Origin of the sequence: Nitrosomonas sp., assembly GCF_021731985.1 — a bacterium.
In the GTDB taxonomy this organism is placed as follows: Bacteria; Pseudomonadota; Gammaproteobacteria; order Burkholderiales; family Nitrosomonadaceae; genus Nitrosomonas.
The window spans coordinates 1-50791 of the sequence record NZ_JAKFWH010000067.1 but is presented as its reverse complement, the minus strand read 5'-3'; the positions used below and the strand labels follow the sequence as shown (position 1 = coordinate 50791).

General features: G+C 43.5%; 59 protein-coding genes, 1 tRNA gene and 1 other RNA gene. 17 read left to right on the top strand and 44 right to left on the bottom strand.

All coding sequences use genetic code 11. The features are described from left to right. Positions 1 to 106: 106 nt before the first annotated feature. From QZ942_RS10400 to QZ942_RS10330, 15 genes are all read right to left on the bottom strand, one after another. Positions 107 to 433 (bottom strand): type II toxin-antitoxin system PemK/MazF family toxin, encoded by a 327-nt coding sequence (locus QZ942_RS10400; RefSeq protein WP_292995304.1) that lies wholly within the window; start codon positions 431 to 433, stop codon positions 107 to 109. Continuing rightward, a complete protein-coding gene (locus QZ942_RS10395) occupies positions 426 to 656 on the bottom strand; it encodes a CopG family transcriptional regulator (RefSeq protein ID WP_292995302.1) in 231 nt (76 codons plus the stop codon). The genes QZ942_RS10400 and QZ942_RS10395 overlap by 8 nt, the downstream gene beginning before the upstream one ends. A gap of 257 nt (positions 657 to 913) precedes the next feature. Beyond that, positions 914 to 1462 carry an inorganic diphosphatase gene (gene ppa, locus QZ942_RS10390; RefSeq protein ID WP_292995300.1) on the bottom strand — a complete coding sequence of 183 codons (549 nt, stop codon included), beginning with the start codon at positions 1460 to 1462 and terminating at the stop codon, positions 914 to 916. A gap of 269 nt (positions 1463 to 1731) precedes the next feature. Further along, positions 1732 to 2325 (bottom strand): AAA family ATPase, encoded by a 594-nt coding sequence (locus QZ942_RS10385; RefSeq protein ID WP_292995298.1) that lies wholly within the window; start codon positions 2323 to 2325, stop codon positions 1732 to 1734. Beyond that, positions 2322 to 2738, bottom strand: a complete 417-nt coding sequence (locus QZ942_RS10380) for a hypothetical protein (protein WP_292995296.1) — start codon at positions 2736 to 2738, stop codon at positions 2322 to 2324. The genes QZ942_RS10385 and QZ942_RS10380 overlap by 4 nt, the downstream gene beginning before the upstream one ends. Before the next feature lie 69 nt (positions 2739 to 2807). Continuing rightward, positions 2808 to 5003 carry a bifunctional 23S rRNA (guanine(2069)-N(7))-methyltransferase RlmK/23S rRNA (guanine(2445)-N(2))-methyltransferase RlmL gene (gene rlmKL, locus QZ942_RS10375; RefSeq protein ID WP_292995294.1) on the bottom strand — a complete coding sequence of 732 codons (2196 nt, stop codon included), beginning with the start codon at positions 5001 to 5003 and terminating at the stop codon, positions 2808 to 2810. 80 nt (positions 5004 to 5083) lie between these two features. Further along, the gene (locus tag QZ942_RS10370; RefSeq protein WP_013967076.1) at positions 5084 to 5296 is read right to left on the bottom strand and encodes an RNA-binding S4 domain-containing protein; all 213 of its coding nucleotides are present in this window, start codon (positions 5294 to 5296) and stop codon (positions 5084 to 5086) included. Then, positions 5293 to 5538 carry a VF530 family protein gene (locus QZ942_RS10365; protein WP_292995293.1) on the bottom strand — a complete coding sequence of 82 codons (246 nt, stop codon included), beginning with the start codon at positions 5536 to 5538 and terminating at the stop codon, positions 5293 to 5295. The genes QZ942_RS10370 and QZ942_RS10365 overlap by 4 nt, the downstream gene beginning before the upstream one ends. A gap of 263 nt (positions 5539 to 5801) precedes the next feature. Further along, on the bottom strand, positions 5802 to 6455 hold the full coding sequence (locus QZ942_RS10360; protein WP_292995292.1) for an NAD(P)H-dependent oxidoreductase: 654 nt from the start codon (positions 6453 to 6455) through the stop codon (positions 5802 to 5804). A 54-nt stretch (positions 6456 to 6509) separates the two neighbouring features. Then, positions 6510 to 7232, bottom strand: a complete 723-nt coding sequence (locus tag QZ942_RS10355) for a DUF2971 domain-containing protein (protein WP_292995291.1) — start codon at positions 7230 to 7232, stop codon at positions 6510 to 6512. A gap of 158 nt (positions 7233 to 7390) precedes the next feature. Continuing rightward, positions 7391 to 8833 (bottom strand): magnesium transporter, encoded by a 1443-nt coding sequence (gene mgtE, locus QZ942_RS10350; protein ID WP_292995290.1) that lies wholly within the window; start codon positions 8831 to 8833, stop codon positions 7391 to 7393. 595 nt (positions 8834 to 9428) lie between these two features. Then, positions 9429 to 10247 carry a shikimate dehydrogenase gene (aroE, locus tag QZ942_RS10345; protein ID WP_292995288.1) on the bottom strand — a complete coding sequence of 273 codons (819 nt, stop codon included), beginning with the start codon at positions 10245 to 10247 and terminating at the stop codon, positions 9429 to 9431. Positions 10248 to 10321: 74 nt separating this feature from the next. Further along, positions 10322 to 11239, bottom strand: coding sequence for an energy transducer TonB (locus QZ942_RS10340; protein WP_292995286.1), 918 nt, complete (start codon positions 11237 to 11239; stop codon positions 10322 to 10324). A gap of 240 nt (positions 11240 to 11479) precedes the next feature. Beyond that, positions 11480 to 13336: an RNB domain-containing ribonuclease gene (locus tag QZ942_RS10335; protein WP_292995284.1), complete on the bottom strand. Its 1857-nt coding sequence runs from the start codon at positions 13334 to 13336 to the stop codon at positions 11480 to 11482. Positions 13337 to 13621: 285 nt separating this feature from the next. Further along, positions 13622 to 14086 carry a DUF721 domain-containing protein gene (locus QZ942_RS10330; RefSeq protein WP_292995282.1) on the bottom strand — a complete coding sequence of 155 codons (465 nt, stop codon included), beginning with the start codon at positions 14084 to 14086 and terminating at the stop codon, positions 13622 to 13624. 35 nt (positions 14087 to 14121) lie between these two features. On the opposite strand from QZ942_RS10330, the gene QZ942_RS10325 reads away from it, so the two are divergent. The 8 genes from QZ942_RS10325 (at position 14122) to QZ942_RS10290 (ending at position 21993) form a co-directional block, all read left to right on the top strand. Next, the gene (locus QZ942_RS10325) at positions 14122 to 15039 is read left to right on the top strand and encodes a M23 family metallopeptidase (protein WP_292995280.1); all 918 of its coding nucleotides are present in this window, start codon (positions 14122 to 14124) and stop codon (positions 15037 to 15039) included. 251 nt (positions 15040 to 15290) lie between these two features. Beyond that, positions 15291 to 18023 carry a preprotein translocase subunit SecA gene (gene secA, locus QZ942_RS10320; RefSeq protein ID WP_292995278.1) on the top strand — a complete coding sequence of 911 codons (2733 nt, stop codon included), beginning with the start codon at positions 15291 to 15293 and terminating at the stop codon, positions 18021 to 18023. Between the two features lie 215 nt (positions 18024 to 18238). Next, positions 18239 to 18847, top strand: a complete 609-nt coding sequence (petA, locus tag QZ942_RS10315) for a ubiquinol-cytochrome c reductase iron-sulfur subunit (protein ID WP_292995276.1) — start codon at positions 18239 to 18241, stop codon at positions 18845 to 18847. Then, entirely contained in the window at positions 18848 to 20083 is a 1236-nt protein-coding gene (locus QZ942_RS10310; protein WP_292995274.1) for a cytochrome b N-terminal domain-containing protein, read from the top strand. It begins immediately after the preceding gene. Positions 20084 to 20088: 5 nt separating this feature from the next. Further along, positions 20089 to 20814 (top strand): cytochrome c1, encoded by a 726-nt coding sequence (locus QZ942_RS10305; RefSeq protein WP_292995272.1) that lies wholly within the window; start codon positions 20089 to 20091, stop codon positions 20812 to 20814. 47 nt (positions 20815 to 20861) lie between these two features. Beyond that, the gene (locus tag QZ942_RS10300) at positions 20862 to 21461 is read left to right on the top strand and encodes a glutathione S-transferase N-terminal domain-containing protein (RefSeq protein ID WP_292995270.1); all 600 of its coding nucleotides are present in this window, start codon (positions 20862 to 20864) and stop codon (positions 21459 to 21461) included. Beyond that, on the top strand, positions 21458 to 21886 hold the full coding sequence (locus QZ942_RS10295) for a ClpXP protease specificity-enhancing factor (protein ID WP_292995268.1): 429 nt from the start codon (positions 21458 to 21460) through the stop codon (positions 21884 to 21886). Before QZ942_RS10300 ends, QZ942_RS10295 begins: the two co-directional genes overlap by 4 nt. A 31-nt stretch (positions 21887 to 21917) precedes the next feature. Then, positions 21918 to 21993: transfer RNA gene (locus QZ942_RS10290), tRNA-Thr, on the top strand. A gap of 247 nt (positions 21994 to 22240) precedes the next feature. Here the strand turns inward: QZ942_RS10290 and QZ942_RS10285 are convergent. The 12 genes from QZ942_RS10285 to QZ942_RS10230 all read right to left on the bottom strand — a co-directional run bounded on the left by QZ942_RS10285 (position 22241) and on the right by QZ942_RS10230 (position 32622). Next, a complete protein-coding gene (locus tag QZ942_RS10285; RefSeq protein WP_292995266.1) occupies positions 22241 to 24574 on the bottom strand; it encodes an ATP-binding protein in 2334 nt (777 codons plus the stop codon). A gap of 1 nt (position 24575) precedes the next feature. Then, positions 24576 to 26324 carry a metallophosphoesterase gene (locus tag QZ942_RS10280; protein ID WP_292995264.1) on the bottom strand — a complete coding sequence of 583 codons (1749 nt, stop codon included), beginning with the start codon at positions 26322 to 26324 and terminating at the stop codon, positions 24576 to 24578. 268 nt (positions 26325 to 26592) lie between these two features. Continuing rightward, on the bottom strand, positions 26593 to 27579 hold the full coding sequence (locus tag QZ942_RS10275) for a zonular occludens toxin domain-containing protein (protein ID WP_292995262.1): 987 nt from the start codon (positions 27577 to 27579) through the stop codon (positions 26593 to 26595). Next, on the bottom strand, positions 27576 to 27863 hold the full coding sequence (locus tag QZ942_RS10270; protein WP_292995260.1) for a DUF2523 family protein: 288 nt from the start codon (positions 27861 to 27863) through the stop codon (positions 27576 to 27578). Before QZ942_RS10270 ends, QZ942_RS10275 begins: the two co-directional genes overlap by 4 nt. Beyond that, on the bottom strand, positions 27860 to 29176 hold the full coding sequence (locus QZ942_RS10265) for a virulence factor TspB C-terminal domain-related protein (protein WP_292995258.1): 1317 nt from the start codon (positions 29174 to 29176) through the stop codon (positions 27860 to 27862). The genes QZ942_RS10270 and QZ942_RS10265 overlap by 4 nt, the downstream gene beginning before the upstream one ends. A 49-nt stretch (positions 29177 to 29225) precedes the next feature. Beyond that, positions 29226 to 29531 carry a hypothetical protein gene (locus tag QZ942_RS10260; protein WP_292995256.1) on the bottom strand — a complete coding sequence of 102 codons (306 nt, stop codon included), beginning with the start codon at positions 29529 to 29531 and terminating at the stop codon, positions 29226 to 29228. A gap of 59 nt (positions 29532 to 29590) precedes the next feature. Beyond that, positions 29591 to 29848 (bottom strand): major capsid protein, encoded by a 258-nt coding sequence (locus QZ942_RS10255; protein WP_292995254.1) that lies wholly within the window; start codon positions 29846 to 29848, stop codon positions 29591 to 29593. Positions 29849 to 29923: 75 nt separating this feature from the next. Beyond that, positions 29924 to 30949: a phage/plasmid replication protein gene (locus QZ942_RS10250; protein WP_292995252.1), complete on the bottom strand. Its 1026-nt coding sequence runs from the start codon at positions 30947 to 30949 to the stop codon at positions 29924 to 29926. A gap of 64 nt (positions 30950 to 31013) precedes the next feature. After that, positions 31014 to 31328 (bottom strand): hypothetical protein, encoded by a 315-nt coding sequence (locus tag QZ942_RS10245; protein WP_292995250.1) that lies wholly within the window; start codon positions 31326 to 31328, stop codon positions 31014 to 31016. Positions 31329 to 31375: 47 nt separating this feature from the next. Further along, positions 31376 to 31549 (bottom strand): hypothetical protein, encoded by a 174-nt coding sequence (locus QZ942_RS10240; protein ID WP_292995248.1) that lies wholly within the window; start codon positions 31547 to 31549, stop codon positions 31376 to 31378. A 6-nt stretch (positions 31550 to 31555) separates the two neighbouring features. Next, positions 31556 to 31750, bottom strand: coding sequence for a helix-turn-helix domain-containing protein (locus QZ942_RS10235; protein WP_292995246.1), 195 nt, complete (start codon positions 31748 to 31750; stop codon positions 31556 to 31558). 149 nt (positions 31751 to 31899) lie between these two features. Further along, positions 31900 to 32622, bottom strand: coding sequence for a hypothetical protein (locus QZ942_RS10230; RefSeq protein WP_292995245.1), 723 nt, complete (start codon positions 32620 to 32622; stop codon positions 31900 to 31902). A gap of 131 nt (positions 32623 to 32753) precedes the next feature. On the opposite strand from QZ942_RS10230, the gene QZ942_RS10225 reads away from it, so the two are divergent. Continuing rightward, positions 32754 to 32981 (top strand): hypothetical protein, encoded by a 228-nt coding sequence (locus tag QZ942_RS10225; protein WP_292995244.1) that lies wholly within the window; start codon positions 32754 to 32756, stop codon positions 32979 to 32981. A 36-nt stretch (positions 32982 to 33017) separates the two neighbouring features. Here the strand turns inward: QZ942_RS10225 and QZ942_RS14115 are convergent, their stop codons facing one another. The 9 genes from QZ942_RS14115 to QZ942_RS10185 all read right to left on the bottom strand — a co-directional run bounded on the left by QZ942_RS14115 (position 33018) and on the right by QZ942_RS10185 (position 39350). Beyond that, positions 33018 to 33185 (bottom strand): type II toxin-antitoxin system PemK/MazF family toxin, encoded by a 168-nt coding sequence (locus tag QZ942_RS14115; protein WP_366836372.1) that lies wholly within the window; start codon positions 33183 to 33185, stop codon positions 33018 to 33020. 164 nt (positions 33186 to 33349) lie between these two features. After that, a complete protein-coding gene (locus QZ942_RS10220) occupies positions 33350 to 33577 on the bottom strand; it encodes a hypothetical protein (RefSeq protein WP_292995243.1) in 228 nt (75 codons plus the stop codon). Positions 33578 to 33604: 27 nt separating this feature from the next. Then, positions 33605 to 33913 (bottom strand): helix-turn-helix domain-containing protein, encoded by a 309-nt coding sequence (locus QZ942_RS10215; RefSeq protein ID WP_292995241.1) that lies wholly within the window; start codon positions 33911 to 33913, stop codon positions 33605 to 33607. Continuing rightward, complete coding sequence (locus QZ942_RS10210) at positions 33904 to 34218, bottom strand: type II toxin-antitoxin system RelE/ParE family toxin (protein ID WP_292995239.1); 315 nt, start codon at positions 34216 to 34218, stop codon at positions 33904 to 33906. Before QZ942_RS10210 ends, QZ942_RS10215 begins: the two co-directional genes overlap by 10 nt. Positions 34219 to 34245: 27 nt before the next feature. Further along, complete coding sequence (locus QZ942_RS10205; RefSeq protein ID WP_292995237.1) at positions 34246 to 35517, bottom strand: integrase family protein; 1272 nt, start codon at positions 35515 to 35517, stop codon at positions 34246 to 34248. Between the two features lie 374 nt (positions 35518 to 35891). Next, positions 35892 to 36740, bottom strand: a complete 849-nt coding sequence (locus QZ942_RS10200) for an HDOD domain-containing protein (RefSeq protein ID WP_292995235.1) — start codon at positions 36738 to 36740, stop codon at positions 35892 to 35894. 149 nt (positions 36741 to 36889) lie between these two features. Then, entirely contained in the window at positions 36890 to 37726 is an 837-nt protein-coding gene (gene trpC, locus QZ942_RS10195; RefSeq protein WP_292995233.1) for an indole-3-glycerol phosphate synthase TrpC, read from the bottom strand. Between the two features lie 7 nt (positions 37727 to 37733). Further along, a complete protein-coding gene (trpD, locus tag QZ942_RS10190; protein WP_292995231.1) occupies positions 37734 to 38759 on the bottom strand; it encodes an anthranilate phosphoribosyltransferase in 1026 nt (341 codons plus the stop codon). A gap of 27 nt (positions 38760 to 38786) precedes the next feature. Next, positions 38787 to 39350 carry an aminodeoxychorismate/anthranilate synthase component II gene (locus QZ942_RS10185; protein ID WP_292995229.1) on the bottom strand — a complete coding sequence of 188 codons (564 nt, stop codon included), beginning with the start codon at positions 39348 to 39350 and terminating at the stop codon, positions 38787 to 38789. Positions 39351 to 39668: 318 nt separating this feature from the next. Here QZ942_RS10185 and rpsF point away from each other — a divergent pair, with 318 nt between their 5' ends. From rpsF to QZ942_RS10145, 8 genes are all read left to right on the top strand, one after another. Next, on the top strand, positions 39669 to 40082 hold the full coding sequence (gene rpsF / locus QZ942_RS10180) for a 30S ribosomal protein S6 (RefSeq protein ID WP_292995227.1): 414 nt from the start codon (positions 39669 to 39671) through the stop codon (positions 40080 to 40082). A 12-nt stretch (positions 40083 to 40094) separates the two neighbouring features. Further along, positions 40095 to 40391 (top strand): primosomal replication protein N, encoded by a 297-nt coding sequence (gene priB / locus QZ942_RS10175; RefSeq protein WP_292995225.1) that lies wholly within the window; start codon positions 40095 to 40097, stop codon positions 40389 to 40391. Positions 40392 to 40410: 19 nt separating this feature from the next. Then, on the top strand, positions 40411 to 40692 hold the full coding sequence (gene rpsR / locus QZ942_RS10170; protein WP_292927305.1) for a 30S ribosomal protein S18: 282 nt from the start codon (positions 40411 to 40413) through the stop codon (positions 40690 to 40692). 11 nt (positions 40693 to 40703) lie between these two features. Beyond that, positions 40704 to 41159: a 50S ribosomal protein L9 gene (gene rplI, locus QZ942_RS10165; RefSeq protein WP_292995223.1), complete on the top strand. Its 456-nt coding sequence runs from the start codon at positions 40704 to 40706 to the stop codon at positions 41157 to 41159. A 117-nt stretch (positions 41160 to 41276) separates the two neighbouring features. After that, positions 41277 to 42662 (top strand): replicative DNA helicase, encoded by a 1386-nt coding sequence (gene dnaB, locus QZ942_RS10160; RefSeq protein ID WP_292995221.1) that lies wholly within the window; start codon positions 41277 to 41279, stop codon positions 42660 to 42662. Positions 42663 to 42744: 82 nt separating this feature from the next. Continuing rightward, complete coding sequence (locus QZ942_RS10155) at positions 42745 to 43872, top strand: hypothetical protein (protein WP_292995306.1); 1128 nt, start codon at positions 42745 to 42747, stop codon at positions 43870 to 43872. A 566-nt stretch (positions 43873 to 44438) separates the two neighbouring features. Then, positions 44439 to 44714: a hypothetical protein gene (locus QZ942_RS10150; protein ID WP_292995219.1), complete on the top strand. Its 276-nt coding sequence runs from the start codon at positions 44439 to 44441 to the stop codon at positions 44712 to 44714. A gap of 46 nt (positions 44715 to 44760) precedes the next feature. Next, positions 44761 to 45891, top strand: coding sequence for a PIN domain-containing protein (locus tag QZ942_RS10145; protein ID WP_292995217.1), 1131 nt, complete (start codon positions 44761 to 44763; stop codon positions 45889 to 45891). Positions 45892 to 45984: 93 nt separating this feature from the next. Here the strand turns inward: QZ942_RS10145 and QZ942_RS10140 are convergent, their stop codons facing one another. From QZ942_RS10140 to ssrA, 8 genes are all read right to left on the bottom strand, one after another. Next, positions 45985 to 46359, bottom strand: a complete 375-nt coding sequence (locus QZ942_RS10140) for a transcriptional regulator (RefSeq protein ID WP_292995215.1) — start codon at positions 46357 to 46359, stop codon at positions 45985 to 45987. 18 nt (positions 46360 to 46377) lie between these two features. Continuing rightward, complete coding sequence (locus QZ942_RS10135; RefSeq protein WP_097106427.1) at positions 46378 to 46680, bottom strand: type II toxin-antitoxin system HigB family toxin; 303 nt, start codon at positions 46678 to 46680, stop codon at positions 46378 to 46380. A gap of 36 nt (positions 46681 to 46716) precedes the next feature. Next, on the bottom strand, positions 46717 to 47802 hold the full coding sequence (locus QZ942_RS10130; protein WP_292995211.1) for a tyrosine-type recombinase/integrase: 1086 nt from the start codon (positions 47800 to 47802) through the stop codon (positions 46717 to 46719). Beyond that, on the bottom strand, positions 47778 to 47972 hold the full coding sequence (locus QZ942_RS10125) for a MerR family transcriptional regulator (protein ID WP_292995209.1): 195 nt from the start codon (positions 47970 to 47972) through the stop codon (positions 47778 to 47780). The genes QZ942_RS10130 and QZ942_RS10125 overlap by 25 nt, the downstream gene beginning before the upstream one ends. Continuing rightward, positions 47969 to 48388, bottom strand: coding sequence for a hypothetical protein (locus QZ942_RS10120; protein ID WP_292995207.1), 420 nt, complete (start codon positions 48386 to 48388; stop codon positions 47969 to 47971). Before QZ942_RS10120 ends, QZ942_RS10125 begins: the two co-directional genes overlap by 4 nt. 80 nt (positions 48389 to 48468) lie before the next feature. Then, positions 48469 to 48738, bottom strand: a complete 270-nt coding sequence (locus tag QZ942_RS10115) for a hypothetical protein (RefSeq protein ID WP_062559761.1) — start codon at positions 48736 to 48738, stop codon at positions 48469 to 48471. 10 nt (positions 48739 to 48748) lie between these two features. After that, positions 48749 to 50404 (bottom strand): replication endonuclease, encoded by a 1656-nt coding sequence (locus QZ942_RS10110; protein WP_292995203.1) that lies wholly within the window; start codon positions 50402 to 50404, stop codon positions 48749 to 48751. A gap of 137 nt (positions 50405 to 50541) precedes the next feature. Next, positions 50542 to 50791, bottom strand: a transfer-messenger RNA (tmRNA) gene (gene ssrA / locus QZ942_RS10105); the annotation flags it as partial.

Genomic DNA, 50791 nt, shown 5'->3' with positions numbered 1-50791 from the left:
TTTTAAGCCTAACTCTTTTCGAAAAAATACCTATCGATCAATTGGTTAAAAATACCGATGTGCAAATAACCATGTCGAACAATAATAACCAACTGAATCTATTCAATTAAATCTCCGGACACTTCTGAGGATGAATATACTGACTTTCCAGTTTTCCTTGTTTTTTGCCAATTCTTGAAACATCAACAGCACGTAATTGCTTAAGATTGATATGACGGTTTTTATCCAAACCGTTTACTTGGGTTGGTTCCAGGTTTACAGCAAAAGGCCATGGTTTATGGTTCGGTAGCAGCGGAGCAACAATCAGTGTTCTGGATTGAATATTCACAAGATCACCTTGAACAATTACACATGGTCTCAGTTTCTTGGTTTCTGCACCCTTTGCCGGTTCAAGATCAATCCAGTGAATATCCAGTTGCTTGAATTCAGTCATTGGTCAGGCCATCGGATAAGGTGCTTTCCCATGACTGCAATTCTTCCTGATAGTCCGCATCTTCGGCTTCTTCCTGATTTGCTTTGATTAATGCTTGCTTGAGAGAATTATTACGTTCCTGCCTCAAAAGTTCATTGATGTAAGCGCTACGGTTATCGCCGGCAACATGATTCAGAAATGCGAAAATTTCATCATCCAGAGTGATGGTGGTTCGATGTGTCATAATTTAACTCACACTTACGAGAAGACAATCTGATCATACGAAGAAGTATGATCGTTGTCCAGTACGGCAGGATGTGTTAGCGCAAGAAAGGTGCATCAATCGTGAAAGAATGGGTATCAGTCATTCAATGCGCAATCTATATGGTTGATTGCCAAAGATTCCTCACCGCGTTCGGAATGACAAATATGGATTATTCCGCGAACTTGGGGGAATAACTCACCAGAACAGTGCAACAAAATAGTTCTGGAAGTCATAATCTAGAACATTGGCTTATTACTCGTTGAATTAAAACGCTGTATCCCGGCAAGAATTTCTGATTTTGCCGATTCGACACCGTCCCATCCTTGGATTTTCACCCATTTGCCTTCTTCCAGATCTTTGTAATGCGCAAAAAAATGAGCAATTTGAGATCGAACCAATTGCGGTAAGTCTTCGCAGGAATTGATGTCTTGATAAAGATTACATAATTTGTGGATTGGCACGGCTAGCAATTTGGCATCTTCTCCTGCCTCGTCAGACATCCTGAGCATCCCGAGCGGTCGGCAGCGCACGACAACGCCGGTAATCAGCGGTACGGGTGATATCACCAAAACATCCACAGGATCACCATCGTCGGATAAAGTGTGCGGGATATAGCCATAATTGCAGGGATAATGCATGCAAGTTGACATGAATCGATCAACAAACATTGCGCCTGTTTCTTTATCAACTTCGTATTTAATGGGGTCTGCATTCATCGGAATTTCAATAATGACATTGAAGTCATTGGGAATGTCAGAACCCGAACCCACACGATCAAGATTCATTTTACCTCCATAAAATTAGCATTAACAGGCCGTTGAAAAACTATCTGCGTTGCCGCTGCGGTGTTAAAAACAGGCTAAAAATGCTCATTTATTATGCATAAACTGCGCTTTTTCGCCTGTTTTTGCCTTGCATCGGCTGCCTCGAATACGTTTTTCAACGGCCTGTTAAAGTATAACGATAAGTATTGACTCTGTGCTGCTTTCGGAAGAAGTCCGATTTATTTGAATTCCCAACACATTATCCTAGAAGCTGCAGCATCGCGCGTATTTTATTTTTCCACAAAATAATCCGCCAGTAATTCCCTGGCCCAATCGGGTAGGGCATATTGCAGAAAATTAGTCTGGCCGTCGCGGATAGCAGCGACTTGCTGAAAAGGATTGTCTGCGCGTGAATTATCCAGAATATAAACCCGATCGCATAACGGCAGTGTTTGTTTGATAAGTTTTAGCACCCTGGGAATCCGGTTAACCACTTTTTCATCCGGAACATAATGCCCGCCCTCGCTAACGCGTTGCGCTATGCGCGCCTGATTGAGTGAAACATCACCCAGGTGAATAAACACCAAAATGATTTCATAGCCGAGCGTTTTTGCTTGTGCGACAAAATCTATTTTTGAGGGATGCGAGAACACGGTTTCAAAACAAAAGCTTCGTCCTTCCCGCAACAATTGTGATCGCATCTGTCCCGCCAGCGTTGCCGCATCATAACTATGCGATTCCGGGGCATGCGGATAAAGCAGTTTGGCCACGATATCGGCATTAACAAACGGCATGTCCATTGGTGCCAGCCGCGTGCGGTAAAAAGTGCTTTTACCTGCGCCATTTCCACCGGTCAGCACCCAAAGTTGTTTTTTTGTACTCAAGCTGCCGTTTCATTTATTTCGATAAATACGCCGCCCTGAAATTTTCCGGTTTTTATTGTGCCATCCGGATTAATCTGCTCCAGATAACCAGGGCGCGTTACTGAGACTTGATACTTTAACGGGCTGCTTGTCACCGTTTGCGGGAGTATTCCGCTCGCACGCTCAGCTTCTAGCGACTGAAATACTTCGCCGGGATCAATCGGTTCACTATGAACGGGTTCAACTCTGATTTTTGCCAGTCCTGCTGAAATCGACAGCAGGTCATCCGGATCCAGCATCTTGGACACATTGCATCCAATTTCCGCCCAATATTCAATTTGCTCAGCCGTACTACGATGAAACCGTTCCCCCGTCAATGCCGCAGCCTGCATCAAATCTTCCTGTAAGCGGATCGGAGAAGCTGACTTTGTCATGGTTTTACCTCATTGAGGAATAGTAATCGTCGTATTGTAGCAGTCTGCTACAAAATTCGCCATGATTGCTCAGCAAGAAATTTTCCAGCAATAATGAATTTTAGCATCGCGGGCGAAATCCTCCGGTATCATCTTTGCGCTGATGTCTTCAATGACCCAATCACTTAGCGCTTCTTTGTCCATTTTGAAACGGCGGAAGTTGGTTGAAAAATACAAGATTCCGTCCGGCGCCAGCAAGGCTGCGGCGTTACGGATCAGTTGCACATGGTCTTTCTGGATGTCGAAAGCTTCGTCCATTTTCTTGGAGTTCGAGAAAGTAGGCGGGTCGAGAAAAATCAAATCGAACTGCGGTTTGGTTTTTGCACCGGCTTGCTCGACCAGCCATTGCGCGCAATCGGCGCGCACCAGCTTGTGATCTCCGTGAATATCATTGAGGACGAAATTTCGTCTGGCCCAATCCAAATACGTGTTGGACATATCCACTGTAACACTCGATGCCGCGCCACCGATCGCCGCATGTACCGTGGCGCTGCCGGTGTAGGCGAATAAATTTAGGAAGCGTTTGCCTTTGGTTTGCTGCTGAATCAACAAACGCAGCGGCCGGTGATCGAGAAACAGGCCGGTGTCCAGATAATCCTCGAAATTCACCCAAAACTTGCAGCCGCCTTCTTCCACAACATGAAAGCGGCGGGAATCGCCTTGTTTTTCATATTGATCGGTACTTTTCTGCTTGCGGCGTATTTTTAGAAACACCTGATCCGAAGGAATTCCCAGCACTTTGGGTATTTCCGCCATGATTCCGGCCAGCCGCAGATTGGCTTTGGCGGGATCAATCGTCTTCGGCGATTCGTATTCCTGCACGTTGACCCAAGTCTGTTCGCCTTGATACACATCCACGGCCACCGCGTATTCAGGCAGGTCAGCGTCGTATAGCCGATAGCAATGCACTTGATTTTGTTTGGCCCACTTGGTCAGTTTTTTCAGATTCTTGCGCAAGCGGTTGGCGAACATTTCCGCTTGGCTGTCGACTTGCCCGGATTGGGCGCGGCGGCTGATGTGTTCGATGCGCTCCTGTTGCGATTTGGCTTTCGGTTCAAAGAAAGCTTTTTCCTCAATGGTGAAACGCAATAGCTTGCACTCCAGCGCGCCATTGAACAGTGTGATCGGCTTTTGCGAACGGATGCCCAATCTAAAACCCAGTTCCGGATTGCCGATGATCATCGCCGCTTGCCAACCGGCGAAGCGTTGCTTTAATACTTCACCGAACTGACGGTAGAGCAAGGCGGCTTGTTCTTCATCGCCGAGCCGTTCGCCATACGGCGGGTTGCAGACGATCAGCCCCTTTGCCCAGCTTTCCGCCGCCGATGCATCGGCAATGTCGCGTTTTTCGATGTGGATTTTTCCGGACAATCCGGCGTTTTCGACATGTTGCAACGCGGCGGCAACGGTGCGGCGATCCTGGTCGAAACCGACGATCACCGGCAATTTGCTAAGTCCAATCTCGCGGCGCTGCTGCGCATCGTCCCAAACGCTTTGCCAGAGCACGGCATCGTGCTGCTTCCAGCCGAGAAAACCGAAATAATCGCGCTGCAACCCCGGCGCGATATCCCCGGCGATTAACGCGCCTTCAACCAGCAGCGTGCCGGAACCGCACATCGGATCGAGTAGCGAGCCGCCTTGCGCGGCAATTTCCGGCCAACCGGCACGCAGCAAAATGGCCGCGGCCAAGTTCTCCTTGATTGGCGCGTCAATGCTGATTTCGCGGTAACCGCGCTTATGCGAACTCTCGCCGGATAAATCCAGGCTCAACTGCGCGGTGTCATTGTGCAGATAGACGTTGACGCGGATGCTCGGGCGCTCGGTATCGACATTGGGGCGGCTGCCAAACTTGGCGCGTAGCTGATCGACGATGGCATCTTTGACTTTGAGCGCGCCGAAATGCGTGTTGTTGATCGCCGGATTATTCTTGCTGTTAAACGATACCGCCAGGCTGTCGTCAGCGTTCAGATGCTCAGACCAGTCGATGTGTTGCACGCCATCGTAGAGATCCTGCTGCGATTTCACCTCGAAGCTGCTGAGCAACAATAAAATGCGGCTGGTAGTGCGCAACCATAAGCAGGCATGATACGCCATCGCCAGATCGCCTTGAAAAGCCACCCCGGCCATTTTTTGCTGCACGTTTTGCCCGCCGAGCGCTTGGATCTCATTGGCGAGTATGCCTTCCATCGCTTTCGGCGTGGTGGCGAAGAGTTGGTATTGCGTCATGGTTCGCGGCTATGGTCTGGATAGTCGCGTAGGATACTCGAATGTGCTGCCACCGCGCTGGCTTTTTTGAACCGGATGGTTCAGGGTGTTACGGTGATTTGCTCCCGGGCATATTCCACTACTTGGCCGTTGCGGATCTTGCAGGTTTTGCGCAACTCAACCTGACCATCCACTTTGACCTTACCTTTGGCGATCACCACCTTGGCCGCGCCGCCGCTCCCGCACAGGCCGGTGATCTTTAGCAGATCATTCAATGCAATTGTGTCGTGGCCTTTTAGACTGAATTCACTCATGGTTTACCTTGTTTCAATTGGATGTAGAGGGCTTCGACTTTTTCTCTGGCCCACGGCGTCTTACGCAAAAATTTTAAACTGGACTTGATGCTGGGATCTTGCTTGAAGCAATTGATATCTACCCTTTTGGCCAGCCCCTCCCAGCCATAGTGCGCATGCAGCTCGATCAACAGCGCTTCCAGGGTAACGCCTTGCAAGGGGTTTTTGGTTTGCGGGTGTTGGATATTTTCGGGGCTGGGCATAGTGACAGGGGTAATCGTTAACTGGGTTGTATTATACGTGGAGCAATCGCTTGAGCATGAAGCAATTGAAACACCCGCCAGACATTTTCCCTATTCAGCGTGCAGCCTGCGGGAGCGATGGTTTGCATTGCGCTGTTGGGCAATTCATTCACTAAGGGAACAAAATAATTGTCATTTCGAGCAGAGCGAGAAATCTACGCTGTTGATTCCAAAAGATTCCTCACTGTGTTCGGAATGACAAAGATGGGTTATTCGGATTTCCCTTAGGGAGCATTTCTTTGCGCCGGATCTCTTTTGAATGCTGGCACCAGTTTGTGCGGGTCGATTTCGTGCCGTTGATTTCTGGCGGCGGATGCCCACCAGGTAAGCTGCGTGAAGGTTCTAGCGAAATAGCTCATCCATTTTTCCGCATCAGCCTGCTCAAGAAAACTTCCATCCTCGGCGAACACTTCATGCGCCTTCGGAACATGAATCATCGCCGAAACCGGCAAACAACCCAGCTCAGATAGGAAAGACCGCATCCCTACCGCCGCCCTAACACCGCCCCATTGTCCCGCCGAGTAAGTGACAATCGCGCTGGGTTTATACGAAAACAGCGAACTGCCGAAGTGATTGAGCAAATGCGCCAAAGCCGGGCTCAGCGAATGATTGTATTCCGGACTCACCATGACATAACCATCCGCGGCTGCAATTTTGTCTGTTAAGGTCTGGAGTTGAGGGGGCGCTTTGCCCTGTGCGTAAGCAAAGTATGGCTTGAATATGGAACCAAGATCAAAATCCAGCGGATCGATCAGCTCCGCTGAAATGTCACCTTGGTGAAGCTGCGCCATACAAGCCCTCGCGACTCTCAGACCCAACCGGGGAGGGTTGGGTGGTGCGCTGTCTCGGATTGTGCCGAGGAAAACCAGGAGTTTCATCGATATTCTATGAAAAGTTGGTATAACTTTTGGGATGTCCGGTTGACTGGTGGGTTAGATCCGGATTTTATGTGATGGAGCATCATAGAGTGGCGACTTGTTTATTTTGCCAAGAAACTTGATTTCATTTTTCAAGTAATGTTGATATGCCGCAAGTTTATTTGGATTGATTCTGGGGTCAAACGCAATTTCTACTACTAACTGAAAAGGGTCTATCTTCACAGGATGAATATCAGATTCTGGTTTGGAATTTAGCGAAAAATAAATAACTCGAATTTCACTCTCATGGGAAAATGCTTTCCTTTTGATTAAAAGTGTTTTGACAATATTCTCAATAACATCATTGCCTTGGTATATTAATTTTGAGTTCCATGTCTCTTTCATTTGCCCAAGAATGTATTTTTTACTCCTGTACTCAACTTTCCCAATAAAAGCATTTTCAATTCCAACACTTTCTACTAAATTGGTAAGAATTTTTTCAACAGTTGATTTAATTTTTACCCCAGATTTGTCTGGTGAATATATTCTCCACATGGCATCGGAATCTTTTCTACTAGTCCAGCATTGTCCATATAGATCATCACGATTGCCGTGATATGTTTCATAACCATCTTTGTCTATAGTAAAAGACTTAAGAATGCAATTTTCGAAAGGATCTTCCCAATTGCTAGGCTTGACGAGTGTGAGCTCTTGTTTCTTAAAAATATCTACCAATTTATCAAAAGAGAGTATCCGGTAGATTGGCAGAGTTATTTCTTTTATATTGATAAGTCCCATGATATTTTGGTTCTAACGTGTTGTATACGACATTATTTGTCCAATAATACTTAGAGGGTGTCGTGTCGTCATGATTAATAATCGATATCTTGTTGTTAAAACGTATTAAAGTTTATAGCAATCGGACAAATGATGTCAGCCAATATGCCATCGTTTGTTTACAACAAGAAAATAGTCGCCAGACCCAGAAAAATAAAGAATCCGCCACTATCCGTCACGGCAGTAATCATCACGCTGGAGCCAATTGCCGGGTCGCGGCCGAATTTGCGCAGTGTCAGCGGGATCAGTACACCGAGCAGCGCTGCCAGCAGTAGATTCAACACCAGCGCCAAGGTCATGACCAGCCCGAGTTCGGCATTCTGGTAAATGGCAAAGGTGAACAGGCCGACGATGGTTCCCCAGAGCAGGCCGTTGACAATACTGACACCGACTTCTTTGGTGATCAATTTCCAGGCGCTGCTGGTATTGATTTGATCGAGCGCCAGCGCGCGCACGATCATGGTGATGGTTTGGTTGCCGGAGTTGCCGCCAATGCCGGCGATAATCGGCATCAGCGCGGCGAGCGCGACCAGTTTTTCGATCGAGTCTTCAAACAAGCCGATGACGCGGGAAGCGATGAAAGCGGTGACCAGGTTGACGGCGAGCCAGATCCAGCGGTTTTTGACGCTCTTTAAGACCGGCGCAAAAAGATCTTCTTCTTCGCTCAAACCGGCTAAATTCAACGCTTCGTTCTCGGCTTTGTCGCGGATGAAATCGATTACGGTGTTGACGGTGACGCGGCCCAGCAGTTTATCGTTCTCATCGACCACGGAAGCGGAAACCAGGTCATAACGCTCGAACGCATTGGCCGCCTGCTGAGCGACATCGTCTGGTTGCAATTTGATTATTTCGTTGGTCATGACATCGGCAACGAGGGTATCCGGATCGCTGACGAGCAGGCGGTTAATCAGCAATACGCCTTTTAACTGTTCATCCCGGTCAACCACGAAGAGCTGGTCGGTATGATCCGGCATTTCGTCCCACATGCGTAAATAACGCAAAACCACTTCCAGCCGGACATCTTCACGGATCGTGATGACATCAAAATCCATTAAGGCACCGACGGAATCTTCCGGGTACGACATGGCGGAACGCAGTTGTTCGCGTTCTTCCACGGGGAGCGAGCGGAAAACATCGTCCATGACTTCCTGCGGCAAATCGGGCGCAAGATCGGCGATCTCGTCGGCATCCAGATATTCCGTCGCCGCAACCAGTTCCTGATTGTGCATGTCGGTAATCAGTGTGGCACGCACGGCATCGGAAGTTTCCAGCAAAACTTCTCCGTCCCGGTCCGATTTGACCATGCTCCAGATCAGCAGCCGGTCTTCCAGCGGCAATGCTTCCAGAATCAGCGCGATGTCCGCAGGGTGGAGTTGATCCAAAAAGGCTTGCAGCTCGGACAGATTTTGTTTCTGTACCGTGGATTCAGCCAGCGATTCATCCGGCGCATCCTGTAAATTCACCAATCCTTCGACCAGTTTGTATTTGCGCAACAGGTAAGTTGCCTGTTGTTGCGGGGTCGGTGAATTTTCCTGATCGTCGTTGTTATTTATTTCGGTCATAACGGATTGTCGCTTGCAAGACAGTTTGTATTATTGTGAGTTAGCCCAGCGCGTTTATACGCTGAACAGTTTGCAGTTTGATGACCGGAAAGTATAACCCTCCCTACGATGTCAATACCATTAAATTATCCGATGGATAGTGAAATCATTGAAGGAGTCTCTGATTAAGTCCTTCGGCAGGCTCAGGACGAACGGTAATATATTGATTACGTTCGTGGTGAGCTGTCGAATCATGGATGTAATCAGTCAGGGAGCTACTGAATTATTCGTCGCACTGGCGAAAGCCGGTGCCCAGTACTTTTGATTCTTCTGGATTCCGGCTTTCGCCGGAATGACACACTCCTAATAATTCAGCGGCTCCTTAGATTAGATTTCTTAAAGAATCTTTGAATCACTGTCATTTCGAGCAGAGCGAGAAATCTGTACTTGCTAATTGCCAAAGATTCCTCACTATGTTCGGAATGATAAAGGCGGGTTATTCAGAGATTGCTTAAGAGAGCTTTGATTAAATCCTTCGACAGGCCCAGGACGAGCGGTAAGATATTTCTTCAGAACTGCTTTTAATCGGAAAAGCATCTGCCCGTGCAGCATGCATTCAGATCTGTGATTTCAGCATGGCGATCACCGGTTTTGTTTGGGGACGGATGCCGCGCCATAGAAAGAAGGATTCAGCCGCTTGTTCCACCAGCATGCCGATACCGTCGGTTATCTGACGCGTGCCATTTTGTTGTGCGAATTTGAGAAAACGCGTGGGCTCCTGGCGATACATCATATCGTAGGCGAGAGTAGCCTGCGCAAAAACACCGGCGGGTATTTCGGGCAGCGCATCGTGCAGGCTGGCGGAAGTGGCATTGATGATGATGTCAAAATGGGCGTCGGCGAAATGCATAAAATCGCCTGCAACACTATTGCCGTAGGGACTGAACTGTTCCTGAAGTGCTACTGCTTTTTCAGGGGTGCGGTTAGCAATTGCCAGCAACGAAGGTTTCTGTTGCAGCAGCGGCAGGATGACGCCCCGTGCGGCGCCGCCAGCACCGAGCAGCAATATGCGTTTTTCTGCAAGAGGAATTCCCAGATTGCACTCGATGTCGCGGACTAATCCTGCGCCATCAGTGTTATCACCGAGAATTTCATTGTTTTCGAATTTAAGTGTATTGACCGCCTGCGCGATGGTCGCCCGTTCGGTTAAACGGGTGGCCAGCCGGTAAGCTTCCAGCTTGAATGGCACAGTAACATTCAACCCCTTGCCGCCTTGCTGACGGAAGCTTTTCACAGTCGCCTCGAAACCATCCAGGGGAGCCAGGAGCGCGCCATACTGCATGGATTGCTGTGTTTGTTGCGCAAAGGTTTTGTGGATTAGCGGTGATTTGCTATGCGAAATGGGGTTGCCAATTACGGCATAAGAATCGAGCATGGCTAGAGAAATACTTGGTTAAGTTGGAAGTTGGAAGTTGGAATTAGGAACCGTCTCCGGTTGCCCATGAATAACTATTGGCTCAGCAGCATATCCGAAGCTGCAAAGACCCAGGTTCGGGTAATATGCAGGATATCCGTATCCTGACTGATATCCGGTGGGAAAGGCGCAAATCCATTTTGTCCGGCGAGTTTCACAATATTGATGGCAGCATCGTCCAGGATTTTTTCTCCGGATGAGCGATTGATTTCAATCGACTCCACACTGCCATCCGCCCGAATGCTGACGGTAAGCTGTAAGTTGCCGTAGAGCTTATCTTTTCTGGCGGCTTCGGGGTAATTCAAGTTGCCGATGCGCTCGACTTTCATGCGCCAATCCTCGACATAGCGCGCAAATCGGTATTCTTTGGTGCGCGCGCCGACAAATTTGCGTTTCGGACGCTTCTGATAGTTATCATGATCTTGATCAATCTGTGCTCTGAGGCGGACGATATCAAGACTACGGAGCAATAACTCAGCCGGATCTGTTGTGATTTGTTTGCTTTCGGCTTCGTTCTTGTGTTCGCTGGGCTGTTCGATTTGCGGGGTATCGCCGACCGCAGCCATCAGTTTCTTGGCTTCCTGTTCCAGTTGCTTAACTTTTTGTTGCGCTACGTTGTTATCGATAACGGGTTTGCTTTTGGGTAGTACCGGAAAGGGTGTTTTTGCCCGGCGATCGGCATCCGTATTGCCGCCGCCGTCCAGATTATCTTGCGCAAGCAATTCGGTTTCTTTCGGTTTGGTCAGTGTTTTGTTATTAACCAGAACAACTTCCAGGGATGAGGCAACTTTGTCGAATTTCGGTTGGGGAAACTGAAAAGTCACACCGAAAAAAATGATGATATGCAGTAGCATGGAAGCAACCATCGCTACACCCATGCGATTGGTTTGGGAAGATAGATAACCGCCCAGCGTTGCTGGTATGGTTTTGTGTATTTGAATAGTAACAGCCAAAGGGTTAAGCCTTGAAAATTAAGTCTTAGTCAGGAGTCTGTCGGACTTAAGGTTAATCTGCTGCGCCAGTGGGAGAACGGTTCATATTTCCTCAATTTCTCGTTACATAGATCGACTATGCGCCTAAAAATAGAGAAAATACGCACTCGGCTCGCTACGATTGCTTAAGTCCGACAGATTCCTAGTTCATGCAATTATATTATTTTAGGAAACAGATTCATCATAAATTTGGAGAATAGCTTATGCATCCTGTTTTTGTAGGAATTCTGCATGCAAGTTGCGCTCCAGCAGATCGACTCCAGATAATTTAAGTTTGATGTATGTATTGGGTGCCATATCGGGTAGTGAGGGCACTCGTGTGATGAATGGAATATGATCAAATTTCACTAAATTTTCTTTAATGACCTGTGCGTTAATGATTTGAATTTTTTCCTGCAATAACCAGCGCAAACACCAATAACGTTCCATCGACCGCTGGAATTCGCTATAAATCCCATAGGCTGTTTCAAAGTCTCGCATCGCGATTAAAAGACTGGTGCTCTCTTTGCTATAGTGTGGCGGTTCAGCGCGCAACATGGCAATGAGTTGCCGCTGATTAATCAGATCAACATAACGTCTCATCGGGGAACTGCTCCAGGCATATTGCGAGACACCCAATCCCTGGTGAGGGGCTGGAGATGTGCTCATCTTAACCTTGCCGTTGGCTTGGCTGCGAAAGATGCCGGTAATGCCCGCGTCGGTCAATTGTTTTCCCCACTCCGTATTGACATAAATCATCAGCTCAGACACGACTTTATCAATGGGTGATCCGCGCCGGCGTTCGCTGATTGTGATGTGGTCATTGTTGATTTCAAAACTGTAATCAATTTTGTCATTATTCGTATCACTGGCTTTGCCGCGTTGGTTTTCCATCTTGCAGGCAAATTTCCACAGCAGGCTTAATTCCTTGCTAAAGGTGTGTTCAAAATCGCCTTTGCTTAATGTGGCTTCATTGAAATACTGCTCGAGTGAATTGTGACGTAAATTTGCTGCAATTTTTATTTTCTCAATCCGGCTTTCTGTGCTTTTGACGGTAAAATCATCCGATACATCAAGATACAGGGAGAGCACAGGGCACAACCGGTTTTCTGCTAATGTGAAGTGATTGATGGTGACTTCCGGCAGCATGGTGATTTTATTTCCGGGCAGATAAACCGTCGATAGGCGCGAGGAGGCGGCTTTATCGAGTGTTGACTCGGGAACGATTCCCAATGCTGGCGCGGCAATATGGATACCGATGCGGAAACTGCCAAATGCTAAGGGTGTAACAGAAAAAGCATCATCAATTTCTGTCGTTGAAGCATCGTCGATACTGAACGCGGTCACATCTGCGATGGGTAAATCGGAAAAATCGTTCGATGCTGGATGCGACTCGAGTTCACCAAACTCGATGCCTTCAGGAAAATATTCCCAGATAAACTGATTGAAATGGTAATCGTGTGAGGATGGAATGGCGCCACACTTTTCCATCAGTTTCACAACGGTGAGTTTTTTTTCTGTACAGACCGCTTCGAGTGCTTTCCACTCAACCGAGTTTTTATCCGGTTTGTAGAGTAAATTAGGGATGCGCGGTTTAAATTCGCCGGGCAGTACAAACTGGTTTAATTGTTCCATATAGCAGGCTTGTTGTGCTGCTTGCAGGCGCTTTCTTTCCTGACCGGCTAAAGCCGCTTTCAGTGCATCCGGTGGCGCGGCTTTGTAGCGTCCGTGCCCTTTTTTATAGAAATACATCGGCGCATTCTGCAGCAGGAGCAAAGTGGCAGCAGCCTCAACCGGGCTGGGTGTATGGCCAAAGTAATCGGTTGCCAGGGTATCGCTGGCAAATTCGGTATCCTGTATGCAGCATTCCCAGAGAAAATCCGGATCCAATTCATCGGCTATTTTTTGCACATGATTCATGAATTCGGATAAAGGCGGCGCATCAAATCGGAATAGCACGGACGTTGCTTTGATCTTTGATCGTTTGCCATGCACAGCCTCTATCTGTAACGAGGTATTGTTGTCAGCCAGTATGGCGCCTACCTTAAAGGTTCCAGCTTCTTCGTAAAAAACATTCATAAGATTGTTTTTATCATTACGGTCGGATAGTTTGAACAGAACTGCATCGGGAGAGATTGAGCCATCATCGGAAAATTAAAGGTTTTGACATACAATTTATGAAGGTTTTTTGTAATGTATAAACCTGATCAACAATTCTGCATTATATACGAGACGTTTGCTAAAGATAAAAAGCAGTAGACAATTGTTGCCAAAAATAGTGCCAGCCTATTTCGAGGAACCGGCTGGAACTGTTGACAGGGCCTCAGAATACTGCAGGTATTTAAAAAGGGGAAGTGATGGGATTTAATCGTTTTTGTGTTTTTTTACAAATGACTGAATCGTGTTTTTTAGCTCGGAATCAGGCAGTGTTGTGGCTAATTGACTTAAACAGTCTTTTCCGGTCTGACTCAATTTTAATTTTTCCTTGGTATATCCTTTGTCTGCAAGTGTTTTGGTGTTTTTAGCAAAGTTATGTGCTTGCACCAAAATTTGAATTGAAGTAACTTCCCATCCTAGTTCTTGCAGCTTGAGCAGCACTGAGGGCGAAATTTGCTTAAGTTTTGAAGCAATAGCGCCATTCTCAGCCATTATTGTCAGCCTGCCATTCGAAGTTCGGCTTAGGGTGCAATGCTGCGCTAATTGCGCGGGAACAAGTTTAGAGAAGATTAATTGATCTGCATATAATTGATGAGCTAAAGAGAATAAGTTTTCATATTCAGGCGTCTTGCCAAGAAGATTAAGATAAGAATTAACTTTATAAGAGGTCATGTGGTTATTTAAAAAATATCCAATGAATAAAAAATATGAATATTATTTTTATTTCTGATAAATCAGAGCGAGCGAGAAAGATAACATTAACCGGGCTACACATTACATTATTAATAAGTGCTTTTCTATTCGTTATCGTAACATTAGCACTGAGTTTAAATTTTGTTTCACTGCGCTACGCTGATCGGATCGATGCGCCAGTTTTAAGAGCGGTATTAGTCAATCCTCAAGAGGAAAGACATCAAAAAATTCAAACCCATCTGCAAGATAATTTAAATATAATGGCCATTAAGTTGGGCCAGATGCAGGCGCAGTTATTACGCTTAGACGCACTGGGTGAGCGTTTGGCAGAATCTTCCGGCATCAAGTCGCGAGATTTCTTATTTAATGCAGTGCCGGGGCAAGGCGGCGCACGGACTGATCATTCGTCTGAAGAATTAACGTTTACTGAATTTAATCATAAGCTCCAGGAATTATCGGACATGTTGAATGAAAGGACAGATAAGCTGGGTGCACTAGATTCTTTATTGCGTCATGATAGATTAACAAAATATGTTCTGCCTTCTGAAATGCCAGTTGAAACAGATTGGTATTCTTCTGGCTATGGATACCGAATTGATCCATTTACAGGGAAGAGAGCATTTCATGAAGGTGTGGATTTTTCCGCTGAGATAGGCACGCCGATAAAAGCCGCAGCCGGTGGCGTGGTGGTCTATTCAGATCGACACGCTGAATATGGTAATATGATCGAGATTGATCATGGAGATGATTTGGTGAGTCGTTATGCGCACGCGTCGAAACGTTTGGTAGAACTGGGACAAGTCGTGTTGCAGGGGCAGAAGATAGCTGAAGTAGGCAATACGGGGCGCTCTACAGGCGCGCATCTGCATTTCGAGATAAGACATAGAGACAAACCGCTTAATCCATCCAAGTTTTTGAAAAAAACGAGCTAAACTGAATTTAAGGAATTGCTGATTATTCGTGCATGAATCTTTAGTGTTGAGTAGTCTTCAGTTCATCGTTGCGCATTTTAAATATAGAGTAGCCTTCGGCGGTGAGTTTCGTTTTATGCCAAGAGATTTTAGTTCACCCTACAAATATTATAAATTTAGTTGATAATTCATTAAAGTATTTCTGTGGGTGAGGTAAAATCTCACCCTTTGTTTTTTAAACTAATTGTTTAAATAGAATTTCTAGAGACATTATGCTAAGTAATCTACTTAAGAAGATTTTTGGTAGTCGTAATGACCGGATGGTTAAGCAGTATTTTCAAGCCGTGCGTACTATTAACGAGCTGGAATCAGCTATCGCAGGTTTGTCGGATACTGCATTACGTGCTAAAACAGATGAGTTCAAGCAGCGCATTCATGATGGAGAATCTTTGGATGTGTTATTACCAGAAGCATTTGCTGTGGTGCGTGAGGTGGGTAAGCGGGTTCTGGAAATGCGCCATTTTGATGTGCAGCTCATTGGCGGCATGGTATTGCATGAGGGCAAAATTGCTGAGATGCGTACTGGTGAGGGTAAAACCCTCATGGCAACTTTACCCGCATATCTGAATGCGCTGGCAGGTAAAGGTGTGCATATTGTCACTGTGAATGATTATTTGGCAAAGCGCGATGCGGATTGGATGGGGAGAATTTATCAATTTCTCGGAATGAGCGTGGGTGTGATCTATGCGCAGATGCCGCATAGTGATAAGCAGGCTGCTTATGCTGCAGATATTACTTATGGCACCAATAACGAGTACGGATTTGATTATTTGCGCGACAATATGGTGACGCATGCTTATGAGCGTGTGCAACGTTTGCTCAATTTTGCAATTGTGGATGAGGTGGATTCAATCCTGATTGATGAAGCACGTACGCCGTTGATTATTTCGGGTCAGGCAGAAGGCGATACAGAAATATATGTGCGTATTAATGCCCTAATTCCTAAGCTGACTCGCCAGGATACAGAAGAAAGTTCAGGTGACTATAGTGTAGATGAAAAATCTCACCAGGTTACGCTCAGCGAAGCTGGTTTTGAACATTCAGAGAGACTGCTGGCAACAGCTGGTTTACTGAAGTCAGGCACCAGTCTTTATGATCCAGCCAATATCAATTTAATTCATCACTTGAATGCGGGGCTGCGCGCACACAATTTATATTTTTTCGATCAAAATTATGTCGTGCAAAATGGTGAAGTAATTATCGTTGATGAATTTACCGGTCGTTTGATGGCAGGCCGACGCTGGTCCGATGGGTTGCATCAGGCCGTAGAGGCGAAAGAAGGCGTTGCAATTCAGAAAGAGAATCAGACGCTGGCGTCTATTACTTTTCAAAATTATTTTCGTATGTATCAGAGATTATCGGGTATGACCGGTACTGCCGATACCGAGGCTGCTGAGTTCCAGCAAATCTATGGGTTGGAGACGGTTATCATTCCGACGCATCGTCCGATGATTCGTGATGATCGTATGGATCAGGTGTTTCGTACAACGAAAGAAAAAAATGAAGCAATTATTCAAGGAATCAAGGAATGTTATGAGCATGGGCAACCAGTTCTGGTGGGTACAACATCCATTGAGAATAATGAGCTGTTGTCCAAGTTACTGGAACGGGAGAAACTGCCACACCAGGTTTTGAATGCCAAACAGCATGCGAGTGAAGCGGGTATTGTTGTGCAAGCTGGTCGGCCTAAAATGATTACCATAGCAACAAATATGGCAGGCCGTGGTACGGATATTGTATTGGGTGGTAATCCAGAGCCGGAGATAGAGCGGATACGGCATGATGAAAAATTAAGTGAGGAAGAAAAAGAAAAGTATATCAATGAAGCTTATGCGAGATGGGAAGTGGCTCATGAAGAAGTTTTGAGTAAAGGCGGTTTGCACATTATTGGTACTGAGCGACATGAGTCTCGTCGAGTGGATAATCAGTTGCGTGGACGTTCAGGCCGGCAAGGAGATCCAGGGTCCAGTCGTTTTTATCTTTCACTTGAGGATCCTTTGCTGCGTATATTTGCGTCAGATCGTGTTGCCAATATTATGACGCGTCTTAAAATGCCCGAAGGGGAAGCTATTGAACATCCGTGGGTTACTCGTGCGATTGAAAATGCTCAGCGTAAAGTAGAAGCGAGAAATTTTGATATGCGCAAGCAACTGCTGGAATTTGATGATGTGGCTAATGATCAACGTAATGTGATTTATCAACAGCGCAATGGATTATTAGAAGAAGATCATGATATTTCAGAAACGATCACGGCAATACGTGAAAATGTTTTAAGTAATTTATTCAGCTTATATATTCCCCCCCAAAGTGTTGAAGAGCAATGGGATGTACAGGGTTTGGAAAAAGCGCTTGCGGCGGAATATCTGTTGCACTTTCCTTTGCAAGAGTGGCTCGAGAAAGAGCCAGAGTTACATGAAGAAAACTTGTATGAGCGTATTGTTGAGCTTGCTAATGAGCAATATCAAGCAAAAGTGGAGAAGGTGGGCGCTGAGCCGATGCATCACTATGAGCGTGCTGTAATGCTGCAAAGTTTGGATTCGCATTGGCGGGAACATCTGGCGGCATTGGATCATTTGCGCCAAGGTATACACTTGCGTGGTTATGCACAGAAAAATCCAAAGCAGGAATATAAACGCGAAGCTTTTGAGCTTTTTACCAATATGCTCGAAGCGATCAAGAACGAGGTCTCGAAAATACTTTTGACTGTGCAAATAAAGAGTGAGCAGCAGGTAGAGGCTGTGGCGGAGTCGCTAAGATCACCAGAAAATATACAATTTCATCATGATTCCTACAAGGAATCCCTGGCCGAGGAAACCGAATACGAGCGAATTCAAGATGAGAAAGTGCAACCTTTTGTGCGGCAAAACGAGAAAGTTGGCCGCAACCAATTGTGTCCGTGTGGTTCCGGTAAGAAATATAAGCAGTGCCATGGAAAGGTTAAATAGTTACTCAAGAAAGCAGACTGCCATGTGTGTGTTTTGTTGGCTTGCTCCATTGAAATACTTTTAAGTCCTCTATAATCCTTAATATGGTTATGGTATACTGCGCGCTTTTGTAGTTTATAGTTTGTAAATTTGCTCGTGAAAGTGGTGGGAAGTAGGTAAATTTTCCTTTTTATCGATAGCCTTACATGAAAATATAACTGATGGAATAGTCGAATATGGCTGATAGTTTTAGCATCCCTGATCAAATGAGCGGCAGAAGAAAATTCTTGGTCGCAGTAACATCCGTAGCAGGCGGTATTGCGGGAGTTGCAATTGCAACCCCCTTTGTGATGAGTATGATGCCTAGTGAAAGGGCTAAAGCGGCCGGGGCGCCAGTAGAGGTTGATATATCAAAGCTTGAGCCTGGCATGCTTCTGATGGTCGAATGGCGCGGAAAAGTCGTATGGGTTTTAAACCGTACTCCGGAAATGCTTGAGACGCTTGTGAAAGTAGAAGAGGAGCTAGCCGACCCGAATTCAGAAAAACCGCAGCAACCGGAATATGCTCAAAATCGTACGCGATCAATCAAACCGGAAATTCTCGTTACTGAAGGTGTGTGCACACACTTAGGGTGTTCTCCTGTATTTAGGAAGGAGATTGCTCCTGCGGATTTGGGTCCAGATTGGTTAGGCGGATTTTTCTGTCCTTGTCATGGATCAAAATTTGATTTGGCTGGCCGCGTGTATAAAAGTGTACCGGCTCCAACTAATATGGTTGTTCCTCCTCATGTATATTTGAGCGATAGCCGTCTTTTAATTGGAGCTACAAGCGAGGGATCTGTGTAAATGAATAAGATAATTGAATGGATCGATAAACGATTTCCATTAACGTCAAATTGGAAAGCACATCTTTCCGAATATTATGCCCCTAAGAACTTTAATTTCTGGTATTTTTTTGGCTCATTAGCCTTGTTGGTTCTGGTTAACCAGATACTTACCGGAATTTTCCTCACGATGAATTATAAGCCGGATGCCGGTATGGCATTTGCTTCTGTTGAATATATCATGCGTGATGTGGATTATGGTTGGTTAATTCGATATATGCATTCAACAGGTGCTTCCATGTTTTTTGTCGTGGTTTATCTGCATATGTTTCGCGGAATGATGTACGGTTCTTACCAGAAACCACGGGAGCTCTTGTGGCTAGTTGGTATGGCAATATTCCTTGTGTTGATGAGTTTAGCTTTTACTGGATATATCTTACCTTGGGGACAAATGTCTTACTGGGGTGCACAAGTGATTGTGAGTATGTTTGGAGCAATTCCAACTATTGGAGAATCTCTCCAGCAATGGGTGCTGGGTGATTTTACACTTTCGGATGTTGCGCTGAATCGTTTCTTTGCGTATCACGTTGTAACATTGCCTTTGATAATGTTAGTTCTAGTGTTCGCACATATTCTAGCGTTGCATGAAGTTGGATCAAATAATCCAGATGGCATTGAAATAAAAGCAAATAAAAACCCAAAAACGGGTATTCCTGTCGATGGAATACCATTTCATCCTTATTACTCTGTAAAGGATATAGTCGGTGTTGTGGTGTTTTTAATGGTATTTTGTGGAATTGTCTTCTTTGCTCCGGAAATGGGCGGGTATTTCTTAGAATACAATAATTTTATACCTGCAAACACATTGCAAACGCCAGATCATATAGCGCCGGTATGGTATTTCACACCTTATTACTCCATGCTTAGGGCAGTGACTGTCAATTTTCTATGGGTAGATGCAAAGTTGTGGGGTGTGATATTGATGGCTGCTTCTGTGGTTATCTTTGCTTTCTTACCTTGGCTAGATAGAAGTCCGGTTAAATCGATACGCTATAAAGGTAAATATTTCAAGACAGCCCTAACGCTTTTTGTGATTAGCTTTTTCGTATTGGGTTGGCTCGGAACAAAATCTCCGACTCCTTTATATACTTTATTAGCGCAAATCTTTACAGTCATCTATTTTGCTTTCTTTATTTTAATGCCATGGTATAGCAAGATAGATAAAACAAAACCTGAGCCCAAAAGAGTAAAAGAGTAAAAAAAATGAAGAAAATAACAATTGTTATATTTATCTTATGTGTGGCTCCATTTAGTGACTTGTTCGCTGCTGAGTCTGGTATGGCATTAGATAGTGCTCCAGTTAGTACAACTGACAATGCTTCGTTACAACGTGGTGCAGAGAGTTTTGTTAACTACTGCCTAACTTGTCATGGTGCAAGCTATATGCGCTATAACCGTCATCGTGATATCGGATTTACTAATGAAGAAATACTGACTAAGCTGGTATTTACAGGTCAGAAAGTTGGCGGTCTGATGGAATCTGCAATGCAGAAAAAAGAAGGTGAGGTATGGTTTGGTGTTGCGCCGCCTGACTTATCAGTAATAGCGCGCTCGCGAGGAGCGGATTGGTTATATACTTATCTGCGGGCTTTTTATCGTGACGACTCCACTGCGACTGGATGGAACAATCTTGTTTTTGATCGTGCAGCAATGCCACATGTTTTTTATCAATTGCAGGGTGAGCAGAAATTGATTGTTAAAACAAGTGATAAAGGTGAGCAGAAGACCTTGGTGCTTGATAAACAAGGTGAAATGACGAAGGCGGAGTTTGATAGCTTTGTCGGCGATTTAGTTAACTATCTGGTTTATCTAGGTGAGCCTCACGCAAATGCCCGTAAGGAGTTAGGGCTTACAGTCATGGCTTTTCTTTTAGGTATGCTGATTTTATCCTATGCACTAAAAAGAGAATATTGGAAAGATATTCATTGACATAAAACTTGCTGAATATATTGTAACGAAGTTCGGGAATAGAAGTTATGATGACACTATATTCAACAATTACATGTCCATACAGCCATCGTTGCCGGATAGTTCTGCACGAAAAGGATATGGATTTTCAGGTAATTGACGTCGATCCAAATAATAAATCAGAAGACTTGGCTGTAATGAGTCCTTATGGAAAAGCACCGGTACTTGTGGAACGCGATCTTGTGTTATATGAATCAAACATCATTAATGAATATATTGATGATCGCTTTCCACACCCGCAATTAATGCCAGCAGATCCCGTAATGCGAGCTCGTGCGCGTTTGTTGTTGTTCCGTTTTGAACAAGAATTGTTTTGTTATATCAATGCGTTTGATGGTTCAGATCAAAAAGAAATTGATAAGGCTCGTACTGTGATAGCAGATAATCTGACGATTATATCTCCGATCTTTGAGAAACAAAAATTCATGCTTGGTGATGAATTTTCAATGCTTGATGTTGCGATAGCGCCTCTACTGTGGAGACTTGAACATTTTGGAATTCGTCTTCCTAAACAAGCGGCGCCGTTACTAAAGTATTCGGAAAGGTTGTTTAGTCGGCCGTTATTTATTGACGCATTATCAGCTTCAGAAAAAATAATGCGGAAATGAGCACCAATTCAACGAAACCCTATTTAATTCGCTCAATTTATGATTGGTGCATTGACAGTGATTTTACCCCTTATGTATCTGTAAAAGCCTATCCGGATTTAGATATCCCAATAGAGTATATAAAAAATGGCGAGATAGTTTTTAATATAAGTGCAAAAGCCGTGCATGAGCTTATCATTAATAATGATTTTATCAGCTTCACTGCACGATTCAATGGTGTGCCAAGAAAGCTAGAGATACCGCTCGCCGCTGTTAAGGGTATTTTTGCGAAAGAAGTAAATCAAGGAATAGCATTCTCCTCTGATAATAAAGAAGTGGAGAATCAAGGAATGCCAGATAACGAACAACAAAATAGTACGATCCAAAATTCTTTAACTTATCAAACAAAAAAATCACGCAAACCCAATCTTCGCATAATCAAATGACTTTAGTATTTGGGTTTGGTCATATTAAGTTGCCGACATAGCTCAGATGGTAGAGCAGCTGATTTGTAATCAGAAGGTCCCGAGTTCGATTCTTGGTGTCGGCACCATAAAAACAATAACTTGAAATCTATATCTTATTTTTGTTATATCTATGTAGACGCAATGTAGACAGGAAATAGAATGTAACTAGCAGATAAATAGTCTGTACCAAAAAACAGATAGTAAAGTAAGTTAAATTTGGCGCTAGAATACTTCACGTTCGATTCTTGTTATTTTCGTCACAAAATCAAAAAGCTAAAATTCCTGGCTAATTGCTCTATATTATGTGGAAACTAAAGATGCTTGAGTTGCATTTTATTCTGTAACTAATTCTTCTCTGGCAGCCCAAGATCTTGCGCCTTCAATATCAACAAGTTCATGACGAATTTGTAATTTAATGGGACTCCCATTATCTTTAGGAACTATGAAATCTACTATTGAAGAAGGAACAAATAAATATAATGAATCTGAATAGCTATGAATTTTCATTGTACTTAGTTCTTCTGAACCATGTGATAGCTTACCGTCATTTGTGGTAGTGATAATTCTGTCTAATGTAATATCAAATAAAAAAGCCGAGCTCTGAAGATCTGATACTTGCCAGGTGACTCTATTTGCAAACCAGAGAACAACGAATGAAGGAAATGTTTTTAGCAAATCTCCAAATGCATTTGTCGCAGTTTGTGGTAATTTTATATAGTAACCTTCGAGGCCTGTATTTTTAGTTTCATCAATTATTCGTAATATTTTTGGAGAGGACTTCGTAATAGTATTCGCAAATTCTTTTTCTTCTGATATTTCTTCTTTAACTCCCTCATCCTGAGTAATTGTAACTTGAGTAATATCTGAACTTCTCATTACAGATATACTCGCACCGCTTCCTCTGTAATTAGGTTTAGCATTTTTATTAAGTGGATTAATTGTAGAAATTTCAATATCGGAAGGTAGCAACTCCCATAATTCGATATGTGATTTGCTATATGAATCGAAATTAACAGATCCTGTTCCGAAAAATTTGGTACTTTGTCTTTTCAGGGTGTCTGAAAGGTATTCTCTGCAAAATGCTTCAATCAGTGAAGTAAGCAATGATGAGTATCCAAGAGGCTTGAGCTTCTGAAACTCACCATGTCTAGTATCTAAAAAAACAATTGTCTTACCAGATTCTTTTTTATTGCTCCAATAAATTGGAGCATCTAAGGATAGTTTTCCAGTAACAAATTTGTAAGAAGGGGGATTAAATAGCTTTCTAATTACATAATCGAGTTCAGATACTATAGTTTTTTCAAATCTATCAAGTTCGTCATAAATTTCTAAGCATTCGAGTAAATCATCAAATCTCTCAGCACCACATATACGAGTAAGATACGTTTGTTCTGCCTGGCGACGCTGTTGACCAACCGATATTTTGATAATAACGTGTCCCCTTGCAGTTAATACTTCTGATGCAGCAGTTTTTGCTGCAGAGTTTGTATAAAAAACTCTCTTTCCTTCTTGTGAAAGCTTTTTTAATTCTCCAAGCGCATAACTTTGACCGTCAATTGTTGAAACTTTTAGTAACCCAAGCTGATCTAGCTTTCCCTGATTAACAAAACTTGGAAGCATTCTAATATGGTTGGCGAGCAAATTTGAATCTGTCAAAATTGCTGGCGACACAATTTCTTCAATTGCCCTAATTATTTTGGTCAATCTACTTAGGGAAGTATCATTTAGTGAGTCTCGCCCAGCGGTTGGTTGAAAAATATTGCTGTCAAAATATCCCGATGCTCCTATTGTTGAACTAATATTTACCGGACAAATCCTAAATCCTTGCTTAAAAATATCTATGACCCCGCTGTTTAGCTTTAGTACAGCTTCACAAGGATTACTTACCTCATTAATAATAATATCTGATATGTAAACAACCAGGGTATCACTTTCATCTGCTGTAACCTCCACTTCTAATGAAAAGCCGTCTTTATCGTATTTCTTTAATTCTAGAACAGTTTTTTGTTCTTTCTCTTTCTGTTTTTTAATAGATTTGTTCGATATTAATTGATCATCAATATAAACAGGTTCCCGTACATATTGGATATATTCTTCTATATAGCTGATTAATTGTTGTTTATCAAATCCGGCTTCTCTATATCCCTTAACAATTGTTCCTCTTTCTTTGACTTCGTGAGATTCAACATATGATACTTTCGGAAGCCCCCCCTGATTATTTGAGAATGATTCTTTAGAAAGAGAGGTTTTATGGGCAGATTCGCAAGAATTTGTTTTAGAAATCACTTCTAAGGTTTCACAAACTCCAAAATTTGCGAATCCACCTATGCCAAATGTTCCTATACATCCTGCTTTTCTAGCCTCATCATTATTTTTTCCACTTGCTCCCATAGTCCAAAAATTTTGCTCTAATCCAGCTCTATTCATTCCAATGCCATTGTCTATAATGGAACAGGTATTGTTTTTAATTAGAATGTCTATCCTATAATCTGGATTGTCTGACGTTTGCTGATCTCTTAATGCTTGTATGCGAATGGCATCGATAGCATTTTGTACATTCTCTCTTAGAAAGGCATGCTCAGTATCGTAGATCCTTGCAGCTATAGTCTGCAAAATTCTTTCAAAATCTACCTTTACTGAGAATGATTTGTCGTTTTCATTTGTCATATCACATTACCTTTTCTACTAATTGCCTATTCCCTGTTTGCCCCGCAATAGCTCTTGCTAAATGACGTGCTTGAACTATGTCTGCACCGAGCTCAAAAGCTTGCAAAATTGTAGTTTCTGCATCCGGATACATTTTGATTTGATAGTATGCATGTGAAAGAAGTAATAATTCTTCTCTATCTAAATCTGGAAGGGCTTTTAAGTCGCATATATTTAACTGAATATTTTTGTTGGATTTTTCTGTAAGTGCTACTTCCAGCTTTTTTCTTTTTAGATACCTTTTTTCACCGTTCTTTAGATCAACACCATGCTCCCATTTTTCAATTAAATTGTAAGCACTATCAAATTCTCTTGTAGATATAAAATCCATGATTGAGTCATCGAGACTATTTATTGCATTATTCGAAGAAGTATTCAGAAGCTTGTTCAGTAGCATTCCAGACTCTTGATCCAATGCCCTAAGCTCATCTGTTAATTTTGTAATAGATATTAGTGACATTTCAAGACTTAAAACTATTCTCTTAAATTGTGCTTCCCAATCAGTGGCTTCCCAAATATACTGGAAGCAAGTAAGCCACTGTAATTGGTCTATGAAATCGACTATCTCTTCATTTCTATGATCAAGATTCGCTGATTTGTTTAAAAGTACATATTCATCTTGAAATTTTCGAGGAACATCTGCTTTCAAATTCATTATTATGCAAGAAATATAATTTGGGTATTCAGTCACTATAGAAGTGACAAGCGAATAAATTTCTTCAGAATTCAAAACGGGAGAGAGTGCTAAATTCCATGAATTTGTTCCACTCAAATTCCAACTATTTGTTGCTCCCGAATAAGAATGGGAAAATTTCTCCCCTTTGCCAGTAAGTAAGTTCAACTTCCCAAAGGAATATGAGTTGACTGATGCTCTAGATTCGTAAGCAGCTCCTGCAGTAAATATAACTAATCGATCATTGTTTTTTTCTATTGAACTTATGTCTCCTTGATGCACATGTCCTCGAAAAACGATATGCGTATCTTCGATCAAGGTGTTTTCTATAAGTACTTCCTCAAATTCTTTAAGCCAAGATACCGGATGGTGTATAAGTGCAACTACTAAGTGTTCGAAATGATTATTATCTATGCAATTTTTAATTTGCTGTAATCCAACAGCTAAATTCCGGCAGTCCGTGTCATCATGAGCGAGCCAAGCGGAATCTAATAACAATATTTTTATTTTTATAGATTTCAACTCTATTGTAATATTATGGATAGAGCTATCATCGGTGTATATTTTTTTTGATCTATTGGCATTTACAAAATCTCGGTAGTTTTTTTGCCTCTTGTATAAAGTTTTTAACCTTTTTGGATTTGAGTAAATTCTATCAAGTTCCGTAAGATTTTTTATTGATGCGCGTGCTCCTACGATAGCATCTTCTTCTTCACTTCTTTCAATATCGTGATTTCCTGGTACAAAAAATATATGATCTTTTTCTACAAGGGTGACTTCAAGTAATCTATCAATAAAATCTTGAGCAATATCAAATTCTGCTTTTTTTCCAGAAAAAGAAATATCTCCAGTTACAAATATTAAATCTGGCCTAGATTCCCCTGAGTATTTCCTCTCAATGTCATTAAGCAGGTTATTTAATACAAGGTCTTGAGACCACTTGATATTTTCTTTACAATGAAAATCTGAGATATGCAGCCACTTTAATTCTTTAGGTAATCCTTGCGCCTCATGCACTTGTTTTTTCTTATGTTTCATAGGTAACTGTATTGTTCTTATGATAAATGCGCATTAATTAATTTTATGGGTCAGCGTAAAACTATAAATACTAAATGCTCACTTCAAGCTGTAAGTAGGCTTTGAGACCGTATTAAAAAATGTCAGCTCAGCATAAATCTGAACTAAAACATATTCTCCATTATTTTGTTAATTGTATCCTGCAATCATTAATCCTATTTAAATGAATTATATTTTGATGAATTAATACTTTTTTGCGTACAGTTATTAACAGAACTCCGAGACCTCTTCATGATTTTCTCGATGATTGTGGCCAGCCATAAGTAATAGCCGACTCACACATATCAGCCGGAACGGCTAAACGATGCCCTGACTGGCCATAACAAACGCATCCATACTTTGGAGAAGATAAACAGGCTGAAACACCAGACCAGTCATAATCAGCAGATACGATGGAATCAAATTTCTTCTTTGTAACAGGGGTTGCTGTATCGGAAGAAAGAACAGGGGCCGGAACCGGAGCGGAAACCGGCGCAGGAGCCAGGGCAGATAACAGGCTGGGGTTTTCAGGTTCCTTTTCCACTATTTTTTCTTCTGTTTGTGGTTCAGCGCGGTTTTTAGTAACCGCAGCATAAGAATAGTAAAAAAGCGCTGGCATCAATAAGAACAAAAACAAAGTGAAATAGAGTTGTAAAGGTTTTCTTTGTTTTAACTTGGTATGAAACTGTCCGGAATGGTAAAGGCTGAAAGCTTCACTCCTGACTTTGAAGGGTACGGTTACCGCTTGATCACGGTTAGATTTCACCGAAGGATTGGCAACGTATTCGGGCCATTCGAGCATCTTGGCGCCTGACCACTTTTTCAGAATATGCTTATGAACGCTAACTTGTGCGAGTACGGCCGTATGCAGTAAATGCGGTTTTTGCGTGATGATCAGAAAATCAATGCCATAATGGCCATGCTTGGCCAAGTGTGAAATGGATTCATGCGCATTGGCAACCCCCGCCGCTGGCCAGCATTCCCAAGCTTCATCTAAAACGATCAAAGAATTTGGTGGGATATGTTCCAGTTGATCTTCTTCAATACTTTCTGAGTATTTGCGCTCGTGCCATTTGCGAATCCAGACGTGATCAACTTTGATATGTGGCAGTTGTAATTTCGGGATACCGCAAACATAGACAGTCTTGCCCTCTTCTATCGCTGGCTTGATGATGTCCCATACAGCATAGGAAGTTTTTCCGGTTCTGGGTACCGCAGTCAATAAAGTGATGGTCATGATACGACCCCAAAAACTTTACCACTGGCCAGAACCGCTTTAAAAGTCAAAGCGCCGGACACAATGCCGAATGCCTCACCGAATCCAGCCAAGCCGATAATTCCAGCAGCAAAGCCGGTAATGCCACCGTAATACGTTTGCGCCAGTGCGATCAAGGCCGCCAGTGTGGTCGATATGATGGTAAAAACCAGAACGCCGAGCCCCAGGCCGGCAAGAGCCTTGCGAACAATGGGAGCAGCAAACAATTCAAGGAATCCACCCAGGGGAATAGTAATTAAACTCATGATGCTGTTGGCCTCGTAGAAGTAATGACAATGTAAGCACCTGCAAGCGCAGCAACCAGGAGCAGTACGGGTTTTAAGGAAATAGCAAAATCACAAAAAGGCTGAGAATCGATTGAGTAATTCCCGCGTGTCAGATTCATTGCAATGTCGGGAGGACATTCGCCGGAACCCCATGAAGTCGTTGTAAATGGTGCGGTAACAATTTTTTCAGTTAAAGGCGTGTCGTTGACCGTATCGAACTTGATTTCTAATGGATCGGTTTTGCTTGGTCTGAGTGGCTGTACAGGATCTGTTGTTGTCGTCATTGATCCGGTGACCACGTTGCTGGTGTTGTATGTGGTGTTTATCATTGTTTCAGTAATGTTAATAACATTGGGTGCGGTACTGGTTGCGCCATCAGTAATACTCAACGAAGTGACAGCGGATTCAGTGCCTGTAACAGTGCCGGAGCCGTCTTTTAATGTTTTTGTTGTAGTTCCCATGGGTACATTGACAGGAGAACCGGTTAAAACTGGGGTTCCGGTTGGTATTGATTCACCCGCATTGAATAATTCTGGAGTAAAACCTGAATTATTTAATAATGATTCTTTGGCTGTCCAATCGTTGGCAGTAGCAGGATGTGAAGTGGTTACACCAGATTTCTGACAAGTAGAACCATTAAGAGTGTATTGGGGGGCACAACCAGTGATCTTATTTGTATTAGAAGCAAAATAAACATTGCCGGGATACTGCGGCAATTTACCGTAACACCGATAGGTAGAAGAATCAATTACCTCATAATGATCGAATTGAGCACCTGAACCGACATTAACAGTCAATCTCGCAGTATCGGAACATGCAGATTGAACATCAGGATAATAATTTGAATTCCAGCCCCACCACTGTCCATCAGAAACCGGATATGAATTTGGCAGACTTGGATTGGGATCTACACCGCCAGCAATCCAAGAACCGGATTGATTACAAATATTACTCAGGGAACAGATAAGGTCTACAGTAGCAAGCGCCATGGAAAGAGGGCCGACTTTTTGAGCAAAAGCACCGATTGCTTTACCGATACGCGGGACATCAACAGGAACGGTTCGATTCAAGCTTACTTCAAGCGCACCCTTTGAAGTCTGAATGATTGGCTTTTCTACAAGAGCAAGAGCGGTATTGCTAGTTAATGTTCTGATTGATCCATTAGCGCTTACTTTGGAAAAGTTACCATTCGAATCACGAATAATGCCGGAGTGCTCGCCCATGTCAAAAACAGTCGAAGCATTGGCAGAAAGAGAAAAAAAGGAAATAAGTATTAACGCAAAATAAGCCATACTGACCCCACAATGGCAAAGAAAACCGCGTAAAGTTGAAAGTCGATAATCATCGGTTTGCTGCCACCTTATAAAGAATACGGAATGCCCAAGCGGTAATAAGTACCAGCACAACTTGCCAGCCTAAGGTCACAGCATCGCCGATCAGATCCGGACAAGTGATTAATGAGGGCGTGATTGAATGCGTTGTGGTAACAGCATTGAATGGGTCGAAATAGGTAACATCAACGCCGGTGGCCGTTGGTACGCATGAAACCGTTGAACCGTTTGAGAGTAATGCCGGGCAGTCAGCAGATACAAAAGTATATAAATCAGTTGTTGTGCTGAGGCAGCGGTCTTTGAATAGGTAGCTCATCGTTTAACAACTGGCCTTTGTTTACTTTTACAAAGTCGTGCAAAGACCAGTCTTGTTAATTAAACTGCGCGGCGTAACAGTTTGAACGCAGCGGCAGCAATGATTACAACAAATACTGCGCTGCCTACAGTTCCCACGTCAGTTAGTGCGGTGCTTAATGCCGTGGTAACTGCTGCATCAACGGCGGCAAAAGCAGGAGCAGCAATCATAGTACCGGCAGCAACTAAACCACCTTTACCCAGGTATTCACCTTCGATTACTGTTTCTTTGATGCTGTTACCGATAGTCTTCACGACATCTAATGATTTTTTGAACATGTTTAATACTCCTTGGTTAAATGGTGCAAAATTGCACTCCTAAAACAACTTTTAAGAATTGGCTTAGGGGTGGAATCATTTTTCATTAACAACTAGACGTAAGACTGGCTCTTGTTCTTCGAGGCTATACCAGGAAGGCATTGATAAAGGCTTTAGGTCGACGATTTGAACTTTCACGGGAAATTGCTCGATATTGCGGGGTTCCAGAATATCAATGCCGTATTCCCGCAAGATTTTGGCATGGCGGTATAACGTGCCATTACTGAGAAGATTTCTAAGGTCTTGACCAGCTAACCAAGCAGAGGCATACACGCGGCTTTTTGCTGGTATAGCGTCCAGTATGTCAGGTTCATCGCTGCGATCGACACGGCTAAAGATTTCCGTTTCATCGTGAAAAATATGGATTAATTTCTCATCAGTGATGTTTTCCAGTTTGTTTAAGCCTTCATCAAATAAAAGACGTTTTTTTAGTTCGATTTCCACTCTCACTACTCCTTGCTCTTTGCACCATTGATAAACCAAATCATCGGGACTACAGCCATGCTTGAGCATTTCAATGTGCTTGATGTAAGCTTTAAGCATGTGTCGGGTGTTAACCCACCAAACCGATTCATCGCCGACTCTGCCTTTTTTCATTCGGGAGACTGAGCGATTGCCTAGCCATCGGATTAAGGCTCTGGCCTGGGATTCTGAACCCGTCGCAAAGTTACAGGTGATGTCCAGACGAGATACTCGCGCACCTTGTGATTCTGCTTCGTAATCTGAAGCCCGAATTTTTGCGGGAGTAAAAGCTGGCAAGCCTCGAGCCAGGCATATTCGATTAGCTTTGGCGAGAGTTTCCCGGAATCCCAAGTTGAACAGGTTGTCTTTGCGAGAAAACCTGCCCACGTTTCCACTGAGTGACGTATGTTTACCGTCACTTTTGAGCCGGATACTTGTTTCAAATGATCCCGGAAAAGACGCGGCGCAAACTCTTTCATGGCGCGCATTGCCGAGGGGGTCATAATTGACGATGATTCCTCCGCAATAGATTGGGAGTTGTTCTTCAGTTTGATGTAACTGAGAAATGGAGATCCAATCGACGAAGATTTCATTTGCCATGTCCTTAACCGGGTATCAATTTGTAAGCTTTTTTCCCAAAATGGGAATGAACGGACTAGTGTTACTATCCGTTGGCGGCTTTTTGGGTTGGCTGAATCGGTGAGGCATCGGTAACAATGTTTTTGATTTCGCCAAACATTAAAACTTGTTCAACCGTCAGATCAAGATAGGATGGATCTTTCAAATTCTTGAATTTGTGCAGTATTGCAGGATCAAGAACCATTTCAGCCGGAACCGTGCCATAGCCTTCTACGTTGTAATTACCTTGTGAAACGTTTTGCAATGGCATCAACACGGTGATGACGTGCATGTCATAGGGTTTTCCATTGGTTTTGCTGACGCCGTGCGTGCGTTGTACATTGGCTACTAGTGTTTTCATTATTAATACTCCTGCTTAGTTGATAAAAAAATGGTTCGATGCTTAGCTCATTCTCGTGCCTCGAATTCGCTTCGCATCGAACCTGGGTTTATTGATACTTCTCTTGCATCAATTAAGGACTGGCGATCACCGTTTGATGCGTCCCTTAATTGCACAATACTTTCTGCAATTAATTCACCGGGACTCGGTTGCTTTCCGCTGCTACGTACTGACGTGTCCATAACACCTCAGTACTGACTGGTGGATTGACAGAGACGCGATTCAATATAAGCGTGCAGATCGCTCAAACGATAGCGAACTGCACGGCTGCCGATTTTGATGAAAGGCACTCGCGCACCTGTCCAACGGTCTCGTTCCAGGAAAGCGACACTAACGCCCAAGATGGGTGCAGCTTGTTTAGTAGTGAGTAATGGGCTTTGCATGACTGACTCCATATTTGATTAACATGGAATCAGTATCTATAGACTTACAACCATTGAGAATTGCGGCTGCGCGTAAACGTATGACGTCTACGACAAATCAAGCATTAGAGCGGGTTTTAAGGCATACCGACTGCGCGCAGCCAGTAGTATTACGTGTGGGGATTTTCTGGATTAAAATTGAGTAACCAATGCGGCAGTTTGCCTTTCTCTTTTAGACGTTCGCGGTTTTTATAATCCGAAATAGCCTGGGCAAGCGTACGGTTTGCATTGGATTCGGATAGCAGTCTTTTTTTGTCGATTGGCAATTCTTCATAGAATTTTATGGCTGCCTGGTTATTACTGTAACTCTGATGTTGCAGCCAGTAATGTATACAATCTTTCTTCAGATTTTCAACTGGTTTATGCCTGTCATAAGCGGCTTCTCTTTGCTGGGAGGTATCAACCTTGTCTTCTGTTGATAAATTATTTCTGGCAGCATTACGGGTAACTCGCCCATCAGATAGATGCTTCGGTACCCAGCAGGAAGGCGGTTCGCAATAAATTTTAGCGCACCAGTCAAGGATTTCATTACGCTTTACATAAAGGGAATCAAGATACTTTTGATTAAACTGATCCTGTTTTAAGCAGGAATCAATTTTTTTATAGTGAAGTGCTTCAGCGGCTAAGGAAATGACAGAGTCATCGACAAAGATCAATCTCTGGCGTGTTCGTACGGAAATTTCATTTTTGCGTATGGCAAACATCAATAAATGAATAGCACTACGAACCTCTTGTGGAATCGCGTTGGCATCCGTTTCGATTGGATCAATACCTACCCAACTATGCGCCAGTTGCCAGACCGTTTGAAAATTCTTCTTGTCATCAAGAAACATGGCGAATTATCTATTGTGAGAAGTCAAATCCTTAAATTGACGGCTAATAGCCTCCTATACTTGAGAGAATAGTTTGTAATTATTCAGAGCGCCACCCTTGACAGGCTGCCGCCGACCCAGAACCGGTATGTATGAGCGATTGGGGTGCTCATGTCTCGGGGTCTGGGGAAACTCGCCTTGTTTCTGCACGCGCGTTACGCGCGCGAAACCTGCGATACCCCAATCCCTCTTTTGACTTATTTTTCTTGAGCGGCGGCAGCCTGTCAAGGGCAAGCCGCTACGCGGTGGCTACAAAGTTAAATAAGAAACAGAAGCTATTCAAACAGAAGCAGATAAAGTTCTATGCGCTATGCGTATAAATTATCTGATTAAGCTTTGTTCAAGGCATTGGCAGTTTATAAATCCAACCAGACTCGTAAGGCGTAATTAATTTTATTGAGTTCTTTCTCTGCAGCTTCTCCGATCTTTTTGTTCAGCCTGGTAATGCGAATAGTCGTTATTTTGTCGACTTCAACTTCAGATATTTCCTTTAAACCAGTTGCGTTATCTGCCTTTAATCGCACCCTCACACCTAGCAGTACTCAAAGCGCTGGTTATCGGGCAAACGGTAATACTTTCCATGCCTTCAATATAATCTGTATTCTGAACAATCACTACGAGACGGGGTTTGCGGTGTAGTCACCCCTTCCATCAGCGCAAAGCGCAATATCGCTCCGTTGATACAGGGTCATAAATAATCACCCATATCAGCAGTATTATCTTGCTTATCCACTTTGTTAAGCGCTTCAATATCCCGCTTTACTTGTTCCTGATATGACATGGCAACATGGCCTTTTCCAGCTTTCATTTGACGTACAGAATCAAGTAACTCAGCGTCTAGATCCCGGCTGCTCTCCCATTCTTCCAGCTCTTTATCGGTTAGTGGTTTTTCTGCCTTCATGTTTTTTTCTTTCAAGGTCTTGGCGGATTGAGCAGGAGGCGGTTAAGCGGCGATTTCCTTCAAAATATCGGGGCGGCGTTCGGCTATGCTGATCAATGTCTTGGCTGCACCGCTTGGCTGGCGGCGACCTTGTTCCCAATCCTGTAAGGTTCTCACTGATACACCCAAGAGCTTTGCAAAATCTGATTGAGATAAACCGGATTTTATGCGTGCTGAAACAACTGGAGGGAGTTCAACTTTATGTGTCCGGCTTGCACGACCTGATTTCATTTGAGTAACAGATTCCAGTAGCTCGGCACCCAAATCACGCTTGGCGTCTCGCTTCTTTAATTCTTTTTCAGTCATAGGCATGTTATTTTTTCCTTAATTGCTTTAAGTAAATGTGCAGGAATGTTCTCGTGCTCATTTTTGGAGTAAATCAGCAACAACCAGATTGTTCCGTCTTCCAGCATGTTGTAATAGATTACACGCAAACCGCCGCTTTTTCCTCTGCCTTTGCGTGACCAGCGCACTTTTCTGCAACCACCAGATCCTGGAACAACGTCTCCGGTGTCATAGTGTTCTGCGATCCAGACAGCAAAAGCTGCGCGTTCATCTTCTGTCCAATAATCACTGACATAGCGGCTAAAAACATCTGTTTCTGCAATAGTATACATTATATGTTACGGCAATGCCGTATTAAGTCAAAGCATTTTGTGTGATTTCTTTTCTGACAAATCTGTTATCGTTGCTGACGACTTGTAACCGGCACACTTCAGAATATAGTCTGTTATTTTCTGCATGGGTTGCCGCAATCGTTCCACATCGGCCACAATATAGCCAGCAGTAACGTCATTGCTCATTTTATGATTGGCCAGGCGTTTTACGGCATAGGCTGGAATATCGAGGCTTTCGGCTACCGTGAGAAAAGTTCGGCGCAAATCATGGATGGTGAAAGCAATGCTGGATTCCTTGATGACTTTGGCCATTTGCTTACGCTGCTCGGAAACATAGCCATTTCCGCTGGCTCGATGGAAGACATATTCATTGATTGCCTGTTCCTTTCTTTTTTGCAGCAAATCATAAAGAAAATCAGATAACGGCAGATTGTGATCCGAGTGGTTTTTTGTATCCGTCACTTTCAGGTTTTTTGCTTGTAGATCGATGTTATTCCAAGTCATGCTGGCAGCCTCTTCCCGTCTTAGGCCGGTAAACAACACTAATAGTAAATAATCCCGGATGGTTTCGCGATTTTGGCTGAGCGGATCATTTTTTAAGTTCATGATTGCTTGGAACCAGGGTTCTATTTCATGAGGCTTAATGAGAGTCTGGCGGCGATCTACTCGATACCATGCTCGGGTTTGTGTGAGCCGGGTTACCGGATTTTCTCGCAAGATAGAATTGCCGTTGCCGTCTTCATATTGTGCAATGGCAAAGTTGAACAGGGCGCGTAAAAAGCGCATGGATAGATTGGCATAAGCTTCGCCTCTTTCAGAGCCGACTTTGTTATGGCGTTTGCTGACCATATCCTTATTGATATCGATCATCGCCTTATCCTGCCAGTCGGCAAAAATGATAGTCATCACTCGCCTGTAATCATAGAGCGTTCGCTCTTTGAGATTCTTTCGCGTCTTTACAAAATCATCAAAGGCTTGTTTCAGTGTCGTGCCCTGTAATGCTTCCTGCTTTTTCTCAGCAGCGGGGTTGCGGCCAACAGCGATGTGACCGAGTAATTTATGTGCTTCCTTTCTGGCTTGTTCAACAGTTAACTCAGGATAGCGGCCTAATGTTAACCGCTTCACTTTGCCATCAATTCTCTTTTCGAGGATAAATGATTTTGCGCCGGATGGAGTAACACGAACAGCAAAACCTTTGAGTTCACTATCACGCACAAAGGCTTGGCCGGTTTCTGGTGTAGACAATTTGTCTACATAGGATTTTGTGATTTTTTGTGTAGGCGTTTGGGGTGTGGTCATTGCTTCAATCTCCTTTCATGTAGACGCCATGTAGACACTATGTAGACACTATGTAGACAGTAGGCGTAAAACTATGGGTAAGAGTTTAAAACAACTTAGTATAAAAATAAATACAAAACAATGACATTAATGGTTATTCAAAAATATTAAAACAACGTAAAACAATACATTTTAGAATTTGTAATCAGAAGGTCCCGAGTTCGATTCTTGGTGTCGGCACCATTAAAAATGGGTTAAACAGCTCTTCCAGTCTTTGGATTTTCCGCTTGTGTTTTTTAGAATGTCATCTGCAGTCATTGCATATTTTATGAATTGGTTACGTTTCAAATACATAAGATTAGTAACACAAATTTTCCATTCGCAGAAATGAGTTTTTAGGAAGGGTTATTTGATTCTTCATGTTGTTTGTGAGCGCCTACTATCGTCATGATATCTCCTGGTTGTAAGTGCAGAAGCTTTGCTATTCCTTCATAATCATCAGGTAAAGCTGCATCACCCCATCCATTTGCAGAATGTCTAGCTAAATTGACAGCGAGGGCGACATTACGTACACGCTGTAGGTTTGAACAATTATCATCCATCAAAGTAATTAATAGTTTAGGTAATTTCCACTTAACAGCAAGCTCCAGTTGTAACTGATTTAATGAGAAGCCAAAAATACTTTCTTGTGCTGTCACGCTACGCATTGTTTTATCTGATTTTTGTAAATGTTTGATCTTTAACATCTCATTGGGTGCAAAACACCACATGAGCATTTCAGCAATATCATGTAATAAAGCTGCGATACGGATTTCTTCAAAATGTAAATCATGTAAACGAACTGCCCAGTCAAAGGCGTATGAAGAGGCAATATTTGCGCGATGAGTAGTTTTGAGTAAGTAAACGAGCGCGCCCATGTTGTCGCGTCCCAGAATTTCTTCAACCAGTGGTTTTGCTGATACCTTATTTAGCGTAGTTTCGAGTCCAAGTATCATGATCATTTGTTCAACTTCCACGACATCATGTTCTTGGCTGCGATGTTTGTGCTGTTGTAGATAGCGTAACAACTTTACTGTCATTAACGGATCATATTTAACAACATGAGCAATGCTGCGAGCACACATGTGTTGTTCATCTTGCTCCAGGGCTTGAAGATTACGAGCGGTTTGTTTTAGAACAGGAATTTCCGTTGTCGTGAGAAAATTTACCCACTCAGATAAACTTCTCTGTTTTGGTTGTAACATATTGAACCCCAAGTTTGGAATAGTGTAGGTTTTTTTACGACAATTCCGTATAAATATTTAGGAAACAATAGGCTATCTGTATATAACTTATCTGAGGATAATAATTACTTGTTTTTTGAAGTTTTGTTTTAGAAAAATTGAATGTGAGATCAGCAAAATAATCGTTCTAATTCAATGCCCGGATCTTCAGCGCGCATAAAAGCTTCACCTACAAGAAATGCATTAACGCTATGGCTGCGCATCAGTGCGACATCGGCAGAATTATGTATGCCGCTTTCCGTAACGGCTATTTTGTTGGATGGAATTCGATCCAATAATTCCAGAGTGGTATTTAGAGAGGTTTCAAAGGTCCGCAAGTTGCGATTATTGATCCCGATTAACGGTGTATTGAGATGAAGTGCTATCTCCAATTCATTTGCATCATGAACTTCAACCAGAACGGCCATTCCAAGAGAATTGGCGAGTTCTTCAAGCTTCTGCATTCGTACGATAGGCTCGATGTTTTCTAGCAAAAAGGCACTGACTATCAGCAAAATACAATCAGCATTCATAGCGCGTGCTTCCGCAATCTGATAATCCTCAAGAATGAAATCTTTGCGAAGCACTGGAAGCAGGCAGGCTGCACGTGCTTCTTGCAAATATTCGGAGCTACCCATAAAGAATTGCTTGTCTGTCAATACTGACAGACAAGCTGCACCATGTTGAGCATAAGTTTTGGCTATCTCGGCAGGCAGAAATTCAAACGATTGTGCATTGGTGTCAGAGGAGCGTCCGCGTAATATCCCTTTGCTGGGACTGGCTTGTTTGATTTCAGCAATAACAGCGGATTGCCCTGCAGTAATTTTGTTACGAATTGCTGCAACGAAATCGCGCGGTGGGGATACGGATCGGGCTTCTTGGAGTAATAATGGATAGGGCTTTAATGCCGTGGCAGCCATAATTTCTTGTTTTTTTACTGTGAGGATTTTCTTTAAAATATCGGACATTTTGCGATTAAACAGAATCTTTGTTCGTAAATTCCACTAGTTCATGAAGTTTTTTGAGTGCCGCGCCACTTTCTATTGCCTGATGTGCTGTTTTTATGCCCTGTTCGAGGGAATCCGCAATACCGGAAACATATATTGCAGCGCCAGCATTCATCAAAACAATATCACGCGCAGGTCCGGCAACGTTCTCCAGTACTGAAAGCAACATTGTTTTTGCCTGTTCGCTATCCGTAACCCGGATAGTCTCGATTGCGGATGTTTTTAGACTAAAGTCTTCTGGTCTGATGGTAAATACCGCTACTTTGCCATTTTTCAATTCACCGACATTAGTTTCACCCGTTATCGTAATTTCATCTAATCCATCTTTGCCGTGCACGATCAGTACATGCTCACTGCCCAGTAGTTGTAGAACGTGTGCCAGAGTTTTAACCAGATCTTCATTAAATACACCCAGTACTTGTCTTTTGGCATTGGCAGGATTTGTCAGCGGCCCAAGAATGTTGAACAATGTTTTAATGCTTAATTCGCGTCGTACCGGAGCAGCATGTTTCATAGCGGCGTGGTAATTTGGAGCAAACATGAAACCAACCCCGATGTCACGGATGCTTTGAGCGACCTGTTGCGGCGTTTGATTTAAATTAACGCCGAGCGCTTCAAGCACATCAGCACTACCTGACTTACTCGAAACCGATCTGCCGCCGTGCTTGGCTACGCGAGCCCCCGCAGCTGCGGCGACAAATGCCGATGCGGTTGAAATATTGAATGTATGTGCAGAATCTCCACCCGTGCCACAAGTGTCCACCAAATGCGTGTTATCGGGGATATCAACTTTGGTTGCGAATTCACGCATCACTTGGGCCGCCGCCGCTATTTCACCGACAGTTTCTTTTTTTACCCGAAGGCCGGTGATAATTGCAGCGATTAGAACGGGTGAGATCTCTCCTTGCATGATTTGCCGCATCAGTGAAACCATCTCATCATGCGTTATTTCTTGATGGGCAATAATGCGATGTAACGCTTCTTGTGGGGTCATTAAATTACCTTTATTCAACCTGATTTATTAGCGATTCAGAAAATTCTCGAGCATTTTATGTCCATGCTCACTCAAAATAGATTCAGGATGAAATTGAATACCTTCGATTGCGAGTGTTTTATGACGGATACCCATAATCTCATCATCTTCAGTCCATGCTGTAATTTCCAGGCAATCAGGAAGTGATGAGCGTTCAACGACTAGGGAGTGGTAGCGTGTTGCAATAAACGGATTGGGCAAATCCCGGAAAACACCCGCATTATGATGAAAAATGGGCGATGTTTTGCCGTGCATGAGCTGTTTTGCATGAATAATCCTGCCGCCGAATGCTTGCCCTATGCTTTGATGCCCCAGACAAACACCTAAAACTGGAATGTTCTGACTGAACTGATTAATCACTGACAGTGACACGCCAGCTTCATTGGGAGTGCAGGGCCCTGGGGAAATTACTATGCGCTCAGGGTTCAGTTGTGAAATTTTATCCAGAGTAATTTCATCATTCCGGTATACAACAACGTTTTCACCCAATTCAGAGAAATATTGCACCAGGTTATAGGTAAAAGAATCGTAGTTATCAATCATTAGCAACATATATTTTAACGCTTTGTTGTGCGTGCTATTGTTCAAATATTTCTGTGAAAATTATATCAAATGACGGGTGATTGGATAGAGCAAGCAAATTTTACCAGTTCAATGGACATGAGTGTTACTTCATCTTTTATTGTGAATTGGTTATTTTACGTGAGACATTGATCCGAAGCGTTCTGAAGCATCTGAATTTATCTCTGCCAACTAATCGCAATTAATTGAACATTATTTGATATTGCCTTATAAATTAAGTAAAATTAAATGTTTTTCAACCTTGTCTCACTATCATAATTGATGGGAGGCTTTATCCATAAGGAATTTATGCGACATTACGAAATAGTTTTCATTGTTCATCCTGATCAGAGTGAGCAAGTACCTGCAATGATCGAACGTTATCGCGGCATTGTAACCGCAAAAAATGGCACAATTCATCGCGTGGAAGACTGGGGGCGCCGCCAGCTTGCCTATCTGATTCAGAAAGTTCATAAAGCGCATTATGTATTAATGAATATTGAATGTGATCAAGAGACCCTGAATGACTTAGATCATGCGTTTAAATTCAGTGATGCTATCCTGCGGCACTTAACCATCAAGACCAAGGGACCGGTCACAGAGCCATCGCCAATGATGCGTCAAGAAGAGAGATCCGGTTCTGCGAGCTTGCATGTCCCAGATGCAGTTGCTGATGAAGTAGAACCTGATGAAGTGCCTGAAGAATCGAGCGCTCCAGCGTAAACTTAATAGCAATTGGATTGTAATCAAACAATTATTTGTGGAAGAATTGCTAAGTTAGGGGTTTTACGCTACACACCTGCTGGTGTTGCCGTCATTGAGTTTACAATCAATCATGTATCGCGACAAAAGGAAGCAGGCGTTGCTCGACAAATAATATTTGATATTCTTGCAGTAGCATTGGGACAGCTGGCTTTGACTGTTGCCGGATTTAAGATTAACAATACGGTTAAACTCACCGGATTTATCAATAGAAAAAGCCATATGAATCATCAATTAGTACTGCATACCGATCATATAGAACTTATTTAATCAGTTAATAGGAATTAAAATGGCACGTTTTACAAGACGTAAAGACAGTAAAGATAAAGAAAGAGAAAAGAAAGTTAATCGTCCTTTATTTAAGCGCAAAAAGTTTTGCCGTTTTACTGCAGAAGGCATAAAAAATGTTGATTATAAAGACATTGATATTTTAAAAGACTTTGTTAATGAGAATGGAAAGATAATTCCAGCACGTATTACCGGTACGACATCTTTTTATCAGCGGCAACTGGGTACAGCGATAGAGCGAGCTCGTTTTTTAGCATTATTACCTTACACTGATCGTCATTAAGGAGTAATGATATGCAGATCATTCTGATGGAAAAAGTTACCAATTTAGGTCAATTGGGCGACATTGTTAATGTTAAAAGCGGTTTTGCACGTAATTATCTGATCCCGCAAGGAAAGGCAAAACGCGCAACCGAACAAGCCATTGCGGAATTTCAATCCAAACGTGCCGAACTTGAAAAAATTCAAGCTGCAGCTTTAGCGGCTGCTCAGGCAATGGCTGCGAAATTGGATGGATTATTAGTGCAAATTAGCCAGAAAGCCGGCAGCGATGGTAAATTGTTCGGTTCAGTGACCAATGCAAATATCGCTGAAGCACTTGCCGGGCAGGGTTTTGCAATTGAAAGAGCCATGATCCGTATGCCGAATGGTCAATTAAAACAAGTTGGCGATTATCCTTTGACAATTTCGCTGCACAGCGATGTTTCAGCCCATATCACTGTTTCGGTATTAGGCGAGGCAATGCTCTGATAGCGCAATTGTAAGTTCACTCGTTTCTAAAAAGGACTATTCCGGTAGTCCTTTTTCATTTGTTCTTCAGCAAGTGATAGAATCAAATATCACTCTTGTGTTTCTATACGGATACCCATGGCGTCAACTCTCAGCATCAATCAAGATCAGCCCGTAGATTCCTACAAGACGCCTCCTCACTCTATTGAAAGTGAGCAGTCTGTCCTGGGTGGGCTGATGCTGGATAATCATGCCTGGGAGAAAGTCGCTGATGTCATTACGGATAGCGATTTTTACCGGCAGGATCATCGTCTGATCTATCATCATATTTGCAAACTGATAGAACACAACAAACCCGCTGATGTGATTACGGTGGCAGAATCCTTGGAAATATCGGCTGAGCTTCAGAAAATCGGTGGACTCGCTTATATCGGCGCAATTGTACAAAACACTCCCTCTGCAGCGAATATCAAACGCTATGCGGAGATTGTTCGTGAACGTTCAATTATGCGTAATCTGGCACAGATCGGTGTGCAGATAACGGATTCCGCGTATAGTCCGGCCGGACGTTCTGCAGCGGATTTACTTGATGAAGCGGAAAAGAAAGTTTTTGAAATTGCCGAAGAAGGCGCGCGCGGCAAAGAAGGCTTTATGGATATTCAACCGCTCCTGAAACAAGTGGTCGAAAGGATAGAGCTGCTCTACAGTCAGGATAATCCAAGCAATGTGACCGGCATTGCCTCCGGCTTTCACGATCTCGATCAAAAAACATCCGGATTTCAACCGGGGGATCTGATCATAGTGGCGGGACGGCCGTCCATGGGTAAAACCGCTTTCTCACTGAACATCGCCGAGCATGTCGCACTGGAATTGAACAAACCGGTCGCTGTGTTCAGTATGGAAATGGGGGGAACCCAGCTTGCCATGCGTATGCTGGGATCGGTCGGAAAGCTGGATCAGCATAAGGTGCGTACCGGCCGCCTGGAAGATGCAGACTGGCCCAAGTTGACGCATGCGTTAGGCAAACTGAACGAAGCACCGATTTTCATTGATGAGTCTGCGGCACTGAATGCTCTGGAACTCAGGGCACGAGCCAGGCGGCTCTACCGCCAGCATGGTGAATTGGGTCTGATTGTTGTGGATTATTTGCAGCTCATGTCTTCCAGCAGTCAAGGGGAAAATCGTGCCACGGAAATTTCAGAAATATCGCGTGCGTTGAAAGGATTGGCCAAAGAACTGAAAGTACCGGTCATCGCGTTATCTCAGCTTAATCGCAGCCTTGAGCAGCGTCCCAACAAGCGCCCGGTCATGTCAGATTTGCGCGAATCCGGTGCGATCGAACAAGATGCTGATGTCATTCTCTTTATTTACCGGGACGAAGTGTATAACCCGGATTCGCCAGACAAAGGTATTGCAGAAATCATCATTGGTAAACAGCGCAATGGCCCGATCGGAAAAATCGATTTAACTTTCCTGGGTGAATACACCCGTTTTGAAAGCCATGCCCGGCCAGAATATTATTAACCGGATCTTTTCGCAGTATTGGCTGCGATTGTTACCGTGCATCTTGATCCTGGGTATTCTTCTTTCCGGGTGTATCTCACCGATGGCGCTGAATCGCGCCGTAATTGCTTATGACGATGCCGTCACCGACGCTATATCGCAACAGCTACTGATCAATATCGTGCGTGCGCATCACCGTCGGCCAGTTCATTTCACCGGCGTTTCAAATATCGCCGCTACTTTCAATTTTCAAGCGAATGCAGGGGCGATGCCCGCACTCGGCGGACTTGCCGGAGCGTCGATACTGCCAATCTTTGGTGGTAGTATTGCGGAAAGTCCTACCATCAGCATCGTTCCGATTGAGGGGGAAGATTTTACCAAGCGCTTGCTTACGCCGTTCCCACAAAGCAAATTAACATTGCTGCTGCGTCAGCGTTTTGATGTCGATCTGCTATTACGGATGATGGCGCAGGAAGTGCGTTTGCTAAATGCTACTGAGCAACATAGCAGTTATCGCAATAATCCATCGGATAAAACCGGTTATGAGATGTTTCGTCGCGTGGTATTACATCTTTCCGCGATTCAAGATAAAAATGAATTGTATGTAGAGCCATTGCCGCTCATACAAACCTGGACCATCCCGGCCAGTTCAATTGCAGCCGAAGGCTTCCAAGCGCTGCAAAAAGAATTTGTTGTACGCTACAACCCGGGAGACAATACTTATACGCTGCGTAAACAAGTGCCGGGGCCGATTCTAATCACCAATCACGATCCCAGCACGCTGATCGATGCAGAACGTGAGGCGCTGCATGATCTGGCGGGAGATTGGAATGTTAGCGATATTGCTTTTGATATCCGGCCCGATCACTACGGCGGGGAATGGCCTATCAGCGGTGTTTTCCGGCTCAGGAGTTTTCACTCAATTTTGGGTTTTCTCGGTAAAGCGCTCGGTGAAGAGCCGGGATATCACGTCGAGAAAGATCCAAGAACGCCACCCATACTCTGGAACGAAAATCCTGACCTGACCATGGGGTTTGTGGTTTCAAACGCAACGCCTGCTGATGTCGATTTCTCAATCCGTTGGAACGATGGCCAGTATTATGCGGTGAATACCAAAGGCCCATACGCCCGCTGGAATCGCGATGCCTTCCAGTTATTGTTCCTATTGTTTCAAATGACCGTCACCGACATTCCGCGTGTCGGCGTGCCGAGTATTACGATCGCCAAGTAGTTTTTTAGGGAAATCCTGAATAACCCGTATTTGTCATTCCGAACGCAGTGAGGAATCTGAATCGCAATGGTCGGCGGATCAAATCGATCGCATCAAAGATTGGTTGTACAGCGGAGACGTTGCGAATGTGGGTAAGACGAACAGATGATCAGGGAATCGAACCTTGGTCTCTTTGTAATGAATCAGTCATTTAGTATCAACCTCTGTTATTTTTGTGTCATTTCAAAGTATTTCATAGATTTAAGAAAGACAAATGATGCATGTGATTTAAGTCTAAACTCATTTACTGAGGCTATCAAGAGTTCTGTCACATACAATCACATGTTTATTCATGGTAAAAGCATAAATTTCTATTAGCTTGTCGTTATATTTGAAACTTCCCGTTTTATTTAAACGGAGAAATCTAATTGGTGTATTTATATTTTGTATTCAGAATTTTTTATTCTGTGTTAATTATATAAAAAGGAGTGGGGCTTTTAACGATGTCATACGACATTCTCTCTCAGGATATGAGACATTTTTTATCGTATATGTTACGTTAGGTGCAATTTAAAAGAGGAGGAATGATGAATCGTTACAGCATCGAGTTTCAAGGCGAAAAAATTGCACTTGCCTATGTTTCCCCGCATCCCACTTTTGAGAAACAGATTGTCGTGTCGGTCGTTCCCCTTACACGAAAAGGCAAGTGGGAGGATAACAATCTAGAAATAAAATTAGAGAATCCACTATATGATTTCTTTCCGGAAGACACTGCGGAAACACAAGCTATTAACGAAGTTATGGCACAAGCACTAATTGAGCCGTGGAAAGTCAAACTAATTTCTATAAAACATTGGGTTTAAAACATTCTTGTCTCATATATAACGTTATGCGCAAAAGGGAGAACCCATGTCAGCAATCGATCTTGACTACGGAGCGCTAACAATAGATACGTGCATTTTCGATAATCACGGCATAACTTTAGAGAAAGGACTATTCAAGCAACTAGACCAATTCTCTGGCAGTCCGGTAAAGCTAGTATTTGCCGATGTTATATATCATGAATTGTTGGCTCATCTGACCAAAAAAACTAAAGAGGCACGTGATAAGGTTACCCAAGGATTACGCGCGTCATTAGCGCAGCAGCTTTCTGATCAGACACAGAACGACAATGCCCGCGCACTTCTCTTCGGTCTTGGCGACGATGCAGAAATTGCAAGAAATCGCCTTACTGCATTTTATGCCAATACAGGTGCTGAAACCGTTTCTGCTGAAAAATACGCAAATGTTGCCACGCTAATCCATTTGTATTTTCAAGCAAAATCACCATTTGATACGGCTGGTGAAAAGAAATATGAATTCCCAGATGCCTTGGCTTTGCTATCGATTGAAGCGTGGGCAAAAGAAAATTCCACGAAGGTACTTGCAGTTTCCGCAGACATTGGCTGGAGAAAATTTGCCGAGACATCAGATTACATAGATGTAGTTGAAAATCTTGGAGACGCCATTTCGCATTTCCAGCCGCATAACGCTGCGCGGAACATTATTGCAGAACTATCTTTGGCTGTAACACAAGGGAAATCCAACAGTATACTCAATGCCGTGGTATCTGCTATTGAAAACAGCTTGGATGGTTTAGATATTTATGTTGAAGCCAGCTCTGCCTACTATTTCGAAGAAGATGATATCTATGCCACCTATAAAAAACATGAGTTTATTGAAGAGTCACCAGGTGTACCCGAAATTAACGTCATTCGGATTGATGCAGATAGCCTCGTACTTCAACTCATAGCCAGTGTCATCTGTGATGTTCACTGTACTTTTAACCTCTCTGTGCGCGATCCTGTAGACAAGGATTATGTCAGTATTGGCGATAACTCGTTGACACAAGAAGAGGAATACCAAACTGAGATTCTTGTGACGCTTTCGGGTGATTTCACCAAGGGGTTAGAAAGCATAGAAGTTGATGACATCGAGATATTGGAAACAATAGAAAATGTCGACTTCGGAGATGTTGAACCAGATTGGAGCGATGATTAGCCAGTAGGGCGCAATTATTATTGCGCCGGTTGGTAGTCTTGGTGTATGCGTTTTGCTTATTGACACCCTATATCATTGATGAGTGGGCGTTCTTTAAGCATTATGTGCTTGAGCGGGTTGTTTTATCAGAGATTCAGCAGGAATACCAAGCTCTTGGTGAAGTTTCCAGATCATTTTGAGTGTCAGAGAACGTTTTCGGTTTAATACTTCGTATACACGGTTACTTTTTCCAATCATTGGTTCCAGGTCTTTTACCGTTAATCCTTTTTGCTCCATTTCAAATTTGATGGCTTCAACGGGATCCGGTAGGTCTAGAGGAAATTGTTTGCGCTCAAAAGCTTCAATCAGTGTCACCAGAACATCCAGTTTTTCACCTTCCGGCGTGTTGGGTTCAGCCATCATCAGTGATTCAACTTCCTTTAATGCCGCGAGATAATCAGTATCAGTTCGAATGGGTTTGATGTTCATAGTTAATTACCTCTGATGTTAAATAGTTTGCACATCAATTTGATCATACTGGGCATGGGTGCCTATAAAGCGGATATACACTACGCTATAAGCATAGTTAATCCATACTACAAGTCGGTATTTATTCCCGGCAATATTGAATACTGCTCTACCGTCTTTGAGAATACTGGCATTTTTAAAATCCGCTTTTACCTCTGCAGGTGTTGTCCAGTTTGCTTTTAATGCATGCCTGTACCAAGCAAGGAGGGGCTGAGTAGCATCGGCGTAAGATGGTTCATTTTCCCAGAATGCTTTCAAGGTCGACAGAGCGATAATTCTCATAGATGAAATAATAGTCCCATCATGGGACTTTGGCAACTATTTTGATTGAGGAATCCACCGGCCATAAACTTTGATGATCATTCCCCAATCTTTGTGTCCCATTTGTTGGGCAACCCAGAGGGGTTTTTCACCTTTTGAAAGTAGGGTTGAAGCGAAGGTGTGACGTGTTTGATATGGGTTGCGGTATTTGATGCCTGCTTTTCTCAGTGCTGGAATCCAAACATTCTTGCGGATCGGTTGATCGTTTCTCCACGGTTGGCTGGTGTGTGGATTATGGAATACTGTTTCGTTTTGTTTTCCTGTAAAGGCTTGCTGATTGAGCAACGCTTCTTTGGCATACGGTTGAAGCGTAACTTCTCGTTTTCCGGATTTTGTTTTAGTGTCTTTCAGTTGACCGCGTACATGGGCTTGTTTTATAAATATTCGGTTTTCGTCAAACTCAATATCTTGCCAGCGTAAAGCGATGAGTTCGGAAGTTCTCAATCCTGAATAGAATGCAAATTGAATTAGGTTTTTTTCCTGGCCTGTCAGTTCGTTTAAAATTTTGTTGATTTCTTCTTGAGTGAAGGGTTCAGGTTCACGGGTTTTGTTGGGGAGGTTCTTGACTCGGGTTAGCGGGTTCTTGTCGATAATTTCATCAAGGTATAGCTCTTCAAACATTTGACGAAGTGGGGTCAGAATGTTGCTTTTTCGTTTGTTGGAGCAGGGGAGTTCTGATAACCATTCCTTTATTTTGCTGGCAGTCAATTCGGAAATAGTGAGATTGCCAAAGGTTGGAATCAAATGGTGATAGATGGCGCTGTTATAGTCTTGCAGTGTGCTTAGTTGAAGTTTTGCTTGGTTACGTTGCAGCCAGCCTATAAGGGCTTCTTTGATCGTATAGAGATCAGGGCGGTTTTTCCTGAATTCCTTTGCTTTCTTGCTGTACGGAAAATGCCGGTTGTAATCGAAAGTGCCGGTCTTGATTTCGTATTTGATGGATTGCAGCTTAAGCGCCAGTTCCTTTTGTGCGGTTTTGGTTGGCGGTATGGGTATTGACTCGCGGCAGCGTACACCTTGATAAGTGAACGATATCTGGGCGCTATTGCCGCGGATCGTTATGCCTCTTTGCCTTGCATCCATAGATTTGCAGCCTTCATGCATATGAAAATTCTGCCATTCTCAGATTTGAACCAATGAATTCCGAAAATCCAGTGTCCTTTCTTTTTGTACTGACGAATAGCATTTTCAGTTAAGCCGGTTAGTTCAGCGCATTTCTTGACAGTTACCAGTAATCGTTCGGAGTTGTTCATTTTTTCTCTCCCTCAGCATTATCGGCAATATGCTTGGTTACGTGCTTTTCCACTTCTCCTTGGTTCTCGATTAAGCCTTTATCCTCCACTTTTCGTTTGCCCATTACTACTGCCCAGAAACTACCGATTTTTTGCGTGATGGCATAACCCACGCTTTTGGTTTCGCTGTATCCCGTTGTTTCCGGGCAGACATCTTGAAAATTAAGGCCTAGGATTTTTTCATAGCGGCGATAGGTCAAGGGATTGTGAAGAATTTTGAGAACGCGCCAGCCGAAGTATTGCCCCATAATCAAAGCACCTAATGCGCTTTCCAATGTTGTGCCAACACCCCGGAATTCTTTGATGTTCTTTAAAATAATTTGCTCTTGTTCCTCGCTGAGGTTTAGATCAAACAGTTTTCTTTGATTGGTTTCCATAATAAATAGTGACTATGAGAGTAGATAGTGATTCTTATAGTACGCTATTTATTTTCACAGTAAATAGTATAAATGTCCTGTCAATCCAAAATAGTTACTTGGTTTTGAAATTCCTCTTTCGTGAATTGCCGCATCTCATCATGAAACTTGATGACAATCTCAATTTGATCGTTGAGCGTCAATACGCCGCAAATGTGGCCGATTTGTGTGATGCTGTATTTTTTTCCGGGTTCAGGGGCATCCTGTTTCAGAACTGCGAGCCGGTAGATCAACGAAACTGCTTCTTCAAGATTAAATGTATTCATAATATTTATATTTTTAATTTTTTTAGTGTTGAGTTGTGTTTTCATGATGAACTTTCTAATGATGAAATGGGGTTGGTACAGTTATTGATACAAGTCCAAGAGAAACAGCTCCGGCGTGACATTGCGTGCGCTCGGCTTGCGCCTCGCTCCTTAATGTCACGTCCTCGCTGTCGACTTTGAAAAGCATCCAAACATGTTTGCGTGTGCTATAACTCGATCCTTTCCAAAGTATTCCGGATACGCGCAATGGAGCAGAATCGCCATAACGTCCGGTTGCAGGGGAATATACTTCACCATTAATTGGATTTAATCGCTTGCTCTCATCGTAGAATGGTTTGATAACATGGGAACGATGCGCAGCTTCAGGGTTTCCCATAGCCAGCATGAAAGCTGCCCAATCGCTGGCAGTTGCCGATTGCCGGATGGATTCAAGCTCCGGATCGTCGGATTTGTCGAGTTTTCTTAATTGACGCCATACGGTCACACTCGGGCCGCCGATTTGCTGAAACTGACGAATGCCCCAGGTATTCGCCCATGCGGTAATGCGCTCGGCTGCTTTTGCAGCATCATTGCCATACAAATCCTGATCGAGTGCAAAGCCGTCGATATTCTTGGAGATGTACTTTGCAATGTAACCCACTGCCGTGCCTTTCGCTGGATCAATCGGCTCTGCTTTGAAACGGCGTTCTTGCGCTCCTGGTTCGTTGCCATTATCGAGAAGGGCGTAATGACGCATGACTTTTCTCACAGCTTCGCGGTGTTTTTCCGGCATGAATAATAGTAAGTGCCAATGCGGGGTGCCGTCGTGATGCGGTTCGACTACACGAAAGCCATAGGGTTGAATACCCTGACGATGCAATTCAGCGCGGATCAATGACCATATATGGGTGAGGTATTCGTGTGCTTGTAAAACGCTGGTGCCGTCATAACGTGGATTGGTTACGCCATGATGCAAACAGGCATGCATGCGCGAAGGGGTGGTGACAGTATAGAATTCTCCCATATGACCCAGATGATCGGCCACCATTTCAAAACCTCTGATACGGGTCATCAATTCAGCACGGCGAATTGCTGGATTGGATACCGAACGATCGGCTAGGTTTTGCAGGGAAAAAATATCGCCGTTTTGGTTACTTACAAAATTCGTGGCTAGATACAGACGATTTCTTTCCTTTTGTTTGCGCTTAGCATGAATCGTGAAATCGCTGGCATACGTGCCACGCAAGCGGCTGACCAACTCAATATTTCTGGCTATGGTTTCAATCTTTCGCAGCCTCAATATCTTGATTCTGCGAAACCACCAGTGATGACAGCACATGCGGTTCAGTGCCGGTTCCAGTTTATCGCCTTTGATGGATGGCCGCTTGACTTGATAGTGATCGACTATGCGCAAACAGGCCTGATAGGCATCAGAAGGGGATTTTGCGCGGTTGCGTGCCAGATAACATTTTTCTGTATAACGCCGGGCGGCATTGAGCAATTCTTCATGATCAGCGCATAGATTCAGATCTTCAATGCGCAGCTGATTATAAATATCTTGCAGTTCATGGTTTGCTTGCTCAAAGTTGGAACGTTCAGCCGTTTTGATGTATTGAGACGCCAAGTCTCCCGCAATCGGGGAAAGCTCGCTGAAAATATGGCGCCGCATGCGACGGCAATTTTCTGTTCCATAGGCTGCGGTGTGGTTATCGGCAAAAACAACTTGTGCCAATTTTGTGTCATTTTTGTGCCACAACCGAGGCTTTTGGAGACCAACCGGGACTAATGGGGAATTTGGGAGACTTGAACTAAGACCCTGTTTTATATGGGTCTTAGTTGGTCTTGAGTGGTCTGGATTAGACCGTTTTTTGGTGGAGACGGCGGGAATCGAACCCGCGTCCGCAAGCCCTCTACAGACAGTTCTACATACTTAGCCATGTTATTTAATTTAACCTGGCATTCGCCAACTGGCGGGCTAATGACAAGCGAGTCACCTTGCGTTTAGCGTTCTGCAAAGTGACCCTACAGAACGCGATCCTCGTTAGTGACTCTGCTGTCTGTTGCCAGACCCGGCGTTGAGGCCCACCGGTGCAGAGGCTAGCCGTATTAAGCGGCTAAA

Excerpts from the sequence above, each read along its gene's own strand:
- QZ942_RS10120 (WP_292995207.1), bottom strand. The coding sequence starts at position 48,388 with ATGGAAACCAATCAAAGAAAACTGTTTGATCTAAACCTCAGCGAGGAA.
- QZ942_RS10330 (WP_292995282.1), bottom strand. The coding sequence starts at position 14,086 with ATGACCTCTTATAAAGTTAATTCTTATCTTAATCTTCTTGGCAAGACG.
- rpsR (WP_292927305.1), top strand. The coding sequence starts at position 40,411 with ATGGCACGTTTTACAAGACGTAAAGACAGTAAAGATAAAGAAAGAGAA.
- aroE (WP_292995288.1), bottom strand. The coding sequence starts at position 10,247 with ATGCTCGATTCTTATGCCGTAATTGGCAACCCCATTTCGCATAGCAAA.
- QZ942_RS10140 (WP_292995215.1), bottom strand. The coding sequence starts at position 46,359 with ATGAACATCAAACCCATTCGAACTGATACTGATTATCTCGCGGCATTA.
- QZ942_RS10215 (WP_292995241.1), bottom strand. The coding sequence starts at position 33,913 with ATGCCTATGACTGAAAAAGAATTAAAGAAGCGAGACGCCAAGCGTGAT.
- trpD (WP_292995231.1), bottom strand. The coding sequence starts at position 38,759 with ATGACCCCACAAGAAGCGTTACATCGCATTATTGCCCATCAAGAAATA.
- ppa (WP_292995300.1), bottom strand. The coding sequence starts at position 1,462 with ATGAATCTTGATCGTGTGGGTTCGGGTTCTGACATTCCCAATGACTTC.
- QZ942_RS10230 (WP_292995245.1), bottom strand. The coding sequence starts at position 32,622 with ATGTTTCTTGATGACAAGAAGAATTTTCAAACGGTCTGGCAACTGGCG.
- QZ942_RS10125 (WP_292995209.1), bottom strand. The coding sequence starts at position 47,972 with ATGAACAACTCCGAACGATTACTGGTAACTGTCAAGAAATGCGCTGAA.
- QZ942_RS10295 (WP_292995268.1), top strand. The coding sequence starts at position 21,458 with ATGAGCACCAATTCAACGAAACCCTATTTAATTCGCTCAATTTATGAT.
- mgtE (WP_292995290.1), bottom strand. The coding sequence starts at position 8,833 with ATGACCGAAATAAATAACAACGACGATCAGGAAAATTCACCGACCCCG.
- QZ942_RS10240 (WP_292995248.1), bottom strand. The coding sequence starts at position 31,549 with ATGGACACGTCAGTACGTAGCAGCGGAAAGCAACCGAGTCCCGGTGAA.
- petA (WP_292995276.1), top strand. The coding sequence starts at position 18,239 with ATGGCTGATAGTTTTAGCATCCCTGATCAAATGAGCGGCAGAAGAAAA.
- QZ942_RS10130 (WP_292995211.1), bottom strand. The coding sequence starts at position 47,802 with ATGGATGCAAGGCAAAGAGGCATAACGATCCGCGGCAATAGCGCCCAG.
- QZ942_RS10245 (WP_292995250.1), bottom strand. The coding sequence starts at position 31,328 with ATGAAAACACTAGTAGCCAATGTACAACGCACGCACGGCGTCAGCAAA.
- QZ942_RS10210 (WP_292995239.1), bottom strand. The coding sequence starts at position 34,218 with ATGTATACTATTGCAGAAACAGATGTTTTTAGCCGCTATGTCAGTGAT.
- QZ942_RS10355 (WP_292995291.1), bottom strand. The coding sequence starts at position 7,232 with ATGGGACTTATCAATATAAAAGAAATAACTCTGCCAATCTACCGGATA.
- QZ942_RS10370 (WP_013967076.1), bottom strand. The coding sequence starts at position 5,296 with ATGAGTGAATTCAGTCTAAAAGGCCACGACACAATTGCATTGAATGAT.
- QZ942_RS10300 (WP_292995270.1), top strand. The coding sequence starts at position 20,862 with ATGATGACACTATATTCAACAATTACATGTCCATACAGCCATCGTTGC.
- QZ942_RS10185 (WP_292995229.1), bottom strand. The coding sequence starts at position 39,350 with ATGTTGCTAATGATTGATAACTACGATTCTTTTACCTATAACCTGGTG.
- QZ942_RS10155 (WP_292995306.1), top strand. The coding sequence starts at position 42,745 with ATGGCGCTGAATCGCGCCGTAATTGCTTATGACGATGCCGTCACCGAC.
- QZ942_RS10250 (WP_292995252.1), bottom strand. The coding sequence starts at position 30,949 with ATGGCAAATGAAATCTTCGTCGATTGGATCTCCATTTCTCAGTTACAT.
- QZ942_RS10235 (WP_292995246.1), bottom strand. The coding sequence starts at position 31,750 with ATGCAAAGCCCATTACTCACTACTAAACAAGCTGCACCCATCTTGGGC.
- QZ942_RS10285 (WP_292995266.1), bottom strand. The coding sequence starts at position 24,574 with ATGACAAATGAAAACGACAAATCATTCTCAGTAAAGGTAGATTTTGAA.
- QZ942_RS10275 (WP_292995262.1), bottom strand. The coding sequence starts at position 27,579 with ATGACCATCACTTTATTGACTGCGGTACCCAGAACCGGAAAAACTTCC.
- QZ942_RS10225 (WP_292995244.1), top strand. The coding sequence starts at position 32,754 with ATGAGCGATTGGGGTGCTCATGTCTCGGGGTCTGGGGAAACTCGCCTT.
- QZ942_RS10150 (WP_292995219.1), top strand. The coding sequence starts at position 44,439 with ATGAATCGTTACAGCATCGAGTTTCAAGGCGAAAAAATTGCACTTGCC.
- dnaB (WP_292995221.1), top strand. The coding sequence starts at position 41,277 with ATGGCGTCAACTCTCAGCATCAATCAAGATCAGCCCGTAGATTCCTAC.
- QZ942_RS10145 (WP_292995217.1), top strand. The coding sequence starts at position 44,761 with ATGTCAGCAATCGATCTTGACTACGGAGCGCTAACAATAGATACGTGC.
- QZ942_RS10115 (WP_062559761.1), bottom strand. The coding sequence starts at position 48,738 with ATGAAAACACAACTCAACACTAAAAAAATTAAAAATATAAATATTATG.
- QZ942_RS10205 (WP_292995237.1), bottom strand. The coding sequence starts at position 35,517 with ATGACCACACCCCAAACGCCTACACAAAAAATCACAAAATCCTATGTA.
- QZ942_RS10260 (WP_292995256.1), bottom strand. The coding sequence starts at position 29,531 with ATGAGCTACCTATTCAAAGACCGCTGCCTCAGCACAACAACTGATTTA.
- secA (WP_292995278.1), top strand. The coding sequence starts at position 15,291 with ATGCTAAGTAATCTACTTAAGAAGATTTTTGGTAGTCGTAATGACCGG.
- QZ942_RS10305 (WP_292995272.1), top strand. The coding sequence starts at position 20,089 with ATGAAGAAAATAACAATTGTTATATTTATCTTATGTGTGGCTCCATTT.
- QZ942_RS10200 (WP_292995235.1), bottom strand. The coding sequence starts at position 36,740 with ATGTTACAACCAAAACAGAGAAGTTTATCTGAGTGGGTAAATTTTCTC.
- QZ942_RS10135 (WP_097106427.1), bottom strand. The coding sequence starts at position 46,680 with ATGAGAATTATCGCTCTGTCGACCTTGAAAGCATTCTGGGAAAATGAA.
- QZ942_RS10280 (WP_292995264.1), bottom strand. The coding sequence starts at position 26,324 with ATGAAACATAAGAAAAAACAAGTGCATGAGGCGCAAGGATTACCTAAA.
- QZ942_RS10395 (WP_292995302.1), bottom strand. The coding sequence starts at position 656 with ATGACACATCGAACCACCATCACTCTGGATGATGAAATTTTCGCATTT.
- QZ942_RS10400 (WP_292995304.1), bottom strand. The coding sequence starts at position 433 with ATGACTGAATTCAAGCAACTGGATATTCACTGGATTGATCTTGAACCG.
- QZ942_RS10255 (WP_292995254.1), bottom strand. The coding sequence starts at position 29,848 with ATGTTCAAAAAATCATTAGATGTCGTGAAGACTATCGGTAACAGCATC.
- rpsF (WP_292995227.1), top strand. The coding sequence starts at position 39,669 with ATGCGACATTACGAAATAGTTTTCATTGTTCATCCTGATCAGAGTGAG.
- rlmKL (WP_292995294.1), bottom strand. The coding sequence starts at position 5,003 with ATGACGCAATACCAACTCTTCGCCACCACGCCGAAAGCGATGGAAGGC.
- QZ942_RS10335 (WP_292995284.1), bottom strand. The coding sequence starts at position 13,336 with ATGAATGTTTTTTACGAAGAAGCTGGAACCTTTAAGGTAGGCGCCATA.
- trpC (WP_292995233.1), bottom strand. The coding sequence starts at position 37,726 with ATGTCCGATATTTTAAAGAAAATCCTCACAGTAAAAAAACAAGAAATT.
- QZ942_RS10310 (WP_292995274.1), top strand. The coding sequence starts at position 18,848 with ATGAATAAGATAATTGAATGGATCGATAAACGATTTCCATTAACGTCA.
- QZ942_RS10380 (WP_292995296.1), bottom strand. The coding sequence starts at position 2,738 with ATGACAAAGTCAGCTTCTCCGATCCGCTTACAGGAAGATTTGATGCAG.
- QZ942_RS10360 (WP_292995292.1), bottom strand. The coding sequence starts at position 6,455 with ATGAAACTCCTGGTTTTCCTCGGCACAATCCGAGACAGCGCACCACCC.
- rplI (WP_292995223.1), top strand. The coding sequence starts at position 40,704 with ATGCAGATCATTCTGATGGAAAAAGTTACCAATTTAGGTCAATTGGGC.
- QZ942_RS10325 (WP_292995280.1), top strand. The coding sequence starts at position 14,122 with ATGAATATTATTTTTATTTCTGATAAATCAGAGCGAGCGAGAAAGATA.
- QZ942_RS10270 (WP_292995260.1), bottom strand. The coding sequence starts at position 27,863 with ATGAGTTTAATTACTATTCCCCTGGGTGGATTCCTTGAATTGTTTGCT.
- QZ942_RS10265 (WP_292995258.1), bottom strand. The coding sequence starts at position 29,176 with ATGGCTTATTTTGCGTTAATACTTATTTCCTTTTTTTCTCTTTCTGCC.
- QZ942_RS10365 (WP_292995293.1), bottom strand. The coding sequence starts at position 5,538 with ATGCCCAGCCCCGAAAATATCCAACACCCGCAAACCAAAAACCCCTTG.